Source organism: Shewanella sp. Isolate7 (genome assembly GCF_022398425.1).
GTDB lineage: Bacteria > Pseudomonadota > Gammaproteobacteria > Enterobacterales > Shewanellaceae > Shewanella.
This window is the reverse complement of record NZ_JAKEVJ010000013.1, coordinates 1-57,671: the sequence shown is the minus strand read 5'-3', so window position 1 is coordinate 57,671 and position 57,671 is coordinate 1. Positions and strand designations below refer to the sequence as shown.

General features: G+C 51.6%; 46 protein-coding genes and 1 other RNA gene (1 of these 47 running past the window's edge). 12 read left to right on the top strand and 35 right to left on the bottom strand.

Features of this window, described 5'->3' with window-relative positions; translation table 11 throughout:
* The 3 genes from cydB to purL all read right to left on the bottom strand — a co-directional run.
* Positions 1 to 1,066: the 5' portion of a cytochrome d ubiquinol oxidase subunit II gene (gene cydB / locus L1D47_RS04915; RefSeq protein ID WP_041510589.1), read on the bottom strand. Its footprint begins 74 nt before the window's first position; only the first 1,066 of its 1,140 coding nucleotides appear in the window; it begins with the start codon at positions 1,064 to 1,066; its stop codon lies beyond the left edge, outside the window.
* Positions 1,067 to 1,081: 15 nt separating this feature from the next.
* Positions 1,082 to 2,638 (bottom strand): cytochrome ubiquinol oxidase subunit I, encoded by a 1,557-nt coding sequence (locus L1D47_RS04910; protein WP_041510588.1) that lies wholly within the window; start codon positions 2,636 to 2,638, stop codon positions 1,082 to 1,084.
* A gap of 1,241 nt (positions 2,639 to 3,879) precedes the next feature.
* Positions 3,880 to 7,761, bottom strand: a complete 3,882-nt coding sequence (gene purL / locus L1D47_RS04905) for a phosphoribosylformylglycinamidine synthase (RefSeq protein ID WP_239882801.1) — start codon at positions 7,759 to 7,761, stop codon at positions 3,880 to 3,882.
* 325 nt (positions 7,762 to 8,086) lie between these two features.
* On the opposite strand from purL, the gene mltF reads away from it, so the two are divergent.
* Positions 8,087 to 9,514 (top strand): membrane-bound lytic murein transglycosylase MltF, encoded by a 1,428-nt coding sequence (gene mltF / locus L1D47_RS04900; RefSeq protein ID WP_239882798.1) that lies wholly within the window; start codon positions 8,087 to 8,089, stop codon positions 9,512 to 9,514.
* 221 nt (positions 9,515 to 9,735) lie between these two features.
* Here mltF and tadA read toward each other — a convergent pair whose 3' ends face one another.
* The 11 genes from tadA to guaB all read right to left on the bottom strand — a co-directional run bounded on the left by tadA (position 9,736) and on the right by guaB (position 24,999).
* Positions 9,736 to 10,272 (bottom strand): tRNA adenosine(34) deaminase TadA, encoded by a 537-nt coding sequence (gene tadA / locus L1D47_RS04895; protein ID WP_239882797.1) that lies wholly within the window; start codon positions 10,270 to 10,272, stop codon positions 9,736 to 9,738.
* A 788-nt stretch (positions 10,273 to 11,060) separates the two neighbouring features.
* Positions 11,061 to 11,663 (bottom strand): 4Fe-4S single cluster domain-containing protein, encoded by a 603-nt coding sequence (locus tag L1D47_RS04890; protein ID WP_239882796.1) that lies wholly within the window; start codon positions 11,661 to 11,663, stop codon positions 11,061 to 11,063.
* 2 nt (positions 11,664 to 11,665) lie between these two features.
* Entirely contained in the window at positions 11,666 to 12,172 is a 507-nt protein-coding gene (locus tag L1D47_RS04885; RefSeq protein WP_239882795.1) for a hypothetical protein, read from the bottom strand.
* Positions 12,172 to 12,381 carry a DUF2997 domain-containing protein gene (locus tag L1D47_RS04880; protein WP_239882794.1) on the bottom strand — a complete coding sequence of 70 codons (210 nt, stop codon included), beginning with the start codon at positions 12,379 to 12,381 and terminating at the stop codon, positions 12,172 to 12,174. Before L1D47_RS04880 ends, L1D47_RS04885 begins: the two co-directional genes overlap by 1 nt.
* A complete protein-coding gene (locus L1D47_RS04875; RefSeq protein WP_239882793.1) occupies positions 12,374 to 14,575 on the bottom strand; it encodes a hypothetical protein in 2,202 nt (733 codons plus the stop codon). Before L1D47_RS04875 ends, L1D47_RS04880 begins: the two co-directional genes overlap by 8 nt.
* Positions 14,575 to 16,266: a hypothetical protein gene (locus L1D47_RS04870; RefSeq protein WP_239882792.1), complete on the bottom strand. Its 1,692-nt coding sequence runs from the start codon at positions 16,264 to 16,266 to the stop codon at positions 14,575 to 14,577. The genes L1D47_RS04875 and L1D47_RS04870 overlap by 1 nt, the downstream gene beginning before the upstream one ends.
* On the bottom strand, positions 16,266 to 19,736 hold the full coding sequence (locus tag L1D47_RS04865) for an AAA domain-containing protein (protein WP_239882791.1): 3,471 nt from the start codon (positions 19,734 to 19,736) through the stop codon (positions 16,266 to 16,268). The genes L1D47_RS04870 and L1D47_RS04865 overlap by 1 nt, the downstream gene beginning before the upstream one ends.
* Positions 19,737 to 19,751: 15 nt before the next feature.
* Positions 19,752 to 21,341 carry an AAA family ATPase gene (locus tag L1D47_RS04860; RefSeq protein WP_239882790.1) on the bottom strand — a complete coding sequence of 530 codons (1,590 nt, stop codon included), beginning with the start codon at positions 21,339 to 21,341 and terminating at the stop codon, positions 19,752 to 19,754.
* A 248-nt stretch (positions 21,342 to 21,589) separates the two neighbouring features.
* The gene (locus tag L1D47_RS04855) at positions 21,590 to 21,742 is read right to left on the bottom strand and encodes a hypothetical protein (protein WP_239882789.1); all 153 of its coding nucleotides are present in this window, start codon (positions 21,740 to 21,742) and stop codon (positions 21,590 to 21,592) included.
* 110 nt (positions 21,743 to 21,852) lie between these two features.
* The gene (gene guaA / locus L1D47_RS04850) at positions 21,853 to 23,430 is read right to left on the bottom strand and encodes a glutamine-hydrolyzing GMP synthase (RefSeq protein WP_041510585.1); all 1,578 of its coding nucleotides are present in this window, start codon (positions 23,428 to 23,430) and stop codon (positions 21,853 to 21,855) included.
* A gap of 102 nt (positions 23,431 to 23,532) precedes the next feature.
* Positions 23,533 to 24,999 (bottom strand): IMP dehydrogenase, encoded by a 1,467-nt coding sequence (gene guaB / locus L1D47_RS04845; protein WP_239882788.1) that lies wholly within the window; start codon positions 24,997 to 24,999, stop codon positions 23,533 to 23,535.
* Positions 25,000 to 25,118: 119 nt separating this feature from the next.
* On the opposite strand from guaB, the gene xseA reads away from it, so the two are divergent.
* Positions 25,119 to 26,468, top strand: a complete 1,350-nt coding sequence (gene xseA, locus L1D47_RS04840; RefSeq protein ID WP_239882787.1) for an exodeoxyribonuclease VII large subunit — start codon at positions 25,119 to 25,121, stop codon at positions 26,466 to 26,468.
* A 240-nt stretch (positions 26,469 to 26,708) separates the two neighbouring features.
* Here xseA and L1D47_RS04835 read toward each other — a convergent pair whose 3' ends face one another.
* From L1D47_RS04835 to L1D47_RS04795, 9 genes are all read right to left on the bottom strand, one after another.
* Complete coding sequence (locus L1D47_RS04835; protein ID WP_239882786.1) at positions 26,709 to 27,242, bottom strand: hypothetical protein; 534 nt, start codon at positions 27,240 to 27,242, stop codon at positions 26,709 to 26,711.
* Between the two features lie 353 nt (positions 27,243 to 27,595).
* Entirely contained in the window at positions 27,596 to 29,065 is a 1,470-nt protein-coding gene (der, locus tag L1D47_RS04830) for a ribosome biogenesis GTPase Der (RefSeq protein ID WP_239850017.1), read from the bottom strand.
* A gap of 94 nt (positions 29,066 to 29,159) precedes the next feature.
* Positions 29,160 to 30,347, bottom strand: a complete 1,188-nt coding sequence (gene bamB / locus L1D47_RS04825) for an outer membrane protein assembly factor BamB (RefSeq protein WP_239882785.1) — start codon at positions 30,345 to 30,347, stop codon at positions 29,160 to 29,162.
* 11 nt (positions 30,348 to 30,358) lie between these two features.
* Positions 30,359 to 30,982 (bottom strand): tetratricopeptide repeat protein, encoded by a 624-nt coding sequence (locus L1D47_RS04820; RefSeq protein WP_239882784.1) that lies wholly within the window; start codon positions 30,980 to 30,982, stop codon positions 30,359 to 30,361.
* A 14-nt stretch (positions 30,983 to 30,996) separates the two neighbouring features.
* Complete coding sequence (hisS, locus tag L1D47_RS04815) at positions 30,997 to 32,268, bottom strand: histidine--tRNA ligase (protein WP_239882783.1); 1,272 nt, start codon at positions 32,266 to 32,268, stop codon at positions 30,997 to 30,999.
* A 153-nt stretch (positions 32,269 to 32,421) separates the two neighbouring features.
* On the bottom strand, positions 32,422 to 33,537 hold the full coding sequence (ispG, locus tag L1D47_RS04810) for a flavodoxin-dependent (E)-4-hydroxy-3-methylbut-2-enyl-diphosphate synthase (RefSeq protein ID WP_239882782.1): 1,116 nt from the start codon (positions 33,535 to 33,537) through the stop codon (positions 32,422 to 32,424).
* Positions 33,538 to 33,556: 19 nt separating this feature from the next.
* A complete protein-coding gene (locus L1D47_RS04805; RefSeq protein WP_239882781.1) occupies positions 33,557 to 34,555 on the bottom strand; it encodes a RodZ domain-containing protein in 999 nt (332 codons plus the stop codon).
* Positions 34,555 to 35,343, bottom strand: a complete 789-nt coding sequence (pilW, locus tag L1D47_RS04800; protein WP_239882780.1) for a type IV pilus biogenesis/stability protein PilW — start codon at positions 35,341 to 35,343, stop codon at positions 34,555 to 34,557. The genes L1D47_RS04805 and pilW overlap by 1 nt, the downstream gene beginning before the upstream one ends.
* A gap of 32 nt (positions 35,344 to 35,375) precedes the next feature.
* Positions 35,376 to 36,497 carry a bifunctional tRNA (adenosine(37)-C2)-methyltransferase TrmG/ribosomal RNA large subunit methyltransferase RlmN gene (locus L1D47_RS04795; protein ID WP_239882779.1) on the bottom strand — a complete coding sequence of 374 codons (1,122 nt, stop codon included), beginning with the start codon at positions 36,495 to 36,497 and terminating at the stop codon, positions 35,376 to 35,378.
* A gap of 144 nt (positions 36,498 to 36,641) precedes the next feature.
* Here L1D47_RS04795 and L1D47_RS04790 point away from each other — a divergent pair, with 144 nt between their 5' ends.
* Positions 36,642 to 37,775 carry a hemolysin family protein gene (locus tag L1D47_RS04790; RefSeq protein WP_041510540.1) on the top strand — a complete coding sequence of 378 codons (1,134 nt, stop codon included), beginning with the start codon at positions 36,642 to 36,644 and terminating at the stop codon, positions 37,773 to 37,775.
* Between the two features lie 91 nt (positions 37,776 to 37,866).
* Positions 37,867 to 39,612 carry a bifunctional metallophosphatase/5'-nucleotidase gene (locus L1D47_RS04785; RefSeq protein WP_239882778.1) on the top strand — a complete coding sequence of 582 codons (1,746 nt, stop codon included), beginning with the start codon at positions 37,867 to 37,869 and terminating at the stop codon, positions 39,610 to 39,612.
* A gap of 106 nt (positions 39,613 to 39,718) precedes the next feature.
* On the opposite strand, the gene L1D47_RS04780 is transcribed toward L1D47_RS04785, so the two are convergent.
* The 3 genes from L1D47_RS04780 to L1D47_RS04770 form a co-directional block, all read right to left on the bottom strand.
* Positions 39,719 to 40,243 carry a GNAT family N-acetyltransferase gene (locus L1D47_RS04780; RefSeq protein ID WP_239882777.1) on the bottom strand — a complete coding sequence of 175 codons (525 nt, stop codon included), beginning with the start codon at positions 40,241 to 40,243 and terminating at the stop codon, positions 39,719 to 39,721.
* A 242-nt stretch (positions 40,244 to 40,485) separates the two neighbouring features.
* Positions 40,486 to 40,788: a hypothetical protein gene (locus tag L1D47_RS04775; RefSeq protein ID WP_011865085.1), complete on the bottom strand. Its 303-nt coding sequence runs from the start codon at positions 40,786 to 40,788 to the stop codon at positions 40,486 to 40,488.
* Between the two features lie 127 nt (positions 40,789 to 40,915).
* The gene (locus L1D47_RS04770; RefSeq protein WP_041510537.1) at positions 40,916 to 41,140 is read right to left on the bottom strand and encodes a DUF3820 family protein; all 225 of its coding nucleotides are present in this window, start codon (positions 41,138 to 41,140) and stop codon (positions 40,916 to 40,918) included.
* Between the two features lie 571 nt (positions 41,141 to 41,711).
* On the opposite strand from L1D47_RS04770, the gene L1D47_RS04765 reads away from it, so the two are divergent.
* From L1D47_RS04765 to L1D47_RS04750, 4 genes are all read left to right on the top strand, one after another.
* Positions 41,712 to 42,455: an AAA family ATPase gene (locus L1D47_RS04765; RefSeq protein ID WP_041510536.1), complete on the top strand. Its 744-nt coding sequence runs from the start codon at positions 41,712 to 41,714 to the stop codon at positions 42,453 to 42,455.
* Positions 42,415 to 42,840 (top strand): CopG family transcriptional regulator, encoded by a 426-nt coding sequence (locus L1D47_RS04760; protein ID WP_239882776.1) that lies wholly within the window; start codon positions 42,415 to 42,417, stop codon positions 42,838 to 42,840. Before L1D47_RS04765 ends, L1D47_RS04760 begins: the two co-directional genes overlap by 41 nt.
* Positions 42,841 to 43,081: 241 nt before the next feature.
* On the top strand, positions 43,082 to 43,906 hold the full coding sequence (locus L1D47_RS04755) for a M90 family metallopeptidase (protein ID WP_239882775.1): 825 nt from the start codon (positions 43,082 to 43,084) through the stop codon (positions 43,904 to 43,906).
* Positions 43,907 to 43,959: 53 nt separating this feature from the next.
* Positions 43,960 to 44,403, top strand: coding sequence for a nuclear transport factor 2 family protein (locus tag L1D47_RS04750; RefSeq protein ID WP_239882800.1), 444 nt, complete (start codon positions 43,960 to 43,962; stop codon positions 44,401 to 44,403).
* 339 nt (positions 44,404 to 44,742) lie between these two features.
* Here the strand turns inward: L1D47_RS04750 and L1D47_RS04745 are convergent, their stop codons facing one another.
* From L1D47_RS04745 to L1D47_RS04720, 6 genes are all read right to left on the bottom strand, one after another.
* Entirely contained in the window at positions 44,743 to 46,191 is a 1,449-nt protein-coding gene (locus L1D47_RS04745) for an HDOD domain-containing protein (protein WP_239882774.1), read from the bottom strand.
* Between the two features lie 348 nt (positions 46,192 to 46,539).
* A complete protein-coding gene (gene aceA / locus L1D47_RS04740; protein ID WP_239850003.1) occupies positions 46,540 to 47,865 on the bottom strand; it encodes an isocitrate lyase in 1,326 nt (441 codons plus the stop codon).
* Between the two features lie 107 nt (positions 47,866 to 47,972).
* On the bottom strand, positions 47,973 to 49,607 hold the full coding sequence (gene aceB / locus L1D47_RS04735) for a malate synthase A (RefSeq protein WP_239882773.1): 1,635 nt from the start codon (positions 49,605 to 49,607) through the stop codon (positions 47,973 to 47,975).
* Between the two features lie 1,514 nt (positions 49,608 to 51,121).
* Complete coding sequence (locus tag L1D47_RS04730) at positions 51,122 to 52,921, bottom strand: diguanylate cyclase (protein ID WP_239882772.1); 1,800 nt, start codon at positions 52,919 to 52,921, stop codon at positions 51,122 to 51,124.
* Positions 52,922 to 52,936: 15 nt separating this feature from the next.
* On the bottom strand, positions 52,937 to 53,158 hold the full coding sequence (locus L1D47_RS04725; protein WP_239882771.1) for a hypothetical protein: 222 nt from the start codon (positions 53,156 to 53,158) through the stop codon (positions 52,937 to 52,939).
* A gap of 82 nt (positions 53,159 to 53,240) precedes the next feature.
* Complete coding sequence (locus L1D47_RS04720; protein ID WP_239882770.1) at positions 53,241 to 54,068, bottom strand: SAM-dependent methyltransferase; 828 nt, start codon at positions 54,066 to 54,068, stop codon at positions 53,241 to 53,243.
* 378 nt (positions 54,069 to 54,446) lie between these two features.
* Between L1D47_RS04720 and L1D47_RS04715 the strand changes: the two genes are divergently transcribed.
* Positions 54,447 to 54,947: an outer membrane protein assembly factor BamE gene (locus L1D47_RS04715; protein ID WP_041510528.1), complete on the top strand. Its 501-nt coding sequence runs from the start codon at positions 54,447 to 54,449 to the stop codon at positions 54,945 to 54,947.
* A 127-nt stretch (positions 54,948 to 55,074) separates the two neighbouring features.
* Here the strand turns inward: L1D47_RS04715 and L1D47_RS04710 are convergent, their stop codons facing one another.
* Both L1D47_RS04710 and L1D47_RS04705 read right to left on the bottom strand, forming a co-directional pair.
* Positions 55,075 to 55,407 carry an RnfH family protein gene (locus tag L1D47_RS04710; protein WP_239882769.1) on the bottom strand — a complete coding sequence of 111 codons (333 nt, stop codon included), beginning with the start codon at positions 55,405 to 55,407 and terminating at the stop codon, positions 55,075 to 55,077.
* Positions 55,408 to 55,435: 28 nt separating this feature from the next.
* Complete coding sequence (locus L1D47_RS04705) at positions 55,436 to 55,867, bottom strand: SRPBCC family protein (RefSeq protein ID WP_239882768.1); 432 nt, start codon at positions 55,865 to 55,867, stop codon at positions 55,436 to 55,438.
* 203 nt (positions 55,868 to 56,070) lie between these two features.
* Between L1D47_RS04705 and smpB the strand changes: the two genes are divergently transcribed.
* From smpB to L1D47_RS04690, 3 genes are all read left to right on the top strand, one after another.
* On the top strand, positions 56,071 to 56,562 hold the full coding sequence (smpB, locus tag L1D47_RS04700; RefSeq protein WP_011865070.1) for an SsrA-binding protein SmpB: 492 nt from the start codon (positions 56,071 to 56,073) through the stop codon (positions 56,560 to 56,562).
* Between the two features lie 122 nt (positions 56,563 to 56,684).
* Positions 56,685 to 57,040: a transfer-messenger RNA gene (gene ssrA, locus L1D47_RS04695) on the top strand.
* Positions 57,041 to 57,205: 165 nt separating this feature from the next.
* Positions 57,206 to 57,487 carry an integrase arm-type DNA-binding domain-containing protein gene (locus L1D47_RS04690; protein WP_345778754.1) on the top strand — a complete coding sequence of 94 codons (282 nt, stop codon included), beginning with the start codon at positions 57,206 to 57,208 and terminating at the stop codon, positions 57,485 to 57,487.
* Position 57,488: 1 nt separating this feature from the next.
* Here L1D47_RS04690 and L1D47_RS04685 read toward each other — a convergent pair.
* Positions 57,489 to 57,671, bottom strand: a 183-nt coding sequence (locus L1D47_RS04685; RefSeq protein WP_239882767.1) for a hypothetical protein, incomplete at its 5' end; no start/stop codon positions are given.

Sequence of the window (57,671 nt, the reverse complement as noted above, 5' to 3'; positions counted from 1 at the left end):
GGGTGTAGCTTAGCACGATAGGAACAAATATCGCCGCCGCCCAGGTCATTACCGTCAGTGTCATGTGACTCGCGGTCGCATCCCACATGGTCAGGCTCACGTTTGGCTCCAGTGATGATGGCATCACGAACGGGAACATGGCCGCGCCACAGGTCAGGATCACCATGGCTACCGCCAGTGAGCTGAACAGGAAGGCAAAACCAGAGCGATTGAAACGACTCGCCAGCAGCGCCAGTACCGGCATGGCAATACCCAGGATTGGGAACAGCATGGTCACTGGGTACTTGTCGTAGTTGGCCAGCCAGGCACCCGCCTCTACCGCAACCGTCTTAAGGGCTGGGTTAGACGCGCCGTGGGTGTCGATAGTCGAGGTCACCACATAGCCGTCGATACCATTAGCTAGCCATACACCGGCCAGGGTAAAGAGTACGGCTACCAGCGCCGCAGCTACCTGAGTCGCCGTCGCCGCACGCACGCGCAGCTCGCCTTCTGTCTTCATCTGCAACCAAGAGGCGCCTTGCATGATGATCATCGACACGCTCACCAGACCGGCCAGCAGGCCAAACGGGTTCAGCAGACCGAACAGACCACCGTGGTAGGTCGCACGCAGGTACTCGTCGAAGTTAAACGGTACGCCTTGCAGCAGGTTACCAAAGGCAACGCCTATGATGAGCGGCGGTACGAAGCCACCCACAAACAACGCCCAGTCCCAGGCCTTACGCCATCTTGGATCTTCGATTTTAGAGCGGTAATCGAAGCCCACAGGACGCAGGAACAAGGCAAACAGCACCAACATCATGGCCACATAGAAACCAGAGAAGGAGACCGCATACACCATAGGCCAGGCCGCAAACAGCGCGCCACCTGCGGTGATCAGCCACACCTGGTTACCGTCCCAGTGCGGGGCGATCGAGTTGATCATAATGCGGCGCTCGGTATCGTCCTTACCGATAATCGGTAACAAGGCACCCACGCCCATGTCGAAACCGTCGGTGACGGCGAATCCGATGAACAGCACACCAATGAGCGCCCACCAGACAAATCTTAATATTTCATAATCAAACATAATCAGATCTCCGGTTTAAGCTTCTAGGTTTTCAAAGTGATAACGGCCCGTCTTGAGACTGCTAGGTCCCTTACGTGCAAACTTGATCATCAAGAACAGCTCAATCACCAGCAGCACAGTGTAGAACAGGGTGATAGAGATGATACTGAACCAGAGATCCGCCGCGCTTAGGCTAGAAGCCGACATAAAGGTTGGCAGCACCTCGGAGATGGTCCAAGGCTGACGGCCGTACTCGGCGACGAACCAACCACACTCGATGGCGATCCAAGGCAGTGGCAGGCTGTATAGCGCCGCCTTAAGTACCCAAGGCTTCTCTTCGATCTGATGACGTGTGCTCTGCCAGAAGGCTGCCGCAAACACGAACAGCATGATGACACCCAGGCCAACCATCACACGGAAGCTCCAGAACATAGGGGCAACAGATGGGATTGAGTCCTTGGCGGCCGCCTTGATCTGCTCCTCGGTGGCATCGACCACATTGTCTGTGTAACGCTTCAGCAGCAGGCCATATCCTAAGTCGACTTTAGCTTCTTCGAAGGCCGCACGAAGCTCTGGGGTCTCGTTACCGGCGCGCAGCTCGGTCAACATGGCATATGCCTTCATGCCGTTGCGAATACGCTCCTCGTGCTCGACGATAAGGTCACGGATACCGGTAACCTCTTCATCGATAGAGCGGGTCGCGATGATACCCATGGCGTATGGGATCTTGATGGCATAATCTGTGTGCATGGTTTCCTGATTCGGGAAACCCACCGCGGTAAAGGCCGCAGGTGCAGGTTCTGTGTGCCACTCGGCTTCGATAGCCGCCAGCTTAACGCGCTGGGCCTCACCCACCTTATAGCCTGATTCGTCACCCAGTACGATAACCGACAGGATAGACGCCATACCGAAGCTGGCCGCGATGGCAAAAGAGCGACGGGCAAACGGCAGGTCACGCTTCTTTAGGATGTAGTATGAGCTAATCGCCAGTACAAACATGGCACCGGCCACATAGCCAGAAGCCACGGTATGAACAAACTTCACCTGGGCAACCGGGTTAAACAGCACCTCGGCGAAGCTGGTCATCTCCATACGCATGGTTTCGTAGTTGAACACACTACCTACTGGGTTCTGCATCCAGCCGTTGGCGACCAGGATCCACAGTGCCGACATGTTTGAACCCAGTGCGACCAACCAGGTGACCGCCAGGTGTTGACGCTTACTGAATCTGTCCCAACCGAAGAAGAACATACCGACCAGGGTCGATTCCAGGAAGAAGGCCATCAAACCTTCGATAGCCAGCGGTGCACCGAAGATGTCACCCACATAGTGAGAATAGTATGACCAGTTGGTTCCGAACTGGAACTCCATCGCCAGACCTGTGGTAACACCCAGGGCGAAGTTAATACCAAACAACTTACCCCAGAACTTGGTCATATCTTTATAGATCTGCTTATTGGTCATCACATAGAGTGATTCCATAATGGCCAGCAAGAACGCCAGCCCCAAGGTCAAAGGTACAAACAGGAAGTGATACATAGCTGTCAGCGCAAACTGTAAGCGCGAGAGCTCTACAACCTCTTCAACAATCATCAGTGACTCCTTAGGTGGTGCGATCATTCTTCAGGGTTAGATCCCCATCAACCCGGAAAAATGCCTAATTAGGAATTTTATTATTCAAGTAATTTGTCAGACCTGAATCTCACAAACCGCCAAATTTTAACTTTTTGCCTCTCTCAAACGTCTTTGACGCCCAAAAAGGCCCTCTCGCCCCAGTTTTTGAGAGGTGGCTCACAAAACTGTTTAGTTTTTAAGCCCACATCTCATAAAACGGCAGAGAAAATCAATTTAAATCATTTTTTTCAAAAACTTATAACAAGGCATATCAAACGTACCCTAGCCATTTTATACCATTCAAAATTGATTCAAATCAATCAATCACGGCGCGGATAGTGGGTTTTGCGGACGGCGCCACACTTCACCCGACAACACGCTTGCCAAAACATTACACATATGGTAGGAACGCCTTATATTTTGATAAAAAGGCTATTTTTACCAAACTTCACCAAACATCAGACAAAAAACAACATTTAACAAATTTTAACAAATAAAGGGTTAATATTAATAACCCAAAATCAATAAACAAAAACCCACAAAAACGCATAAAAACAAAAAGCTACAAAGAACGAACTCAATCGAATCGCTCAGGGAAACACAAATAGCATTAAAAATACTAATGCTATATTGAAATTTTAATCGTTTGTCGTGGAGACGGCATTTGCTTACTATATCCCTGTGTTAAGGAGACGGCCCAACCAACCCGGTGAAGTTGCCCGGCAAGCCACACTCCGCTCACATCATTAATCACTGTGTGGAGAATCCGTTATGAAAAACCTATTTGAACGTCTAGTTAACAGCTACAAGCGCACTTTTGTTGAACTCTATACTGCAAGAGAGCTGTAAATAGCCCTTAACCCCATCATTACTTGAAGTTTTGTTAGCGCAAAACGGCCACCGTTTTCTTCTCGAAGGCGGTGGCTTTTTACTTTCTAACGACTCGGTTTAGATGATTTCAGGCTAGTTTAGCAGATACTAAATAAACCGGTTCGCCTTTTAGCCATTTTCAGGGCAGTTCCTATTAAGCATTATTTGCGTGAATTAAGAGTGAAAACCGGCAGTATGGCTTCTTTATGCCTGTTTAGCAGTTCAGGATGTAATAAAGTAAGACTAAGTGCATGTATATGTAAGATTTTAAGTTAACCCTTTATGGGTATAAAAAAAGGGCCTCGAAATTTCGAGGCCCTTTTTGCATCCATCAAGCTGATAAGCTTAGGTTAACCTAATTTAGCTCTGACGTTTCTGAACATTCTCATCCATGGGCTGTCTTCACCCCACTCGTCAGGGTGCCATGAGTTGGCAACGGTTCTAAATACACGCTCAGGGTGTGGCATCATGATGGTGACACGACCGTCGCTGCTACAGATACCGGTTAACGCGTTTGGTGAGCCATTAGGGTTCTCCGGGTATTGCGTCGCTATCTGACCATGACCATCAACGAAACGCAGCGCGACTGTGCCAGAGGCCTCTGCGGCCGCCAGCGCCTCGGGCGATGCGAACTCGGCGCGACCCTCACCGTGAGACACGGCGATTGGCATGCGTGAGCCTTCCATGCCTTCGAAGAAGAAGGATGGACTCTTCTGCACTTCTACCAGGCTGAAACGCGCCTCGAATCGCTCGGAGCGGTTACGCACGAAGTGTGGCCAGTGCTCGGTACCCGGGATGATATCTTTCAGGTTAGACAGCATCTGACAACCGTTACATACCCCCAGGGCGAAGCTGTCGCTGCGCTCGAAGAAGCGGCTGAACTCTTCACGGGCACGGCCGTTGAACAGAATCGACTTAGCCCAACCTTCACCTGCCCCCAATACGTCACCGTAGGAGAAGCCACCACAAGCCGCCAGGCCCTGGAACTCTTCTAGGCTGATACGGCCGGAGAGGATGTCTGACATATGCACGTCGCGGCTCTCGAAGCCGGCACGGTCGAAGGCGGCAGCCATCTCAAGATGAGAGTTAACCCCCTGCTCACGCAGAATCGCCATCTTAGGCGCCGTTCCCTTGAGGATATAAGGCGCGGCGATATCTTCGCTCGGGTCGAACTTAAGATCGACAGTCAGGCCTGGGGCATCTGCCACCTGCTTAAGCTTGAACTCTTCCAGCGCACACTCTGGGTTATCACGCATCGCCTGCATGCGATAGGTGGTCTCGGCCCAGATGGTACGTAGCTCGGTGCGTGACTCGGCTAACACCTCGGTCGCTGCGTCGCGGATGATGATGCTGTCGCCAGCCACCGGCTTGGCAACCGCGTAGCAGGCCACGCCTGCCGCCTGGTACTGCGCCTTGATCGCCTCGCTGTCACCTGCACGCACCTGGATAACCGCGCCCAGCTCTTCGTTGAACAGACGCTCGAGGTGAGTACCGCTCAGCGCGCTGAGATCCACATCCAGACCCGTGTTACCGGCAAAGGCCATCTCAACTAAGGTCGTGAACAAGCCACCGTCGGTGCGGTCGTGATAGGCCAGCAGCGCCTTGTCGGCCACCAGCGACTGAGTCACCTCGAAGAAGCCACGCAGCAGGGCCGCATCGGCTAAGTCTGGCGCCTTGTCACCCAGCTGGCCATAGACCTGGGCCACACAGGAACCGCCCAGGCGATGCTCACCCTGGCTAAGGTCGACCAATAACAGCTCGGTTTCACCCTTGTCGCTTCTCAGCTCAGGGGTAACCGTCTTGCGAATATCCTGCACCGCGCCAAAGGCAGTGATCACCAGCGACATAGGCGAGGTCACCGTCTTATCTTGGTTGCCATCCTGCCAGGCCGTCTTCATCGACATGGAGTCTTTACCCACGGGGATGGTGAGATCTAGCTCAGGACACAACTCTTCGCCCACGGCCTTGACCGCCTCGTAGAGACCCGCGTCTTCACCCGGGTGACCCGCCGCAGACATCCAGTTGGCCGACAGCTTGATACGCTTGAGTGAGCCGATATCACTGCCGGCGATGTTCATGATAGATTCGGCCACCGCCATACGCGCCGAAGCGCCAAAGTCCAACAGTGCCAGCGGAGTGCGCTCGCCCATCGACATGGCTTCACCGCTGTAAGAATCGAAGCTAGAGGCTGTCACGGCGCAGTCGGCCACAGGCACCTGCCAAGGACCTACCATCTGGTCGCGATTGACCAGGCCGGTTACCGTGCGGTCGCCAATGGTGATCAGGAAGGTCTTCTCGGCAACGGTAGGCAGACGCAGCACGCGGCGCACCGCCTCTTTAAGCTCGATAGAGGCTTGCGCCAGCGCAGGCGAATCCGCCTTTTGCGACACCACGTCACGGCTCATCTTAGGCGCCTTGCCTAGCAAGACTTCCAGCGGCAGATCGATAGGCTTGTTGTCGAAGTGCTCGTCTGACAGAGTCAGGTGACGCTCCTCGGTTGCCTCACCCACCACGGCAAATGGGGCGCGCTCGCGCTCACAGATGGCGGTGAAGAGTGCTAAATTTTCCGGCGCCACAGACAGCACATAACGCTCCTGAGACTCGTTACACCAGATCTCCAGCGGGCTCATGCCCGGCTCGTCTGATGGCACGTTACGCAGCTCGAAACTACCACCGCGTCCGCCGTCGTCCACCAACTCAGGGAAGGCGTTTGACAGACCGCCCGCGCCCACGTCGTGGATAAATTGAATTGGGTTAGCCTCGCCCATCTGCCAGCAGCGATCGATCACCTCCTGACAGCGACGCTCCATCTCAGGGTTGTCACGCTGCACCGAGGCGAAATCGAGATCTTCGCTCGACTGACCCGAGGCCATAGAGGAAGCCGCGCCGCCGCCAAGGCCGATGTTCATCGCAGGGCCACCCAGCACGATAAGCTTGGCGCCAACGGTGATCTCACCCTTCTGTACATGCTCTTCGCGGATGTTACCCAGGCCACCGGCCAGCATGATCGGCTTGTGATAACCACGTACCTCGACGCCGTTGTGGCTCGAGACTTCCTGCTCATAGGTACGGAAGTAGCCCAGCAGCGCCGGACGACCAAATTCGTTGTTAAAGGCCGCGCCGCCCAGTGGGCCTTCGGTCATGATATCCAGCGCGGTAACGATGCGATCTGGCTTACCATAATCGCCTTCCCATGGCTGAACGAAGCCTGGGATCTTAAGGTTTGATACGCTAAAGCCGGTGAGGCCGGCCTTTGGCTTAGAGCCGCGACCGGTTGCGCCTTCGTCGCGGATCTCACCGCCAGAACCTGTCGCCGCACCTGGGTATGGGCTGATGGCCGTCGGGTGGTTATGGGTCTCCACCTTCATCAGGATATGCATCGGCTCTGTGTGATAGGCATAAACCCCGTTTGGCTCGGGGAAGAAACGACCGGCGACAGAACCTTCCATCACGGCGGCGTTATCTTTATAGGCAGATAACACGTGATCAGGGGTCTTCTCGAAGGTGTTCTTGATCATCTTGAACAGCGACTTTGGCTGCACCTCGCCGTCGATGGTCCAGTCGGCGTTGAAGATCTTGTGACGGCAATGCTCTGAGTTCGCCTGGGCAAACATCATCAGCTCGACATCGTTAGGGTTACGATTCAGACGCTGGAAGTTCTCTACCAGGTAGTCAATCTCATCCGGCGCCAGCGCCAGACCCAGCTTAACGTTGGCCGCTTCCAGTGCCGCCTTGCCTTCACCCAGTACGTCGACACTGGTAAAGACTGCAGGCTCGGTGCGGGCAAACAGGCTACTCGCCTGCTCAAAATCTGGCAGAACCACCTCGACCATACGGTCGTGCAACAGACCCAGCAGCTGTTTTTGCTGGGCTTCATCCAGATTATCGGCCTGAACATAGTAGGCGATACCACGCTCTAAGCGCTTTACCTTGTTCAAACCACAGTTATGAGCGATGTCGGTCGCTTTAGACGACCATGGAGAGATGGTGCCCGGACGCGGCGTTACGAAGTACAAATTGCCTTGGGGCGCATGTGCTTCGATCGCAGGTCCATAGGTTAACAGTTTGGCCAGTTGCTGGGTTTCGCCAGCATCCAATGCCTCTGTCAAATCGGCTAAATGTATGAACTCAGCATAGATATCTTGTACTGGAAGCGCCGCACTCTGACAGGCCTCCATTAGCTTTTGGACTCTAAACGCTGATAATGCAGGGGCTCCGCGGATGATCTCCATCACGTCTTTTCACCTTATTATTTATAATTGCAGGGTCAGATCTGGCGCTATTATAGGGAAATGTGGGGCACAAATCATCCGTAGCATGGCTTCAAAACGGCGTTTCCTTCGATTTATTATCACCATAGCGCGAAAACAGCTTTACGTTTTAAAGAAACTGGCGCGGCGCTAAATTCATGCCCCATACTTAAGTGGGCTAAACGCCAAAATCATCCATAGACCAACAAACAATTTCAGCCGAAATAATCGCCATTATTGCCTTTGAACAGCTTGTGATATAATCGTCGGCCGATTTTTATAAAATGGATTAAAAAATAGTAACTTAATGAGAATTCTCCTGCTGATTCTATACTGTGTATCGCTACTGACGGCTTGTCAGGGCGAGCGTGTGGAACCAGCAAAAGTGGTTGAGACCCAGCCCAAAACCCAGCTCAATGTCGGCACCCTCTACGGCGCGCAGATCTATGTGACCACGGGTCAGGGACTCGCTGGCTTCGACTATGAGATGGCGGAACGTTTTGCCGAGCATCAGGGTCTCACGCTCAACATGCAGCCCTACCCCACCATAGGCGATCTCTACCAGGCGATGCGAAATGGTGAGATCGATCTGATCGCCGCCGGACTCGCTGATACCCAGAGCCGCCGAGAACAATTCAGGCTGGGGCCGCCGCTCTACTATGTTAATCAGGTACTGGTCTACAAACAGGGCGCCAAATACCCGACAGATGTGAGTCAGCTGGACGATAACATCACCGTGGTTTCAGACTCTTCCTTTATCGAGACCCTGGCCGAGCTGCAAAAACTCTACCCCGAGCTGGTGTGGGATCAGCAAGGCGACAAGGACAGCGAAGAGCTGCTGGCGATGATCGCCCGCGACGAGATCAGCTACACCATTGCCGATTCGACCACCTTCGAGATCAACCGCCGCTACATGCCGGAACTCAGGGCCGGCCCGGTTCTGCGTGAAGGCCAGGCCGTGGTCTGGCTGCTGCCCCCCAACGGCAGCGATCAGCTGATGAGCGACTTGCTGAGTTTTTGGCACCAGGAGAAGCGGGCCGGCACCCTGGCCCATCTCAACGAGAAGTATTTTGCCCATGTGAAGCGTTTCGACTATGTGGACACCCGTGCCTTCCTAAGGGCCATCGACAGCAGGCTGCCCAAGTATCGCGACAACTTTGTCGAATACGCAGGTGACCTCGACTGGCGTAAGCTGGCGGCCACCGCCTATCAGGAGTCCCATTGGAACCCCAACGCCCGCTCACCCACCGGGGTACGCGGCATGATGATGCTTACCCTGCCCACGGCCAAGCAGATGGGGATCGACAACCGTCTGGATCCAGAGCAGAGCATACGTGGCGGCGCCAAATACCTGAGCGACATTCTCAATCGCCTGCCGGAGTCGATTCCCGACAATCAACGCATGTGGTTTGCGCTGGCTTCCTACAACATAGGCTATGGCCATGTGGAAGATGCCCGCAAGCTGGCGCAGTCTATGGGACTAAACCCAAGTGCCTGGCGGGATTTGAAGAAAGTATTGCCCCTGCTGCAGAAGCGCAAATACTACAAGCAGACGCGCTATGGCTATGCCCGCGGCAGCGAGGCGGTCCACTATGTGGATAACATCAGACGCTACTACGACACCCTGGTTTGGATTGACAATCAGAATCAACAGTTACAAGATGAAATGGTGGAAACGCAACAAACGGCCGAAAAACAATCACAAAGCAAGGTTTCAGCGAGTCAGCCCGAATAAAGAGGTAAAGCTTGTGATAGAGATAGCGCAGCGGCCTAATGGAGGTTCATTATGAGAAAAAAAGCCTTAAATAATCTGTCTTCACGTAGAAGAACTTTGCTTAAAATACGCCACCAGCATACGATTAACAGGCAGAAACAGTACTTCACTTTTATTAAGCATCCCGATAACGACAATCAACCGGGCTAAAAAATTGAGTGACCGACAAATAAAAACAAGGGCTATTGCCCTTGTTTTTTTTCTGCCATCTTCAACGCCTTCTTCTCCTGACGCCGCCGACGAAAGAAGGCGCTGAGCTGCTCGCCGCACTCCTCGGCCAGCACGCCTGAGGTCACGGTTAACTGATGATTGAAGGCGCTGCTACGCACCAGATCCACCACACTCCCCGCCGCGCCCGTCTTGAGATCGGCCGCGCCATACACCAAACGCGCGATCCTGGCATGCACCATGGCACCGGCGCACATGGCGCAGGGCTCTAAGGTCACATAGAGGGTAGTATCGAGCAGACGATAGTTCTCCACCGCCTGACCCGCGGCGCGAATGCACTCCATCTCGGCGTGGGCACTGGCATCATGACGACAGATGCTGAGGTTAAAGCCTGTAGCTATCACTCTATCGTCTTTCACCAATAGCGCGCCCACGGGGACCTCCCCCCGCGACTCGGCCTCGGCGGCCAGTGCCATTGCTTGACGCATATAGGCTTCATCTTTTACCGCCTGCTGCTCCAGCCTGGCTTGCTCTTCTACTGCCTTACTCATCTGCTCTCTATTACTTAGGTTCACTCGGCCAGTTTTTAAGGGTGATGTTTTTGCCTGAGCCTACCGGCTAGGCCAATAATGTCACTCAAATAAAAATCCACCTTCATAGAAGGTGGCTTTGATTGGCCCCCTATAAGGGGGCTTATTTATTAATCTACGTTCAATTGTAATTGACGCTCAGCCTGGCATTTCAGCTATTTTCTAAGATCTGATTGGCTATTTATAACCAGCCCTACTCCCACTCTATTACCAATAGAACAATAAATAAATTATAAAACAATACCTTGAAGAACAACCCAATCAAAAAACCATGAAAAATTCCATACATGGTAAAAACGCTCAAAATGTTGGGTTAGCCATCTTCAGATGGCCAACTCACCCGCATTACCATCACAAACATCCAGCTCTACCAAGAGGCCTCGGGCGGCTTTTACAAAGCATCTTTCGCCAAGAGCTGCATGTTGAGACGCCCCCCCCGGACACGCCAAACACCATTTCTGTGTTCACGACAGCAACAGTCACAGCATTTTCACCGGTGCACATAGACCCGCTAGCCCTTCGTGCCAGCTTCGAACAGCTGGTCGCACTTGAAACTAAGTTTATGTGCCTGACCCACTGCGGGCCGGTGCAGCCAACGGCCGAGAATATCTGGCAGTTACTGGCATCACTGGATGCCTTTGTCGCCATCGCCGAACTACACGGCAGACCTGCAACAGGCCCACGCCTAGCTGGCAACAGATGCCGACCTCAACACCTAAGGACTTGAAGTCTGGCTGGACAAATCCAAGTCACTCTAAATCTATTAAGGTCCCGAAAAAGCTGCTGTCCGGGTAACCAAGCACTCTGATAGCAGCATTTTCATCAATAATGACCTCGACCTCGTTAGCGTCTTCTGGCGCCTCCCTAGGAATTCTGCCCCCCTCCAGGTAAATTAATTCCTGATTTGACGAGCCTCTCCACCGAAGATTCGTATCCCTTAGAGAAGAAGAGTAGCGACCGGTTATCATCAAGTCACAATGTTCTCTGAGCAACGCCCAATCCCTGCGTTTTACGAGCTCACTATACGTAAAACCGGTATATAAAACCGTAGAGCAGCCCGAGGAGCGCCTGATAGACCTTAATAACCAACGTGTGTTTGGTGCCTGTTGTAGAGGCTCACCTCCAAGTAGGGTTATGCCATCAATATCCCTGTATTGAAGAATGTCATCCAATAATTGCTCCCGATGTATCAATTGTTCAGGCTCAAATGACCACATCTGCTGATTCCAGCATCCTTCACAAGCTAACGAACAACCCTGGAGCCAAATAACGTAACGTTTACCAGGGCCATATATATGGCTTTCTGGTTCAATATGGGCAACGTTGAAGTATTCGCCGTAATCTTTGGCCACGGCTACACCATCCGGGTCAGAACCAGCTGAATCTGGCCTTTACTATTGGTGGTTTCCTTAACGGAGTAGCCCTGGGATTTAGCCTTGGCAATGGCTTGCTGGCGAGTAGTTTCAACCCTGGCTTTACGTTCTTCCTCAAGGCGGATTCGTTCCTGCTTAGCCAGTTTTTCCAGATGCTTTTCATAAGCAGATTCGTAAGCACCACTCACATCAGTCAGAAATCTGGAAACCTTGATATAACCCTTTTCTGAAAAGCGATCGACGGTACGACCTGCATACTCATCTGAATCATGCATCATTACCCAACGATCTCGCTCAAACCGAAATAGCTGGCGGCCGTTGTAATCACTACGATTCGTTAGAATATCCCCAATCTGAAGTCGATTGCGCTGAACAAGATCAACATCACTTGAAGTGACTCTTTGTGGTTCAGCCCCAACCGCTGTCAGAGCCTCCATCAGCACTTCTTCTATTACAAATGGCGTAGCGGTTTTGATTACAGCACTCATCAGGATTTCCCCCTGAGCGACTGAACCCGAGCCGTTTGTTGAGGCTGCTGCTGATGATATTCATCGGTCTTCTTGACGCTGCTGACGACACCTTCCAGATTGAGTAATTCATCCAGCGCCTCCAGGCAGCTTTCACCCTTGAATCCGCTGGTTTTGGCGCTAATGGCTCCGTCGTCATCAATCGTCAGGGTAATTTTCTGTTCAGGCATTGGCGGACTCCTTGTCGCATACAATTTTTGCGCTCAAACGTTCAGCATCCTGTCTGGCCTGATTAATCTGATCAGTATCAAATACCACCAGATAACGATTCTGCTGATATTTACGCAGTTCCGTTCCTTCTACGGGCAGCTCTTCTGATGGCCACAGGAATTGGTTTTCAGCAGCTGTATTACCTTTCAGACCGAGCTGCTTGGCAAAGGCATCAGATGCTTGTTTCGGCTGATATACAAACGATGAACCGTGTTCATTCAGTGCTTTTTCTGCTCGCTCCTGTTCAGCTCTGCTGTTATCCAGTGCTTTTTGAGCCTCCAGGATATCACGCTCGATTTTCTTCAGGCCTTGTTCACGGTCAGCGAAGCAGCCTTCAAAAGCTTTATAGTGCTTATTCCAAACCTTATCTTTAACAGATTTTTTCCAAGCATTTGCCTGATCGAGAGTCATATCAAGGATTGCCTGACGTTTGGAATCTTTAGATTCAGAATCGCCTACCAAAGCTGAATTCAATTGCTCATCAGTGAGTCTTTCTGCTGCTGACGTCCAATTTTCACAAAATATCTGATCAACGTTGGCTCTACGATCAGAAAGCCCATTTCGCAGTTTCTCAAGATCGGAAGCTATCTCTTTAGTAAAGGCTGCATTCTCGTCTGCTTTTTTCTGAAGACTCAAGTGCCGTTGTTCCCAGCGCTGGTTTTGCTCGGCTTTATCTAACTCCTGTTCAGTGTCGGAACCACGCTTGCGAACTATATCCTGCAAGGACTCTAATTGCTGACGATGCAGCTCTCGCTCTGCCGGTGTAGCCTTGGTAACAGACCAATTTTTGAGTGTATCGATTTCCTGATTCAGGGATTTCACCGACTGTCCCTGCCCGAGCAAGAACCCTTTGATAAAGCCTCTTAACTTGTCAGCGATACTTGCTTGCTGTTGGTCGATTTTGGACTGGGCATTAGTGAGCACTTCAAGACGTTGCTGCCAATCTTTTTCTGCTTTTTCCCAGTCCTGATACAAGGCATCCGGCTTTGCAGCCTCAGGGCAATAGGGCGGGTGCACCACCACGTCATAATCAATAAAGTGGGCCAGTTGGCTGCGTTGCCAAGCAGTCACCCTAGATGCCAGCTGTTCGGCTCTATCATTCCGGAAGCTGTCAATGTCCTGAGTGTTGATATCCTCAAGTTCAATTTCACGAACCTTTGCAACCGCACATTCCTGATCAGGTTGGTCGGCGAAACGAAGTAGCTGCTGATCTGAACATTCGCCCATCGCCGTTTCGGATTGATACTGCCAGGCTGCCTCTTCAAAAGCCAGATCGTAGGCTTGTTCAAGTTTTTGGCTTTGCTGTGCAGATAGCTTTAAGCACCAGTTGGCAACAGCAAAGTCGGTTCTACATGGTAGTAACCAGTTGCCATCACTAGACAACAAAAGAGATGGAATTTGGTTATCGGTAAGCGCTACACCAGCACGAGCCTGTCTTGCTATTTCATTGGAATGAGTCCCCAGCAGCAAACGCCAGCTCTTGCCGGAAGCACTAAAGCCGGAATGAGTAGCTGCTTGCAGATGCGCCAGCGTATCGCTCAGGTAATCGTGTAAGGTGCCGCATAGCTGATGCGAGTGGTTGGTAACAACCGCGCCATCCGGATGCTGAACGCTGGATTGCTGCTGGTTCTGTTGCAGGTATTCCTCATTGCTATTTTCCCAGAACAGTTTGCAGAAGCTGCGGAAACTGTCATCGATCTGCTGACGCTCCAGCTGGATTCCCCAGGCAGGTTGATCAGCAGATACCAAAGGCTGACCAGACATCAACAGTAGCCCTTGAGCCTGAGTGGTGGAGTGATCTACCAGCACCAAAGTACCTTGCTGGCTCACACCCGTGCGAATCAGACAACGACCAGACAGGGTATCAATCGCCACCTTATTGGCGTTTTTCTCACCCAACAGCAGATAAATACGAATGCCTTTTTCTGCCTGCTCTTTGATGGCCTGAATCAGAAATTCGTCTTTCAGTTGCTCACAGGCAATCAGCAGGGTCAGACGAGCCATGGAGATAATCCGGCTGAGAAACTCACTATTCCGCATCGGCAAAACGCTACTGAAGTCTGCATCAGATGCCTGTTTGCTGAACAAAGCCGGTAAATGCTCGTGCTGGTAATCGATTCGAAATTGTTCCTGACGAGGTACGATCCGTGTCATCAGAGAGCCTCCGCTACTGTGTTATTGATCTGGTCTTGCAAGTATCGAGGCAGCTCAGCCTCTTCTTTCGGAGTGAAGGTCGGTGAGCCATCAACAATAAATCGGCCACCACTCTCACGAATAAAATCAAGCCCGCTGCTGCATTCCCAGCACCAGGTATGCTCCGTACCGACCAGAATCCAGTAGCGACCGTGGTTATCATTTTGCTTTTGCAGAATTTCGCGCGACCAGCTGTCTGGCAGTTCTGCTTCTTTTCCGTGCTGCCTATCCAGCGTCAACAGCAAGCCATCAGCATCAGTAAAATAAGCAGCCACTGAATTCAGGTTGCGGCTCTGACGTGGGGTATGTACATAACGATCTGAATAGATGAAGTGTTCGATATATTCACCACCTGTCAGCTGTTGCAATAACTCACCAAGATCCAGTAGATCATTATTTACCAAGCTGATTGGCATCCGTAACTTGCGGCTTCTGGACGAAGTGAGATCCGCCATTGCGGCAACATGCCAATAAGCCTGCGGCTGACTTTCGCGTGAAATTTCTGACAGCAAGGACTGTTGTTCTTTAAGTGGTAACTCAAAGTCATTCAATGCAATATGATCCAGCCATTGTGCCTGATTTTTACGAGCCTCTATCGATGAGTGGTACTTTCTGCTGTAGAAGTCTTCCAACCAGAAACGATGCCAATCTTCAGCATCAGCTTGGTCAGCTGGTTGAATGGGAATATGCTTAGCCTGAACTGACTTAAACCAACCTATAACAGTTGAAAGACCCGAACAATTCAAGCTACCGATCTGTAATTTCTGGACAGCGGATGGATAACGCTGAATCGACTCCAGAGATGCCTCCAAGCGACGGTCTTCAATCAACCAATCGCCGTCGAATTCTCCGGCAATAGCCGCCATGACATCGTTCAGGCGATCACCAAAATCGTCAATGGAGAGAGCCAGATCTTCTGGGCGTGAGCCGGTTTTGTTCTGTTTGAATTGCAACATATCCAACTGGCCTTTTAGGCTGACTAGCGACAGCGAAAAGTCGAGCGTCCATTCAAGCTCAATCTGTGCTGATTTTTCGGGCGAGCAAATCACTTCGGGTTCGAGCGATGCCAGCTGCAGGCTGTAATGCATTGGCTCAGTCTTGTTACGATCGACAAAGGACTCTTCCAGAACGTTCAGCTGTAGAGGCTGCTTTACTTGGAATTCTGACCGAGCTGCGTCCGCTCCTTTTTTCCAGCCTTTCATATTGGGATCAAAGAACGCCGTATCTCGCTGCATCAAGACCGGACGAGTTCTCAGCAACGGATCATCATCTGTGTACCAGATATGATAAAGACCTCGCTCTTTAGCTTCGAACAAGCCGCTATCTATAACTTGCTGGCCTTTATCCGAGATGCCTGATTCATCCCACAGCGCTTCCCGTTTTAGATACACCTTCAGTCGAGAAGGCATATCAGCAGGATTGTTCTGAACGCCCTTTAACAAGGACACCAGATCGGGGCGCTTCCGCAAAAACGTACATCTGGCGATGATGGGAAAGCGTTTCAGCTGAACGGTTCTGCTGAGCGTTAAGGCTAGCGAGCCTGCTTTACTATCAGCATGTTTGCCAGGACTGGATTGATTAGCAGCCTCTCCTGGAGTATTCCCTTTATGTTCCGCTAACGACTTCATTCTGTTGTTTTTATTGCCACTCATTAATGAGACTTCCCTTTCTTACCTGCATGATGGTGCGACTGTTTTGGGCTACTTGCAGTCGAAGCACAGCAGGATTCTGCGAGTTTCTTTAGCTCCAGCGTACGGGAACGCTGAGAGAAATATTCATGATGCCCAACAATCACTAACTGATAGCAGGCACGGGTAATGGAGACGTTAAGGCGGTTAGGTGAGTCCATAAATCCATCACGCTGGGTATTCACCATCGACAAGAACACCACATCCGCTTCCTGACCCTGGAAGTAATCCACCGTCGCCAACTTGATCGATATGCCTTTGAAATTAAACCGTGCATAACGATTGGCATTACCCGGCAGCTTTTGAAGGGCTTCCCGCAGGGCTTTTTCCTGACCTTTGTAGAAGGTCAAAATCGCAACGTCGAAGGCTTCGTCTTTTTTGTTTTTGCTTTTTCCTTCAGCCCAAGCACAAAACGCCTTCAGCTCTGTTATCAGAGCCTGCGTTTCTTGTTTATTGCTATTGCCCCTGGTTTCTCCCCGAGTATCCAGCCAGATATTACGAGACTTATACCTTGTGTATTGCCATGCCCGGTCAGAAGCTGTTTTACCGCCATCCTTTAAAACACCTTGTTGGTAAAATTGCTGTCGAGGGAATGCCGATATATCCGGATGCATCCGATGTTGATAGGTCAGCGTCGTATAGCGTTGGGATTTTTCAGAAGCATCAAAACCCTGATTCAAGGTCGTTGGATCGTCGCTCTTGCGTTTAACCAGTCCATCCCCCGATAGTGCCTCCAGAATCGACGGGAAAGCAATATTTTTGAGTACATGAATTCGGCCATCAGCTGATACTGACTTGGGGAAAAGCCGTTCCAGAGTATCTTCCAGATAACCGGTTTTCTGCTTCTGGTTGGTGGATAACCGCAGCCAGTACTCGCGCTCCAGACGCCAGCACACTTCTTCCGACCATTTAGTGCTGTCGATACGGTCGAGCAACTCTTTATGAACCTGAACGGTATCCTTGTATTCAGAGGTTTTAACTTTGAACGACTTACAGCCAGTTCCCGAAACCTTATGCTGCGCCGCTTGGGACGTGCGGCACCAATCGGGATGCAGTACCAGCATATCGTCAGGAATCCAGCCAGTCAGTTCCCCCAGACAGCTTTCTTCGATAAAAAGTAAATTGTGGCTATATAGCTGTTCAGGATTCAGCTGAATCTGTTTCAAGCCAACCATGTGGCTATTTGCATCACGTCCCGCGTTTGCCATTACGACCAACAGGTTATCCAGGCCCTTGGCAAGTTTTGACAGCGAAGTACGTGTTCGAATTTCTGCAACCAATGCACTTGCAACGTCACGGGTAACAGGCACCGACACTGGATGGGAATAGAGATTCCAATGGTCACCTCGCAGCTCCTCCAGCAGGAAGCAGGCTTGCTGGACTGCAGCAGGAAGGTTCTGACCGGGTATTTTACCTTTTGGTGGAACCAGCATCAGATTATCGAGGTTGGCGACGATCTGCTCACGATCAGTGAACGGCGATAGCTGACGCACGTCGCCTACCAATACCCAGCGTTTGGCGAAGCGGGCAGGCACCAGGAATTCCTGAAAAGTGGTTTTACTGCACTCGTCGATGATCATCACATCAAACGGTGGCTCGCCAGTATCCAGCGACACCTCGCGATCATTGAACAGTCTCAGAATACCGATGGTAGTACCGCAAACCAGATTGGAAGAATCTACCATCAGCTGCTTGCTGAGCTGATCACACCCGTGGATTTTCTGAAGACCGCTGAGCATATTATCGAACTGGAATTCTTCAACACCGATGGCATTGTTTTCATCACCGATGCGCAACGGAAAGATCTGTGCCGACAGCGCTGGGTTTTCCTTGATCCGCTCCAGCACATTGTTGATCGCGGCATGGGTCGAAGCTGACAACAGAACACGCTTTCCCTGCAACACGAGCTGCATGATCAGTTCAAGAATGGTGGTAGTTTTACCTGTCCCTGGCGGGCCATCCAGAATGGTGAAGTCCTCATTCGCCAGGGCCTTGGCGACAAATTCGCGCTGACGATCACAACCATCAAAGTTTGGATCCGTCAGTACTGTCCAACTGGACTCGGGAATTTGCTGCGGCTGAACGTCTGGCCAACGGACTTGCCCACGTTTCTGCAGCATATGAACCAGCGGCCAATGGCCTACTGAAGGGCGATTCATCAACTGATTGATGGCATCCTTCTGGCGTTTGAGCTGGCTGGTGTCTACGCTGACACGAATCTCAGTCGTTTTTCCCTGTTGGGATGGATATTCGCTGTTCCAGTTTTTCTTGCCTTTGATATTTCTGGCCAGCAGGATCTGGCGCTCTCCTTGACGTGCTTTAAGCACACGAAAACCGTTATCAAATTTTCGTTCAGTCGAGTCTAGAATCTTGATGTTTTGGTTATCACCAAAGAAGTAATCCAAATCGGATCTACCGGTATCTTCGCCGCCTTCTTTCTCGATCAGCTGAATCCATTTTTCTTCGACTTTGGCAGACTCCACTGTCCAGGATAGCTGAGGAAAAGCGGAGCATTTCAGAACATCAGAATCCTTCAGTTGTTCCGTTCCTCGACTCTCGAGTACCAGAACTTGGCTTTTGTCCTTCTGATCCCCCTTTGTGGCAAGGCTTTCAACCTTCAAATCCCAGTGTTCACTTTGCAGAGAGTGCTCCTGACATTGAAAGTGACCACAACTCAGCCTTGCCAGTTGCTTACTGGTAATGTCGTCCAGCTTATGACCGTCGACCTGAGGCTGTAACTCTGAAAACAGCAACCAACTATTACCTTCGGATTTGGCTTGCCATTGCTTAAGCCTGGATTCGTCCAATCCAGTGATCAAAGTGAAAGGTGTGTCTTGCCCGCCAATGGACAGTTTGCTACCGGCTTTCACATGGCCTTGCACAGTCAGCCCAGCACCATTTTGCTGCATCACTTTACATAGTTGGCCATCAATATAAACAGAGTCCAGCTTGTCAATTTGAACAGCCAGTGGACGCAGTTCCAGCTGATAACCGCTCCATGAGATAGGATCATCGTCTAATTCAAGGTCAGGCAAATACAGCTGATGATCCGAGGCGCTATAACCATCGTTGGGGATATCTGTCTCTCGTCGTCCTTTACCTTTGCCTTGTCGAATAGGGTCGTCCTCATCCGGGTCAAAATCAGCATCGGGTAGCTCTCCATCAACGGTGAGAATTTCAAACCAGCCTTGCTTACCAGCCACAACTTCAATTTCGCTCACTGGCAACAGTTGCCAGATCAGTTTGTCAGGCTTGAGCTGATAGCGCTTGTTGGCGACAGGCTTCCATTCGCAGCTGACTTCCTTGTTCTCCAGTGCCTTGATGCTGTTATTCAGGTAATGCATAAACGGCATCAGGACACTGTTGGTCTGGCTGGCCAGTTTGGCAGCCTTGAAGCCTTGCTGTTCAAGGGCAGTAAAAAACGGGTTTTCCATAACAAGCTATCCAGATTATTTTTTCACGAAAGGGTTTTCGCCTTCCTGTTTGAGACGGGGCTTTTTACTGCTGGAAAGATCCAGAGCTTCTGGCTCGGCAGAACTGGCAGCCACAGCGCGCCCCTTGGCCCAGGCACGGGTATCCTGAATCATTTCCGCCATAGTTAAAGACAGTGGAGAGGTGGCCTGAATGGCCTTGAGGATATCGTCCTTGTTTAACTGGTGGCCTTCGTCAAAAGCCAGAAACATGGCTTCCTTAACGGCTTCTTCCAGTTCAGCACCAGTAAAGCCCTTGCTGGCAATCGCGAGTTCATCCAGTTCCGCATGCGAAAAATCATTCAGCCGATTTCGGCGTTTCAGATGAATAGAGATAATGTCTTTGCGATCCTGCCGCACCGGCAGATCGACAAAGAATATTTCATCGACACGACCTTTGCGTAGCAACTCTGGTGGTAATTGGGCGATATGGTTGGCAGTCGCGACCACAAACACCGGTTTTTCCTTTTCCTGCATCCAGGTCAGGAAGGTACCCAGCACCCGAGACGTAGTGCCGCCATCGCTTGCACCGGAGCTCTGCAGGCCTGACAGGCCTTTTTCAATTTCATCAACCCAGAGAATACTGGGCGCCAGTGCTTCGGCAGTTTGTAGTGCCGAACGGATGTTAGCCTCCGACTGCCCCACAATACCGCCGTAGATTTTACCCATGTCCAGACGCAACAACGGCAGCTGCCAGGCATTGGCCACTGCTTTGGCGGCCAGGCTTTTACCTGTGCCCGGCAAACCCAGCAGCAACACCCCTCGCGGAGTTTCCAAGCCAAATTCACGAGCATGTTCGCTAAACGACTGACGACGGCGGTTCAGCCAGGACTTGAGGTTGTCCAGGCCGCCAATATCGTCGAGCGTGGCTTTCGGATGAAAGTATTCCAGATGTCCGCTCTTGCGAATCACCTGCTCCTTTTCTTTAACGATAAAAGGGATTTCAGATTCGGTGAGACGTCTGAACTGGCAAGCAGCCTTTGAGAAAGCCAATTGTGCCTCACTGGTGGACAAACCCAGCGCAGACTCGATCAGAGCGGATGACTCCTGATAATCTCTGTCATCCAATTCATAGCGCTGCTTGGCCTGAAGCATAAGAGTTTTCAGATCATCGGCATCCGGCAATGGCATTTCCATCACCTGTACCTCTTTCTCCAATTCTGGAGGCAGCAAAGGAGTAGGCTGGGATAACACAACAGTGACGTTATTGATTTCACGGCTGGCAACGGCGATCGCAAATGCACGCAAGCGGCTGATCAGGGTGTGCTCATTCAGGAAATGATGGAAGTCTTCCAGAAGCAAGATGAATTCAGATTGGTCTTGCGAAGATTCAACCAGCCACTCCAGAGCTTCCTGAGGCTGTTCACCCTCATCCTCCGATTCCCAGGAATCGTCTTCGAAATCGTATTTTCTCAAGCCCTGCGGCATGTTCCATACGTAGAGGTCTCTGTTCAGGTCTGTAGCTACCTGAATGCAGCAAGCGCGAATACGCAAGGTTTCGTGACTGATGATTTGAATAACCGGTGCCGCTGTTTCCGTATTTAGCTTGAACAAATCCCTAAATGTCACTGTCTAACCTCCATGTTGAATTGCTAGTAACTAAAACTCATGCCAGATGCATATAAGTATTAAATATATCAAGTCTTCGCCAGAACCCAGGTGGAGCTTCTGGCCCTGACCCGCTGTAAATAATCCGCACAGACTGATCCCGCCGCAATAATCGGCCCCTGTTCATCCAGCACTGGGATACCCTCCAGATGAGCGAGAAATGGCGTCAGCATACTGTTGGCCATGCTGTAATACTCACCGGCCAGCCACTAAATCTGGCTCAGCTGCTGTTCAACAATCGCAATAGAGCCACGAGCCGAAAGTTGATAAAGGAGGGTGCGCTCCGGGCGATAGCGCACATGCAGCGGTGCGCCGACACTCGGGCTGGCTTCCCAGCCAACCGGCAACGGCAACGGCAACATGTTTGCATCCTTACGAAGTTATTACAGGCTCAGGTTAGCACGTTGAGCAGGGCACCCTATAATTCCGTCTACCAGGCGGCATAGAACCTGCCGTTGCCAGCCAGTACCGGTCACTCCCACTCGATGGTTGCAGGTGGCTTACCTGAGATATCGTAAACCACGCGAGAGATGCCGTCGATCTCATTGATGATACGATTTGAGACTCTGCCGAGGAAATCGTATGGCAGATGTGCCCAATGGGCCGTCATGAAGTCGATGGTTTCTACCGCACGCAGCGATACCACCCAGTCATACTTACGACCATCACCCATCACGCCTACACTGCGAACCGGCAGGAAGACGGTAAAGGCCTGGCTCACCTTGTTGTACAGGTCGGCCTTGTGCAGCTCTTCAATGAAGATAGCATCGGCGCGGCGCAGTAGATCACAGTACTCTTTCTTCACTTCACCCAGTACACGTACCCCCAGGCCTGGGCCAGGGAATGGGTGACGGTAGAGCATGTTGTAAGGCAGGCCGAGTTCTAGACCTATCTTACGCACCTCATCCTTAAACAGCTCACGCAGCGGCTCGACCAGACCCAGCTCCATATCATCCGGCAGACCGCCGACGTTATGGTGTGACTTAATCACGTGCGCCTTGCCTGTTGCACTGCCCGCCGATTCGATAACATCCGGGTAAATGGTACCCTGTGCCAGCCACTTGGCGTTAACACACTTGCGCGACTCTTCATCGAAGATATCGACAAACACCTTACCGATGATCTTACGCTTGGCTTCTGGGTCGGCCTCGCCTGCTAAGGCATCGAGGAAACGTGACTCGGCATCGACGTGAACTATGTTGAGACCGAAGTGGTCGCCAAACATCTCGAGGACCTGGTCGGCCTCGTTCAGACGCAGCAGACCGTTGTCGACAAACACACAGGTCAGCTTGCTGCCGATGGCACGGTGTAGCAGCATGGCCACCACCGAAGAGTCGACACCACCTGACAGACCCAGGATAACCTCGTCATCACCCACCTGCTCCTTGATGCGAGCAACCGCGTCTTCGATGATAGAAGCCGGCTTCCAGTTAGCCTCACACTGACAGATGTCCAGGGCGAAATGCTCCAGCATACGCTTGCCCTGACGGGTGTGGGTCACCTCTGGGTGGAACTGTACGCCGTAGAAGCGCTTCTCTTCGTTAGCCATGGCCGCATAAGGACAGGTATCTGTCTTAGCAACTGTCACGAAACCTTCAGGGATCTCAGAGACCTTGTCACCATGGCTCATCCATACGTCCAGCAACGCCTTGCCGCTGTCGCTGACCGCATCTTCGATGCTCTTGAACAGCTCTGAAGCCGCCTGAACTTCAACCTGGGCATAGCCGAACTCACCTTCGCCAATGCCTTGAATTACCTTGCCGCCCAGCTGTTCTGACATGGTCTGCATGCCATAGCAGATGCCGAGTACAGGCACGCCAGCGTTAAACACATATTCAGGGGCACGAGGCGAGTTGTCGGCGGTGACGCTCTCTGGGCCACCGGCCAAAATAATACCGTTAGGCGCAAAGGCTTTGATCTGCTCTTCAGACACATCCCAGGCCCAAAGCTCACAGTAAACACCGATCTCACGGATTCGGCGGGCAATTAATTGCGTGTACTGAGATCCAAAATCGAGGATAAGGATCTTATGATCATGAATGTTGCTCATGCTTTACCTTTTATCTTTCAGATTTTTCGCCAATGTCATTTAGTAAGACCTGGCTTAAGAAAAGGCAGTGTATTTTTCAATGACACTGCCTGATTTCAATAATTAAGAACCGCTGCGATAGTTAGGGGCTTCTTTGCTGATGGTCACGTCGTGAACGTGGGACTCACCCATACCCGCCGAGGTTACCTTCACAAATTCCGCTTTCTCATTAAGATCTTTAATGGTAGGACAACCTGTGAGGCCCATGCATGAACGTAGGCCGCCCATGTACTGGTGGATGATCTCCTTAAGCTTACCCTTGTAAGGTACGCGACCTTCGATACCCTCGGGTACCAGCTTGTCGGCAGCGTTATCGCTTTGGAAGTAACGGTCAGAAGAACCTTGTGTCATGGCGCCCAATGAGCCCATGCCGCGGTATGACTTGTAGGCACGGCCGTTGTATAGCTCGGTTTCACCTGGTGCCTCGTCGGTACCAGCAAACATAGAGCCCGCCATGATACATGACGCACCGGCTGCCAGCGCCTTAGCCAGGTCACCAGAGAAGCGGATGCCACCATCGGCGATAACAGGGATATCTAAGTGCTTAACCGCAGCGGCCGCATCAGAAACGGCAGTGATCTGCGGTACGCCCACACCGGTAACGATACGAGTAGTACAGATAGAGCCAGGACCGATACCCACCTTAACCGCGTTCACACCGGCTTCGACCAGTGCCAGGGCACCTTCTGCCGTGGCCACGTTACCGCCCACGATCTGAAGATCTGGGTACTTGGCGCGGGTGTCACGAATACGCTGCAATACGCCTTCAGAATGACCGTGAGATGAATCGATAAGCAGCACGTCGATACCGGCTTTTACCAGCGCATCGACACGCTCTTCATTACCGGCACCGGCACCTACAGCCGCACCCACACGTAAGCGACCTAACTCATCCTTACAGGCGTTAGGCTTACGCTCGGCTTTTTGGAAATCTTTAACTGTGATAAGGCCCTTGAGACGGAAGTCACCATCGACAACCAGAACTTTCTCGACGCGGTGAGCGTGCATCAACTTCTGCACTTCATCCAGCGGCGTGCCTTCAGGCACTGTCACCAGACGCTCTTTCGGTGTCATCACCTTGTCGACGGTACGAGACCAGTCGGTGATGAAACGTACGTCACGACCCGTGATGATACCCACCAACTCATTGGCTTCGTCAATCACTGGGTAACCGGCAAAGCCGTTCTTCTCCGTAAGCGCTTTAAGCTGCTCAAGTGTCGTATTAGGCATGACCGTTACAGGTTGCTGAACGATACCCGCTTCATAGATCTTTACCTGGCGAACTTGCTCGGCCTGCTGCTCTATGCTCATATTTTTATGGATGAAACCAATACCACCTTCCTGTGCCATGGCGATGGCAAGACGCGCTTCAGTCACGGTATCCATGGCTGCAGACACGATAGGCATATTGAGTTCGATCTTTTGGGTTAAACGAGTCTTAAGAACGGCAGTGTTAGGGAGTACGGTCGAGTGTGCAGGAACAAGCAACACATCATCAAAGGTTAGTGCTTCTTTTTTTAAACGTAGCATGGCAACATCTCCCCATGTAGGTGATATAAGAGGTAAAATATTGCGGCGGGATTATACCTTGCATATTGGGTGTGGTAAATGGAAAATAGTAAAAAAGTCGCTTCAGTAGCAAAATATCTATGAAAATGCCGAAAAATAATGTTTACACCGTATCGCGCCTCAATGGAGAAGTGCGGCAATTACTCGAAGGTGAACTGGGTAAAGTCTGGCTCGAAGCAGAAATATCCAATTTTTCGGCCCCCAGCTCAGGCCACTGGTATCTCACCCTAAAAGACAACTACGCCCAGATCCGCGCCGCCATGTTTAAGGGGCGCAATCGTGCGGTCACCTTCCGCCCGGCCAATGGCCAGCAGGTATTGGTCAAGGGCGCCATCAGCGTCTATGAACCCAGAGGCGACTATCAGCTGATCATAGAATCCATGCTCCCCGCCGGCGATGGTTTACTGGCGCAGCAGTATGAAGCCCTCAAGATGAAGCTGGCCGCCGAGGGCCTGTTTGCCGCCGACACCAAACGCCCGCTACCAGAAAACATCCAACGCATCGGGGTGATCACCTCTGCTACCGGCGCCGCCATCAGAGACGTGCTCCATGTCTTGCAAAGACGCGACCCTTCTATCGAGGTGATCATCTACCCCAGCCAGGTACAGGGCGAACACGCCGACAAGTCGCTAATCCATGCCATCATGCAGGCCAACGACCGGATGGAAGTGGATGTGCTGCTGCTCACTCGTGGCGGCGGTTCCCTAGAAGATCTCTGGTGTTTCAACAGCGAGGCCCTGGCCCACACCATCTATAACAGCGCCCTGCCCGTGGTCTCGGCGGTGGGCCATGAGGTGGACACCACCATCAGCGACTTTGTCGCCGATCTACGCGCCCCTACCCCTTCTGCCGCGGCTGAACTACTGTCTCAGGATGCGCTCAGCAAGGCCGATAAACTCAAGATGGCCATGACACGCCTCAAGCAGGGTTGGCAGCACTATGGGCTAAAACAGGCCCAGCGTTTCAGCCAGCTGCACCATAGACTAGAGCGACAAGACCCTAAGCGCCGCCTAGAGCAGTATGAGCAGAGATTCGACGAGCTGCAGCTCAGGCTAAATGCCGCATTAACCGCCAAGCTGCACAAGTTAGAGCGTCACCAGCAATCCCTGCACGCCAGATTAAATCAGGTTTCCCCCAGTCATCAGCTCGCCCTGGCATCGAGCCGCCTGAGCCACCAGAGTCAAAGGCTGCACGGTGCCATGCAGGCCAAGCTCAAGACGGCGGAAAAGTCGCTGCAATATGCCGCTCACCAACTGGAAACCGTCAGCCCACTGGCGACCCTGAGCCGTGGCTATAGCATCACCCTAGACGCACAGGGCAAGGTGCTGCACAGCACTCAAGATGTCAGCACAGGCGATCGCCTCACCACTAAGCTGGTCGATGGCGAGGTGCAATCGACGGTAGTTTTACCTCAACTCCGGATAATTTAAGTCTCTCAGCACGGCTCTTTCAGCGCCTAACGTCGTTAAAATCAACGCAATAGACCTGCTATTGTCTGATGATTTTGCCTCGTTTTGCATCTAAAATAGCCGCACTGAGTAATGAGATAATATTTCTACGCTACAAATCAATGAATTGTAGCCTTTCTTATCCCGAGTTCAGGTTAATAAACTCACATAAAAAACGCCCTTGCGGGCGTTAAAATGAGTATTTAGCAAAAAATCCAAGGCCTATTTTCTCAGGCCGACCGGCACCATGATGTGCGCGTAAGGTGTGCCCTTCCACATCACGTAGGGGCCACCGGCGTAAGGGTCGATTGGCAGACTGTCGAGCAAGGCAGGATCCGGCATGATAATCATCAGGTGCGGCCCCTCGACAATCCACTGATTATCGGCGGTTTCGCCCTCGGCGTAGGGTTCGGTATTGCTCGCGCCACCATCACCGGCCAGCATATAGGAAATCCCCACTGCTTTGGCCTGAAACGGCTTCTTATTCATCCAGGCGTCGGCCCACTCCATCCAGGGCCCATCCATACACATAGGCGCCGTACCTTGCAGACTAGGCGGGGTCGGGAAACAGGTATAGTCGACACTACCCTTTTGCAGGACATTATTGTCCCAGTCCATCACTGTAACCTTATCCCTCAGGGTCGGCGGCGCGGCATTGAGTGCGTCTTCGAGTAAGGCCCGTTTATCTGCAGCCTGGGCGGCACCAGCCAAGAGAGCCAGCGTGGCGGCAAGCAGCAGGGCTTGTTGGTGTTTCATAACACTATCCTCAGGTGAGTTAAACTACCTTAATTACTGCACTCTTGAGTATAGTCGGCATCCCTATAAAGGCTCGGCTTGCTTGCAATAAGCAGTTTATAAGTCCAAATATTGGAGAGTAAGCAGGATAAAACACCGAGACAACAAAAAGGCCAGCACTAGGCTGACCTTTTTAGTGAGGCTGAGAAAATTATACTAATCACAGTAAATATGTGATCAGAAATAGCGCAGGAAAAACGCTTGAGAACAAAGCAGGATTTTTAGATAAGTAGTTATTCTACAATTAAAAATACTAATACAGTTATCGAGCGTTTTAACAAGCTAGAATGATCAATTGTTTATTACGATTGGTATTACTTCTTCTTGTCCTTGATATGGCTCATCATGCGCTTACGACGGCGCTCCTGGCTCACGGTGAGCTTCTTGGTGTTGAGCCCTTCGAATGGGTTGCCGCCTTCCTGGAAGCGTACCTGAATCGGCGTACCCATCACCTTGAGAGATCGACGGTAGTAGTTCATCATGAAGCGCTTATAGGAATCGGGCAGCTTCTTCACCTGGTTACCATGGATAACCACGATAGGCGGGTTATATCCACCGGCGTGAGCGTATTTAAGCTTAACGCGGCGACCGTTAACCAGAGGCGGCTGGTGATCGTCCTGGGCCATCTGCATGATACGGGTCAGCATAGAGGTGCTCACACGGCGCGTGGCGCTCTCGTAGGCTTCCTCTACCGACTCGAACAGGTGTCCAACACCCGTGCCGTGTAGCGCCGAGATAAAGTGAATGCGGGCGAAGTCGATAAAGCCAAGACGACGGTCAAGCTCGCTCTTCACGCGCTCCTTCACGTCCTGATCGATACCGTCCCACTTGTTGACCGCGATCACCAAGGCGCGACCTGCGTTCAGGGCAAAGCCCAGCAGGCCAAGATCTTGCTCGGCGATCCCCTCGCGGGCATCGACCACCAGCAGCACCACGTTGGCATCTTCGACCGCCTTGAGGGTCTTGATCACCGAGAATTTCTCGACGGTTTCGTGCACCTTGCTGCGACGACGCACACCCGCGGTGTCGATGATCACATACTCCTGACCATCGCGCTCCAGCGGAATATAGATGCTGTCGCGAGTCGTACCCGGCTCGTCATAAACCACGACGCGCTCTTCACCCAGGATGCGGTTAGTCAGGGTCGACTTACCCACGTTGGGCTTGCCGATAATCGCCAGCTTGATCGGCAGATCCTGCAGGCGCTGCTGCTCGGCCTCGGCCTCTTCCTCTGTGTACTGACGCTCGTCGGCTTCCTCTTCGCCTTCACCTTCACGGTTCAGGCCCATGGCCTCGGCGTAGGGGGTCAGCGCGTATTCGATCATGTTGGTCACACCGCGCCCCTGGGCGGCGGCCATCTGGTATACCTCACCCAGGCCCAAGGCCCAAAACTCGCCACAGGCAGAGTCGGCGTCGATACCATCAACCTTGTTGGCCACCACGAAGGTGGTCTTCTCGCGGCGACGCAGATGCTCGGCAATCGCCTCGTCGGCGGCCGTCAGACCCGCGCGGGCGTCGGTGAGAAACAGTACCACATCGGCTTCTTCGATCGCCGCCAGCGACTGCTCGGCCATGCGGGTCTCGATCCCCTCTTCGGTACCATCGATACCGCCGGTATCCACCACGATAAATTCGTAACCAGACAGATGTGCACGACCATACTTACGATCCCGAGTCAGACCTGGGTAGTCAGCTACCAAGGCGTCTCTGGTGCGCGTAAGACGATTGAACAGGGTCGACTTACCTACGTTTGGTCGGCCTACCAGGGCCACAACTGGAATCATTTTTTTGCCTCTAATCTACAAATCTATCTGAATATCTTAAATAAAAAGCCCCCAGCACAAGGTCCAGGGGCTTTAAAAACTGTTAAAGCTCGCCTTAGGGAAGCGTAATTCTTGCTACCTTGCCGCCACGACTCTGGACGTAGATCTTATCATCTATTACCAGTGGCTGGCTAAATAAACCTGAACTATCCACGTCGACGCGGCCAACCAGCTTGCCAGAGGTGCGATCGATGAAATGCAGATAGCCTTCGAAGTCACCCACCACCAAGTAGTCTTTGAAGACGACAGGTGAGGTTAGCTCGCGGTTGGTCAGTTCGCTGTTGCTCCAGCTTTCCAGGCCGTTGCGCTTATCGACGGCATAGATGCGACCATGGTCATCCACCAGGTAGAGGTTCAGACCGGCAGAAGCCAACTCGTTGAAGCTGGAATATTTACGGCTCCAGACGACACGTCCGCTGCGCAGCTCCATCGACACTAGGTTACCGTTATAGCTCACCGCATAGATGTTCTCGCCCACGATAAGCGGCTTCATATCCACGTCGGCCATACGGGTAAACTCGTTACCGCCCTTAGGTGTATAGATAGGCTGCTCCCAGGCGGCCTGACCATTGCTTTTCACCACGACAGCTACCTTGCCATCGGCTGTGCCGACGAAGAAGCCACCGGCCTCATAGGCGGCCGAGCCTGTGCCCCTCAGGGTCAGGGTGGGCAGCTTGCTCTCATAAACCCAGAGCTTCTCGCCATCATCGACGTTATAGGCTTCCAGGCCACCGGTACTTGTGTGTACCACGACCACATCTTCGCCTACGGTAGGCGCCGACAGCAGCTCACCACCGGCGGTCACATGCCAGACCATCTCGCCGGTTTCGGCATCGACGGCGCCCAGCAGGCCACTCTCACCACCGAAGAACACCTTGTTACGGGCAGCGGTAATACCAGAAGAGAGGCGTGCGCCCTTGTTCTTAGACAAGGCGCCTTCCTTAAACCAGGAGCTGATATCCAATGACCAGACCTGCTCGCCGCTGGCTTCGTCGTAGGCGGTCACTTCGCCGTAACGATCCATGACGAACAACTTGCCGTAACGCACGGCAGGACGGATCTTAGAGTAATAATCACCGACACCACTGCCGACGGAAGCACTCCAGCTCACCTCGGGAAAGACACTCGCTTCGATCTGCGGCAGCGGACTTACCGGCTCTTCTTCAACATCGTTGGAAGAACAGGCCGACAACAACCCCAGGCTCAAGCTGCAAGCCAGTAATGTTTTGCACCAAGACTTCATGGGCAGCTTCCTTATGCCTTGTTCAGGTTATCTAGCTTCATCTGCAAGGCTGGGCTTGAAGTCGCTCCGCCGTTGTCCAGAGCCGACTGATAGGCGCTCTTAGCCTTATCGGCTTCGCCTTGACGCACCAGGAAATCACCTTTTAATTCATCACGCTGTACGGCAAACGATGGCGTGTTCAGCTGCTCCAGGGTCGTCAACGCCGTTGCCAGCTGGCCTTGCTCGGCCTGCACGCGGGCAAGACGCAGGGTAGCAACCGCCACCAAGCCTTCTTCTGGCTTGCTGATGAGGATCTGCTTCAGGGCCTGTTCGGCCTTGTCCAGCTCACCGGCTTCTACCGCGGCCTTAGCCACGATAAGTTGTAGTAGTGCCTGATAGCCCTGCTGACCGTCATGGTCTTTAGCAAAGCTCTCGGCGGCTGCCAGCATGCTAGAGTCGGCTTTGACCGAGTTGCTGATGGTTTGGAAGGCTTCAGAGGCTTCTTCTGCCTGAGCCACCTTGTAATCTGAATAGTAGTTCCAGCTGTATAGACCACCCAGGCCTACCACGGCACCGATGACAATCGAGTTGCCATAGTCTTTCCAGAACTGTTTGATAGCATCGACTTGTTGTTCTTCTGTGCTATAAATTTCCACGTTTCTCTTCCTCTTTAAATCAGTTCTGCAACGTAAGCTGCTAACGAATCCTGTGCAACTAATTCTTGTTCTTTCTCTTCACGCAGATATTTGAGCGCCACCTGACCGTTAGCCAGTTCGGTCTCGCCGATCACTATAGCGAGTTTGGCGCCGCTCTTATCGGCACGTTTCATCTGCTTCTTGAAGTTACCGCCGCCGCAGTGAGTCATCACCTTGAGGCCGTCCACTTCACGTAACTGTTGCGCCACCTTGATGGCCGCGATACGACAATCATCGCCCATGGCGGTAACATACACATCTACCGGACCCGATACGTCGTCGGTCAGGCTTAAGGTTTCCAGCATCAGGACGATACGCTCGAGCCCCATGGCAAAACCGACTGCCGGGGTGTCTTTGCTCCCTAGCTGGCCGACCAGACCGTCGTAACGACCACCGGCCAACACTGTGCCCTGGGCACCTAGGCTATCGGTGACCCACTCGAATACGGTGCGGTTATAGTAATCTAAACCGCGCACCAGACGAGGGTTAATTTCGTATTGGATGCCAACGGCTTCAAGTAGTTCACACAAATATGCAAAATGACCACGACTTTCTTCGCCGAGGTAGTCCATCAGCGCCGGGGCATCGCCCAAGAGCGCCTGAACTTCAGGGTTCTTGCTGTCGAGCACACGTAGCGGATTTGAATACATGCGGCGCTGGCTGTCTTCGTCCAGCTTTTCTTTGTGCTGCTCTAGGAAGGCAATCAGGGCCTCACGGTAGGCGGCGCGCTCCTCGGCGTCCCCCAGGGTGTTTAGCTCAAGCTTCACGTGCTGACTGATCCCCAGCTTCTGCCACAGGCGGTGAGACATCATCAGCACTTCGGCGTCGATATCGGCAGAGGCAATACCATAGACCTCGACACCAAACTGGTTAAATTGGCGGTAACGCCCCTTCTGTGGACGCTCGTGGCGGAACATAGGTCCCATGTACCACAGACGCTGCTCCTGGTTATATAGCAGGCCGTGCTCGTTACCCGCACGTACGGTAGAGGCCGTGCCTTCGGGACGTAGCGTCAGCAGATCGCCATTGCGATCGGCAAAGGTGTACATCTCTTTCTCGACGATATCTGTCACTTCGCCGATAGAACGTTTGAACAGGTCGGTACTCTCTACGATGGGGGTGCGGATCTCGCTGTAACCATAGGCCGCAACGGTATCACGCAACACTGCTTCTAGTTTTTGCCATAGCGGGCTCTGGGTCGGCAGAATATCGTTCATTCCGCGAATCGCTTGAATCTGTTTTGCCACTGTATCAACTCGTCCGAAATTTAGCTGTAAAAAATAAAAAAGCGCCTCGCATTATAGGCGCATCATCAATAAACGCAAAACCAGCGCGGCGCGCCAGTGAGCTGCGCCACAATCGGGGCCGTTTGCCCCGGATTCTGCGCAGCAAGCAAAGGGTTATTCCGTGATATCGGTTGTCGGAATACGTGCGTCGACGCTGGCCACCTTGGCGCGGATCTTCGCCTCGAGCTGATCGACGATATGCTCGTTATCGAAGCGCTCTTTCTGACGCACGCCGTCGTCGTAGTAGCCGCTCTTACGGTTACCACCGGTTAGGCCAATATCCGATACCAGGGCTTCGCCCGGGCCGTTGACCACACAACCTATGATAGAGACGTCCATAGGGGTCACCACATCTTCCAGGCGACGCTCCAGCTCGTTCACCGTGGCGATCACATCAAACTCCTGACGCGAGCATGATGGGCAGGCGATGAAGTTGATGCCACGTGAGCGAATACGCAGGGATTTGAGGATATCGAAACCGACCTTGATCTCCTCGACGGGATCGGCAGCCAGCGAGACACGCAGGGTGTCGCCTATGCCTTCGGCCAGCAACATGCCTAGGCCCACCGCCGACTTCACGGCGCCGGCACGGGCGCCACCGGCCTCGGTGATCCCAAGGTGTAGCGGCTGTTTGATCTGCTTGGCCAGCAGGCGGTAAGACTCCACCGCCAGGAAGACGTCGGACGCCTTAACGCTCACCTTAAACTGATCGAAATTGAGTCTGTCGAGAATATCCACATGACGCATGGCCGACTCGAGCAAGGCCTCCGGGGTCGGCTCCTTGTACTTGTCCATCAGATCTTTCTCTAACGAACCGCCGTTAACACCGATACGAATAGGGATATTCTTGTCGCGGGCGCACTCCACCACGTTACGGATACGCTCTTCGTTGCCTATGTTGCCCGGGTTAATACGCAGACAATCTACGCCATATTCCGCCACCTTGAGCGCGATACGGTAATCGAAATGAATGTCGGCGATCAGCGGGATCTTAGTCTGCTGCTTAATCACCTTGAACGCCTCGGCGGCATCCATGGTCGGCACAGAGACACGTACGATATCGGCGCCAACATTTTCCAGCGCGCGGATCTGAGCCACCGTGGCCTCCACATCTGTGGTGCGGGTGTTGGTCATAGATTGCACGGCGATGGGCGCGCCATCACCGATAGGCACATCGCCCACATAGATGCGTGTCGAAGGGCGGCGAATGATTGGGGACTCGTTGTACATCTTAATTCACTCTTTTACTTCAAAGATTGACGGCGTTACCGACCGTCAGTCTGGCAACTCGGCCACTGGGATACTTAGCCAGATCGATTGGTTCACCATTGAGGTGCATGGTCAATGACTGCGGCGCCCCCAATATAACCTTAAACGGCGCCTGACCATAGACATTCATCTCTTTGCCCGCCAGCTTAAGGCCATTAACGAGTACCTTGCCGTTGGCATCGGTCACCTTGATCCAGCAATCGCCGCTCAGACTCAGGGCCAACTCGGCATCATCCACGGCCTGAGCCGTGTCATCTGTCCTGGATGACTCGAGGGGTTGAGGCGCTTGAGACTGAGAGATTTGGGACTGGGCCGCTTGGGATGCTTGAGTGGCTCGCGTTAGGGGCTCGGCGGTTGCAGGCTCTGCTGCCGATTCAGTAACAGTCGGTTCAGTAGCCTTCTGTTCCGTAGCTGTCTGGCTCAAGGATGCGCGTGGCATCTCGATACCCGTATCGGCCTGTGGATCCTGGGCGGACATCAGGCTAGGCTCTGCAGACAGCTCGGCGGCTTCTTCCACCGATGGCTTGGAGAGATCCAGATCCGCCACCATGGCCGACTTTTGCACCCACCAAAGTACCAGTAAGGCTAATAAGACGAAGATGATCAAATAAGTCACCAACATCAGGCGACCATCTCTGGCCTGACGCGTGGTCTTGCGGGAGAAGCTCTGCATGGTAGGGGCATCGACCACAGGAAAGCTTTCGGCCAAGTAGGCATCTACCCTGGCCATCTCCAGGCCCAGGATTCGGGCGTAATTCTTCACATAACCTTTGACATAGGTTGCCGACGCTATGTTGTCATAGTTGTCCGCCTCGAGATCTTTAACAATCGATGGGCGCAGATTGAGTCTCTCGGCCACGCTGGTTAAAGTCATCTGGCGCGACTCACGCGCCGCCTTTAACCACTGGCCCAGGGTTTCACCGGTTTCCTTTGGTTTCTCAGCATCATCCTTGAGCATATCGATTTGATTATCAGTCATTAGTGCATGCTAGCTCTATACTGCTTGGCCTCATTGGAAGCGGGAAACTTAGCCAGGAGAAGAATGCCAAATTTTCTCACCGCTTCAGGGTCATTTAGGCCTTGCTCAATTTTAATTCCCAACGCCAGACTCTGAGCCGATTCGGGCACCACTCTATGGTAACGCGCCAAACCTTTCTTGGCGGCGGAGTAGTTCCCCAGATCCAATTCGATCTCAGACAATTCTAATAGGGAGTTGGCACGACGCGGGTCATAGTTAAGTGCCATCTCGAAGTAGCGTTGTGCTTTTTGTAGATCACCCGACTTGCGGCTACAGATCCCCAGGTTTTCATAACTGGAGGCCGAACGGGTGTATTTGGGCATCTTTACTGCCCGAAGAAACATCTCTTCGGCCTGGTCGTATTTTGCCTGCTGGCAGAGAAACACGCCGAAGTTATTCATGGAATCGCCGCTGGCATCGCTGGCGTTGATGGCGTTGCGATACGCCTTCTCGGTCAGGGCTAATTCGCCAACCGATTGATAGTAATAGGCTAAGGCCACGTGTACATCTTCGATGTTAGGGGCAAACTCGAGTGCCTTATCCAGATTGTACTTGGCTTGTTCGCTGTAGCCCTTTTGCAGGTAGGTCAAGCCCAACTGCACCCGTTGACGGGCCGCAGCAACGTTGTCGAAGGTTCGCTCTTGAACGGGCACATCTGTGCCACTGTATGTTCTCTCAGTTACGCATCCTGACATCAGCGTCGAAGTCAGGATGACTAACAGGGTCAATGTTGGCTTTTTGCTTAACATTCGCAAGCCTATCTAGTAGCAGATACAATAAGTTAGTTTATTGTGACTGAAATCTGACTATCTTGCATGCGTTTTTTCGCTAAACGTTTGGTTCGGTCGCGAATATCCCCGGCTAACTGGCCACAGGCCGCGTCAATATCGTCTCCGCGGGTCTTACGGACGATGACGGTAAGGCCATATTCCATCAGCACCTTAGAGAATCTGTCGATACGTGAGTTCGATGAACGACCATAGGGCGAGCCCGGATACGGGTTGAAGGGGATCAGGTTGATCTTACAAGGCGTATCCTTCATCAACTTGGCCAGCTCATGGGCCTGATCGGTGCTGTCGTTGATATGATCAAGCATCACATATTCCAGGGTCACACGGCCGCGGTTAGCATTAGATTTGGCCAGGTAACGACGGATCGCCGCCAAAAACTCCTGTAACGGATACTTCTTGTTAACCGGTACCAGCACGTCACGCAGCTCATCGTTGGGCGCGTGAATGCTCACCGCCAGCGCCACATCCAGGTTATCGCCTAGGATATCCAGCGCAGGCACCACGCCCGAGGTCGATACGGTCACGCGGCGCTTAGACAGACTGAAGCCGAAATCGTCCAGCATGATGTCGATAGCCGGCATGACATTTTTCAGATTCAACAGCGGCTCACCCATGCCCATCATCACCACGTTAGAGATGGGACGCTCGCCGGTTTCTTTCTGGAAACCAAGAAAGTGAGACACGCGCCAGATCTGGCCGACAATCTCAGACACGGTAAGGTTACGGTTAAAGCCCTGCTGGGCGGTAGAGCAGAAGGTACACTCGAGGGCACAACCCACCTGTGAAGATACACACAGGGTGGCACGGTCATCTTCCGGGATGTAAACGGTCTCTACCTCCTGACCATTACCCACATTGATGGCAAACTTAATGGTGCCATCGGCAGACTTCTGATAGCTGGAGATCTCTGGAGCCACCACCTCACAACGCGCGGCCAATTTGGTACGTAACGCCTTGTTGATGTTAGTCATCTGTTCGAAGTCGCTGACGCCAAAATGGTATAACCACTTCATCAATTGATCGGCACGAAAAGGCTTTTCACCCATCTCGGTAAATAGCGCTCTCAATCTCTTACGATCGAGATCCAATAAATTGATCTTTTTTTCACTCATTTTGACTAACCTCAACACCAAAACCTGCCACAGGGCGGCGAATTATACAGATATCAATAAATTTTAGCCAGTAAGGAAATAGACTATGCTAGAATCCCCCCAAGCTAATATTGGCTTGCTACTCGGAGTTGTTTTACCTCCCCCATGATAACCCTTATTGTTATTGTCTTTGTCGCTATCGGGATCTCTTTTCTCTGTAGTGTATTCGAAGCCGTGCTTCTGTCTGTTACACCTAGCTTTATTGCGAACCTAAAAGAAACCCATCCCGCGGCGGCCGAGCGTTTGAGCCACCAGAAGGAGAATGTGGAATCGCCACTGGTTTCTATCTTGACCCTAAACACTATTGCCCACACCGTAGGTGCCGCCGTTGCCGGTGCGCAGGCAGCCAAGGTGTTTGGCGACGAGATGCTGGGTGTCTTCTCTGGTGTGCTGACCTTTCTTATCTTGTTCTTCTCAGAGATCATTCCAAAGACACTGGGCGCAAACTACTGGCGCAGCCTGGCCCCGAGCGTATCTCTGGTGCTGCTGTGGATGGAGCGCATCACTAAGCCGCTGATCTGGATGTCTCAGCAGGTCACTCAGAAGCTCGGTAAGGGCGACGATGGTCAATACATTCGTCAAGAGATGAGTGCTATGGCCAAGATAGGTCACGAGTCGGGTGAGCTGGACGAACAGGAATCTATGATTCTGACCCAGATGCTGTCGGTCAAGGAGATGCCGGTGACCGCCATCATGACCCCGAGAACCGTGATGTTCAGCGTGCCGGCTTCGATGACCCAGGCCGAGTTTGCCAAGCTTCATAAGAAGAGCCCCTTTACCCGTATCCCGGTTTTCGATGGCGATCGCGACAATATCGTGGGTTATGTCAACCGCAACACCATCTTGTTGTCGGAGCGAGACACCCCCATGGCGCCTATCTCTGCGGTACGGCGTAACCTGGTGATCGTGCCGGAAACGGCCAAGATCTTGCCGCTGTTCCAGCTGATGATTAAGCGCAACACCAAGATCGCCATGGTGGTGGACGAATATGGTAGTGGCCACGGTATTGTCACCCTGGAAGATATTATCGAATCCCTGCTGGGCTTAGAGATTGTCGACAGTAATGACCCTGTGACCGATATGCAGCAACTGGCGAGACGCCTTTGGAAACGCCGCATGACTCACAAGGGCATACGCATCTCGGATGAGGGCTCGTCGGAAGATGAGGATCTCCCCAAAGGCGAACAGCAAGCCACCAGTATCACAGAGGCCGAGCCGCTGGATAAGGTGAGCAAATAACTTAAGAAAAGTTAATAAAGGGAAGCAAATGCTTCCCTTTTTCATTTAGCCCTGCTGAGGTATACTTGCCCGCTTCACAAATGAGGCCTACATGACCAACAGATACTCCCTAAAGCTTGCACACATCAACGACACCCACTCTCACTTCGATCCTTCGCGCGTCCAGTTTCTGCTCAGCCATGAGCAACAAAGTTATGAGGTCTATAGCCACAGCGGCGGCTATGCGAGGATCGGCTATCAGGTGCAACAGGCGCGCAGTCAGGCGGCCGATGCCGGGCAAGATTTTCTGTTTCTTCATGGGGGCGACAGCTTTCAGGGCACCCTCTACTTCAACCAGTTTAAGGGCGTGGCCAATGCCGATCTGCTCAACCGCCTAGCACCCGATGCCATGGTCCTCGGCAACCACGAGATAGACGCTGGCAATCAGCCGGTTAAGCAGTTTCTCGATAACATCAATTTTCCGCTGCTGGCAGGCAACATGGATCTCAGCCAGGAAGATCCCCATAAGCAAGACAAGCTGACTGGGCACCCCAAGCTGTTTGACTATATTCCCGAACACCGCTCGGCCAAGGTACTCTTAAAGCCGTTAGGCGATAGACAGCTTGCCATCATAGGCATCACCCTAGATCAAATGAAAGAGATCGCCAGGCCAGATGAAGATACTCACTTTGCCGACGCCATTGAGACCACGGCCAATACTGTAGCCACGCTAAAGGCGCAGGGCATAGATCATATCCTGGTACTGAGCCACTTAGGCTGGGATAAAGACAAAATATTAGCCCAAGAAGTGCCGGGGATCAGCTTGATCGTCGGTGGTCACTCTCACACGCTTCAGGGCAACTTCAGCGCCATCGGCCATAATGCGCTGCCCTATGGCTATCGCGTCGACAACACACCCATACTACATGCGGGCAAGTATGCCGAAACCCTGGGGCTGTGTGACCTAGAGTTTGACGACCAAGGCCTGGTGACCTCCCTTGCCGGACACAACTACTTCATGCTCGACAAGCACCTGCTTATCGAAGGAGAGCAAGAGGTCACTGCCGCCACCTATGACGCACTCAAGCAGCAGCTCATGGCGCATCCCGGAATCTTATGGGATGACGAACTCACAGAGATCAATCAGGTGATCACCCAGCACTATCGCCCGGCCATCGACGCGCTGGAGCATCAGGTGCTGGGATTTGTGCCCAAAAACCTGATCCACACCCGCCTGCCCAGCAAGGCACTGCCCCACGGCAGCGAGATCGCCCCCTGGGTCTGTAAGAGCATCTATCATGAGGCTCGCAACCTGGACATTCAGGTAGATTTTGCCCTGCACAATGCCGGCGGTGTCAGACAATCGCTCAACAAGGGCACGGTGACCATGGCGGACATTCTCGGGCGACTGCTCCCTTTCGCCCTGCCCTTGGTGAAATATCGCATCCAGGGCCGTTACCTGTATCAAACCTTGGAGTCGGCCATCAACTCGGCCACCAATAACAGCATTACCGGCACAGGTGCGGGAAGCTTCCCCTATACCTACGGCCTTAAATATTGCTACGACGGCAGACAGCCGCTGGGCGCCCGCATCCTGCAACTGGAGATCTTGACCGAAATAGCCGGTGAGATGCAGTGGCATAGCGTGATGCCAGACCGCTTGTATAGCGGCGTATCCTCGGCCTACACGGCGTCGGGCAAGGAAGGTTATCAGGCGCTACTTAGCGCAGAACAGCAAGAATCAATTGAGGCGCTTACCCTGCCCCAGGCCTTCATCCGCTTCATGCAGCGAGAAGAGGGGCTACACGGCGTCATGCCGCCTCATGTGTTATACACGAGTCACCTGGATGGCCATTAGCGCGAGCTATAAAAGACTAGAAAGTTTGGCGCCTTGCTGGCCGGCTAAGCATGCCTAGGTTATCGCGAGGGTATGGTGAGGGTATTGCAAGTGGCTAAGCGAGGGGCTAAACCAAGGACTTTGCCAGAGACTTTACCAGTGACTTTGCCAGGTAGTAGGCCATAAATACCTGGCCGGCCTTTTCCTGATACCGCTTGTGTCGCAGCGCAAAACCCTCTGTCACAAACAGTGGCCGCGACAGGCTGGAGGCATCAACCCTTAGCTCATCCATCCCCTGCGAAACCGCCCAGGATTCGAGTTGTTGCAGTAACTGTCGCGCAATCCCCTGTCCCTGATATTCAGGGTGCACATAGAGGCTGTCGATATAACCCCGCGACGCATACTGGGTCTCGACATTGATGAAACCGACACAGCGGGGATACTCCCCCGTCATGCAAGCGGTATCGACGGCCAGCCAGGCCTGAGAGCGGGTCAGGCGCTTATGCCAGTGATAACCGGAGCGCGGCGCCTGGGACCAGGCAAGTTTCTGCGCCGCACTGTAATGGGTCTCATCGATGGCGCGCACCGCCAGATGATAGACCTCACTGACCGCTTTGCTATACCCCTTACGATAGGGAATTATCTTAATCATCGCCTTGTTCTATCGATACGTGTTCTATCTGTATGCGCTTTGTCTATAAGTGCTTTGTCTATAGGTGCTCTGTCTATATCAGGCAGAGAAGCTCAGGCGCTCGTCGCCCCTTTGCCAATCCATACGGCCACCTGTTTGCGTAAATTGCAGCTGATTTTAGTCCCTATTAGGTAAAAAAATAGTGCCGATAACAAGTTATCGGCACTATTTCTTATATTCATCCGGCTACTTAGCCGCGCAAATTACTTCTTGTCGATGCGACCCACAAACAAGAGTTCATCGAAGGTGCGGTTAAGTGTCTTGCTAGTAAAGTCATTCATCCACATCTGCTCTTGAACGACAACGACGTCACCTTTTTTCACCTCGGCCTGGGGTCCTGCCGCCCAGAAAGTCTTATCGGCCTCTTTGATCTGCACATAGGTATAACCGCCACCATTCATGGTATCGACCACAGTACCTTGATGCACTACACCAGCCGCCCAGGCACTCGAGATCCCCAGGGCTAAGGTGGCCGCAGCGGCTAAACGAACTAATTTAGTTATCATTGTCATTCCTTAAGTGTTTGCCTTTAACCCCTGCATTAAAACATGGCCTTAGCCATAAATCTCTACCCGGAGCTCTTAAAACAGCATTCAATGAATCAGTTTTAGATCAAGCTCTCATTCCCGAATTTTATCCCTGCTTACGTGGAACTAATAAAGGCTTGAGCATGCCCTCCAGACCATTGAGCTTCACCTCATAGATCAGCGCCAACTGCTGACCTAACTTCCCCTCGGGAAAGCCTTTACTATGAAACCAGACTAAATAAGGCTCTGGCAGCTCGAGTAAGCGTAACCCGGCATATTTACCAAAGGGCATTTTTTGATTTATCGCCTCGATTAAGGCCTGTTGATCCATCTTGACTATCCTAAACGGCTATCGGGAAAAGTACGCGGCCCAGCTTACGTGACTACAGGCGTCAAACCAAGAAGCTTTGACGACATCGCAATTACACATGCTCATTTCCCGCGCGTCGCATTGAAACATAAGGTAAATTTTTGCAGCGACAAGCCAACCGACTTCAAAGTTTTAGCCATTACAGATATAACATTTGGAAATATAAAAACCAAAAAGCAAACAAAACAGAAATAAGAGTAGGGTGAAAGTCTTACGCTTTTAAGGCATAAGTATGAAAAACTAGCCGCTAAAACCAACACAAAAACAGTAAAACACTGTTTTATAAAAGCTTAAAGATAACTTTTTACTCCAAAAGCCCTTAGCGTCAAATATCCGCCAAACAAGCCGAAACGTCAACTTAATGACAAGCGCCACAATCAAAAAAAACGTCAATTTTCATGTAGTTGACCAACAATTAATTAACACCTAAATTGGAGTCATGCCCAAACAGGTGAGATCGCGAGATAGCAGTACATCACTTGGGAACCTAACAACAAACATCGGCAATCATTGGCAGTCGAGAGGAAATAGAATGATCATTTTAGTTGGCGGTGAAAAAGGCGGTAGCGGAAAGAGCTGTTTAGCCCAAAACATAGCGGTATTTCTCACTGTAGAATGCGGCGCGTCGGTCATCATGGTCGATTGTGATCCCCAGCGGACCACCTCGGACTGGATTCAAGCTCGTAACAACAACGGCACCCTGGCCGGCATCAACTGTGTACAGCTCTACGGCAAGATACGTAACGATCTGCTCAGCCTAGAGCAGCACTATGACTATGTGCTGGTCGACTGTGGTGGCCAGGACAACCTGGCACTGCGTGCCACCATGTCGGTCGCCTCTCATGTGTTGATGCCACTGCGTCCGAAGCGCAGAGACTTGAAAACCGTGAGCCACATGGATGATATCGTCGCGACCTGTATGATGATTAACCCTAAGATGCGCGCATCTTTCGTGATCACCCAATGCCCTAGCCTGCCAAACCAGGCTAACCGCATCATGGAAGCCAAAGAGGTGTGTAAGACGTACGACATCAACGTACTCGACGCCATCACCTACAGCCGAAACATTTATGATGACAGCGAAGAATCGGGTCTGTCTGTCATGGAAACACAACCAAAAGGCAAGGCCGCCGAAGAGATCCGCAGCATCGCCTGTGAAATGTTACAGGCTTCCAGTGCCACAGAAATTCGCAATCGTCTCGCCGAAAAACAGATGGATAAGTTAAGGGGTAACTATGGGTCTGGCCGATCTCAAGAAAAGCTCTACGCAGTCTAGTGCCGCGAGACAAAACCGTAAGCTACTGAATATTTCGCTCGATGCCTTGATCGATGACTTCATCGACGATGCGACCCACTATGCCGCCGGGCAGCCGAGCAATGTACAGCAGATGGCCGAGGTTATCGACTTAGAAACGGGTTTCGATGGTGATTTTTTAAATCGCCACGCATCTCAGGCGACACCTAAGGTGGTGCCCAAGGGAACAGGGCCTTATCGCAAGGCGACCTTCACCCTGAGCGAGTCTGCTATCGCGCACCTTGCCGAATTGGCCAGCGGCTGCGATGTAGCTAAGTCGAAACTGATCCGTTTTCTCATCGAGCATCATTACTCGTTATCTGAGAGTGAGCGGCAACAGAAGGAACAATCAATCATAGTCGATTAAATTAGGCGATTAAATTAGCCGATTACATTAGTCGATTAACATATATCCCCAGACGCGCTGGGCACATCATCACCCAGCGCGTCGCTCCTTTCAGCCCGTCTCCCTAACCTTTCTGGCAGCGACAGATTTCATTTTCCGAACTTAGGGCTGCCAGCTTTTTTTCTCCACTGCTTTTTTCTCTCCCTAAGATTGAATTTGCGACAAGCAACACCATATCTTGCTATATCATAGGGAGATTTTTATGCTAGCCATCTTTATTCTCGCGCTGGTCAGTAGCGCCGCCATAGGTTACATACTGTTTAAGCCAAAGTATGTCAGGTATCGCCGCGCGCAGATCGCCAAGCGCCCCTTTCCCGAGGGCTGGCGCGCCATACTCAAACGCCGCATGCCCTACTTTCGCGCCCTCCCCAGCGACCTGCAGCTACAGCTCAAGCGCCACATTCAGATCTTCATCGCCGAGAAGCGCTTCGTCGGGTGTCAGGGCATAGCAATTGATGATGAGATCCGGGTCACCATCGCCGCCCAGGCTTGTCTGTTACTGCTTAATCGCGACACTGACTACTACCCTAAGCTGAAACAGATACTGGTTTACCCTAGCCTGTTTATCGTCAATCAGATGCAGCAAAATGGCGATGGAACCTTCTGGGAGCGAAAAAATATTCTCTCGGGTGAGTCCTGGGAGTTTGGCAAGGTCGTGCTCTCCTGGCATACCGCCAAGGAAGACGCGGCTCAGCCTTACGATGGCCACAACGTGGTGATCCACGAGTTTGCCCACCAGCTGGATCAAGAAGATGGCCACTCCAACGGCGCGCCCATCCTGGCTAATGCTAACGACTACCAGTCATGGTCAAGCATCATGACTCAGGAGTTTGAACAGCTGCGCGAAGACGCCAAGTACCATCAGCCCAGCCTGTTTAACTATTACGGCGCTACCAACGAGGCCGAGTTCTTCGCGGTGATCACCGAAACCTTCTTCGAGCGTCCCCATGACTTTTATCAGCAGCACCCGGCCCTCTATCAACAGATGAGTCAATTTTTCAAACTAGATCCGGTAAACTGGCATTAAACGGATTTAAAAGGAGTAATACCATGGCCGTCAGACATCACTCGCTGACTTGGATGCTTGCAGGCTGCGCCCTGCTGCTCAGCAGCATTAGCCGCGCCGAGACCCCACTAGAGGCGACTCAGACCTTAGACAAGTTGCACAGTTACGCCGCCAGCGCCGATTGGGACAAGTATTTTGCCCTCTATACCGATGACGCCCATTTTATCGGTACCGATGCAACGGAAAACTGGACCATGAAGGAGTTTGCCGCCTACGCCAGTCCCACCAAGGGCTGGCACTACACCCTGGTATCCAGGCAGCTAGAACAGCACGGCGAGGTGATCGTCTTCGATGAGCATTTAAGCAGTAAGTCCTATGGCAACTGCCGCGGCACAGGCACCCTGGTCCTCACCCCTGAGGGCTGGAAGATATTGCAATATCACCTGAGTTTTCCAATCCCCAACGCCATGGCCAAACGGATCACGGCGCAGATCAGCGCCGCCAGCAAAGGCAAATAGAGCTAGGGCCTGTTGACCTTGCAGTTTGAGGGTTATACCAATCGTAATAAACAATTGATCATTCTAGCTTGTTAAAACGCTCGATAACTGTATTAGTATTTTTAATTGTAGAATAACTACTTATCTAAAAATCCTGCTTGGTTCTCAAGCGTTTTTCCTGCGCTATTTCTGATCACATGTTTACTGTGATTGGTATTACTGCTCGCCATTCACATAGTACGACCAATAGTACGACCAATAGTACGACCATGTGAATGGCTTCATTGCTCCTGCATCGACCAAAGCTCGCTTAGATTGAACAAATCTTAAAGCAAACAGAAAGCTAACAGATAAAAGGCCCTAGTGCACCGAGACAGAGAGGCAGAGATTGGTCAGCTGAGCAAAATGGGTAAAACGATCGAAATCCGCATCAACCAGCTTGCGCTCTGAGCTGTGCCTGTCGGCATATAACAGGCCAATCACCTTGTTATCCACCAATATCGGCGCCAACATGAAGCCCATTGGCGAGGTATGGCGCCTGAGCGCTTCGTCGGTATAGAGGCGCCACTTTTCCGAGCTTGGGTTGTCGATAAACAGCGGCTTCTTGAGCTCTACACTCTCGCCAAACACATTCTTGTCGTGATTGAGCTCGACGATAAATTCATTCTTCATCTTGTCGCTGTTCTCGCCAACCACCACCCTAGGTTGCAGGCGCTTACGATTTAGCGAGAGTAGCATGACGGCGCAGCGATCCATGCCTATGCCATCGAGCAGGCCGCTGAGGGTAATAGTGATCACCTCATTAAAGTTTGCCTTGTTGATGGCGCAATCTGTGAGCTCCCTAAGCTTCTTCAGCTGCAGCTCGACATTAAGCTCGCGTACCTTAACCGGCTCATCCTCTGGCTCAGCCGCCAGCGTCAACCGATGGGTATCGGGCAGGAAGGCCACCAGTACCTTGGCACCATAAGTATCGGCCAACTTTCGGGTGGCATGGCTACACTGGATCATCCGCCCTTTAAACTCATCCACCTCGAGGTCCAGCATGTCTGCTGCCTGCTTGATACGGTGATTCAGCTCGGTAATATCTTTGCTGTCGCTCGCCATCAACTCGCTGATCTTATTGGCAAGATAGATGGAGCGGATCTCGGGAGTGCGCTCATTGGGATTCGACAAGGACTTCACCAATACCTCACCAAGACCCCAGTTTTTGGCGATCCCCATGGACAGCTGGGTAAAGGAGGTTCCCAGCACCTCTCTGACCACGGCGCTGGCTTCTTTTTCGTCCACCTGATTGAGACGCGCATTGAGCTGCTCTGTCGTTTCACCGCCCATGCTCCAAAAGGCACTCTCCCCCAGGTGATAGAGCAGCGCGGCGATAAACACCTCTTCCTGCAGCTCTTCGTCGTGGTCTTTAAGCATCATCTTGGCCAGCATGGCTGCCTGGAAGGCTCTTGCCATCAGGGTGAGTAGCCTCTGATAGACATCCTCTGATAACCCTTTGTTTTCTAAAAGGCTGCTGAGGAGCTTAGCGGTAATACAGATATTACGTATGGTATCGAAGCCCAGAACAACGGCCGCGCGGCTCACGGTCGTAACGTGGGAGATCCCCTTGTTATAGATGGCGCTGTTGGCCACCTTAAGAAGTCGCGAGGTCAGCGCGTTATCATGCATCACGCTGCGGCCGAGTATCGCCAGGGAGGAAACATCGTCTTTGGCAAGCTTCTCTAGGGTCTTCACCGTCGAGCTAAGTGCCGGCATCTCCTGTTCGCTGATGCGTTTGGTCCAGTACTCTGCACCTTTTCCTGACATAGCAGTGTTCAATGCGTATCTACTCTTTATATGAAGAAATAAGGATAGCGCTTAGTTGCCTGGCGCCGTCTTTGATGAATTATAGGCAGAAAAACTTATACCATAACAATTACATCTGTCGCCAGAGGCAAATCACGTTTATCACCTATACCCGATCCACATGGCGAGGATTTCACCTTTATATCGACGAGCGGCCTCAAAAGATAAGAAGAAAATAAAAAAGGCGGCTCAAGAGGGACCGCCAAGGCAAGCAAAAATAACAATTTGGAAAGGAAAGAAAAACCTCGCACCGCACGTAGGAACACGGTGCGAGGAACAACCGCTGCTAAAGGACAGCAAGTCGAAACTTTAGAACTGCTCCTCTTCTGTCGAGCCTGTCAGCGCCGTAACCGAAGACTCACCGCCCTGGATCACATTGGTCACCTTATCGAAGTAGCCTGTACCCACCTCTTGCTGGTGTGCCACGAAGGTGTAACCCTTCTTCGCCGCCGCAAATTCAACTTCCTGTACCTTTTCAACATAGTGCTTCATGCCTTCACCGCGCGCATAGTCATAGGCAAGATCGAACATGTTGTACCACATGTTGTGAATACCGGCTAAGGTGATGAACTGGTACTTATACCCCATGTCCGACAGCTCCTGCTGGAAGCGAGCGATGGTGGCATCGTCCAGGTTCTTCTTCCAGTTGAAAGACGGTGAACAGTTATAGGCTAGCAGCTGATCTGGGTATTGTGCGTGAATCGCCTCGGCAAAGCGGCGCGCCTCTTCCAGATCAGGCTTGGCGGTCTCACACCAGATTAGGTCGGCGTAAGGCGCGTAGGCCAGACCGCGAGAGATAGCCTGGTCGATGCCGGCATTTACACGGTAGAAACCTTCAGAAGTACGCTCGCCGGTGATGAAGTCGCGATCGTATGGGTCGCAGTCAGAGGTCAGCAGATCCGCAGCGTTTGCATCGGTACGGGCGATAACCAGCGTCGGTACGCCGCTCACATCGGCCGCCAGACGCGCAGATACCAGCTTCTGTACCGCTTCTTGAGTCGGTACCAGTACCTTACCGCCCATGTGACCACACTTCTTCACCGAGGCCAGCTGATCTTCAAAGTGCACACCGGCGGCGCCAGCGTCGATCATGTTCTTCATCAACTCGTAGGCGTTAAGCACACCGCCAAAACCCGCTTCTGCATCGGCTACGATAGGCAGGAAGTAGTCGGTGTAGGCCTCATCTTGTGGGTCAACCTGATTGCTCCACTGGATCTGATCGGCGCGGCGGAACGAGTTATTGATGCGCTGAACTACAGCAGGCACAGAGTTTGCCGGATAGAGAGACTGGTCCGGGTACATGGTGCCCGCCAGGTTCGCGTCGGCGGCCACCTGCCAGCCTGACAGATAAATGGCCTCGATTCCCGCCTTAGCTTGTTGTACCGCCTGACCACCAGTGAGGGCACCCAGTGAATTGACATAGCCTTTCTTAGCGCCGCCGTTAACCAGCTGCCATAGTTTTTCCGCACCGCGAGTTGCCAGGGTATTTTCCGGGACAATCGAACCGCGTAAGGCCACTACGTCCTCTGCTGAATAGGGGCGACGAACGCCGGCCCAACGTGGATTTTCAGCCCAATCTTGTTTAATCGCATCAATCTGTTCTTGACGTGAAATCTGTGTAGTTGCCTTAGTCATAATCTTCTCCATCTCAGGTGTTAGCATCCAGCTCCCTCAATACCACTCACATTCAAAGGCGCTAAATAGGTTTTGGGTATTACCCTTTCATTTATAAAATCATCTCGTTAAGCATTGTCGCCCTGGGTCAATATCTCGTAGCCTGGCAGGGTGAGGAAATCCACCAGCTCATCAGAGGTGGTGATCTCTTCCAGCAGGACGGCCGCTTGAGTAAAGCTGCCGTGGGTAAAGCGATCTGGTCCCACCTCGAGTTTGACGTTGGCCAGCTCTTCGACCAGCATCTCTTTAAACAGCTCCTTGGTGACCAGCTTGCCGTTTGAGAGCTTCTGCTCATGTTGGATCCACTGCCAAATAGAGGTGCGCGAAATCTCTGCCGTCGCCGCATCTTCCATCAGGCCATAGATGGGTACACAGCCGTTACCACGGATCCAGGCCTCGATATATTGCAGCGCGATACGGATGTTGAGGCGCATACCCGACTCGGTGCGTTCGCCTTCGCAAGCCATGAGGAGATCCCTTGCCTGGATTGGCGCATCAACATCACGAGTGATGTGCAGCTGGTTGACGTGATCCTCACCTATATACTCGTTGAAGATCCCCATGGCAGTGTCCGCCAGACCTGGATGCGCTACCCAGGTACCGTCGTGGCCATTACGCGCCTCAAGCTCTTTGTCGCCGCGAACCTTAACCAGCACAGCCTCGTTTTGCGCAGCGTCTTTGGCAGGAATAAAGGCCGCCATGCCCCCCATCGCCAGGGCGCCACGCTTGTGACAGGTCTTAATCAGCAGGCGCGAGTAGGCGCTCAGGAACGGCTTATCCATGGTGACCGCCTGACGGTCGGGCAAGATGCGATCGCTATGATTCTTCAATGTCTTGATATAGCTGAAGATGTAGTCCCAGCGGCCGCAGTTGAGCGCCACTATGTTTGAGCGAAGTTCATAGAGGATCTCCTCCATCTCGAACACCGCGGGTAAGGTTTCGATGAGGCAGGTACACTTAATGGTGCCCGGCGTCAGACAGAAACGCTCTTCGACAAAGGCAAACACCTTGGCCCACCAGCGTGCCTCCACATGACTCTCGAGTTTAGGGATGTAGAAATAAGGTCCGCTGCCCTTCTCCAGCAATTGACGATAGTTGTGATAGAAGTAGAGGCAGAAATCGAACAGCGCGCCAGGGATCGCCTCGCCATTGAAGGCCACATGCTTCTCCTTAAGATGCAGGCCGCGAACGCGAGCGATAAGCACCGCGGGGTCATCATTAAGGGTGTAATGCTTGCCTGTTTCGGGGGCGGTATATTCAATCTCGCCACGCACCGCATCACGCAGGTTAATCTGTCCCTGGATCACCTTAGTCCAGCTTGGTGCCAATGAATCTTCAAAGTCGGCCATGAAAACTTTAACGTTGGCATTTAGGGCGTTAATGATCATCTTACGGTCCACAGGACCGGTGATCTCGACGCGTCTGTCCTGTAGATCTTGCGGGATACCGCGGATCTGCCAATCGCCGTCTCTTATGGCACGAGTCTCGGGTAAGAAGTCCGGCAAGGCGCCGTTATCGATCGATGCCTGCTTCTGCTTACGCATGTCGAGCAGATTTCGCACCTCTGCCGCAAACTGATCACATAAGACTTCAAGCAAGCTAAGCGTGCCTTCGTTAAGCACTATCTCTTGCCCTGGCACTGTCGCCCCCAGGATAGACAATCCCGTATCCAGCTGATGTTTATTCATTACCTGTTCAGTCATCCCGATATCTCCCAAGCGCTCACTTACCGTTAATTTCAATTCATCCAGCCCACAACATTAGGGCTTGCCACGCCGCTAGTGCTGGCCATACAGCTTGAAACACCAGTAATGGGTTACAAATGTACGTTTTGAACAAAACCTACTAACAAACTGTTGGGATTGCAACAATACACCTGGCGAGAAAAACAGCTAAAATACCGCAGTTACATCACAAAAAATTGGTAAGACCAAAACCGAAGTGTGGATATTAGGTACTGATTTTTATGAATTTAAAACTCTACAGCCAGCATTAAAAACGACAAAACCTTAAACTTGTCAGACAAATTAACCAACAACCAACCAAAGAAAGCAATTACGTAATTTAGTTACACCAAGTAAGATTAACGGTACACATAATCAAGCTTAAAGCCTGAGCGAATTTAGAGCCGTTCGTTTTGCTTTCCTTGCGAGTAAACCATAATAAACCACTAATATTCAGTGCATTACCTGACACACAGAACAAACAAAAATCAAATACACGTTTTAATTTGACGTTTACGTAAACGCAATAAAAGACGGGCGATATGACTTGTCACAAATCGGTAGCGTTTGTCGATCAACATCACGATTTTTTTTGGTTTGATGCAAAAAAAATCCAAAAAAACCGAATAAATTGCATACTTACCCCAAAATAGTCATTCATCATTCGCGCCAAGCTCCGCTCTCTATGCGGGCAGACTTGCCCTCCTAAGGCTAATTGCCTAAGTGATCCGATACACAAACCACATCAGACGGTGTGAGGAAGGGAGCTAAAGCCTAGAAAATAATGCTGGAAATCTAGTGCCTAAAACCCAAAAGCTAAAACCCAAAAGCTAATAATAAAAAGCTAAGGCCTAAAGCCAGGAAACGTCCCCTAAGCTCTTAAAAAATAAGCTGTGAAAACAAATTTCTAGTGATATCGACTGTATTCTCAAACTAGGATACGAGTGCTTTCCTATATGGATTGATTCATGAGATAAGAGTTAAAGAGGGGTGATAGTAGTTAACGCAGGCAGGCAAACGGCGCCATGGCCATAGGATGAAAGGCAAGTAGACGGGCAATTAGTGGGCACCAGGGCGCACAGGCACAGGCACAGGCACAGGCACATGATTAAGCCACTACTCTAAGATAACTCCAATGCCAGATCAGATGAACATGCCCAACAAGGGATTAAATACCCGCGATTAAGAGCAACCTACGGCATGAACAAATAGGCCCATAGCATTTTCACAAACGTCAAAGGGAGCCATTTAAGGAGTCACTAAAAAGAGCCAATTAAGTTGGAGATACATCACGGGGGAAGCAAGTTAGATGGCCTAAAACCAGATTTAATGCGCAGGACGAGAGGCCAATCAAGAGTTCAGCTTAATCGCATTCAAATACATAACTTCAAGGGGTTAAAGGATAGAGACGAATAAGCCCGCTATGTATTAATACTGGGCATTAATACTGGGCACTAAACGCTAGCCTATAAATACTAAGCACTAAATAGCCATTATGCATTTACTGCATTAGTGGCGTTAGTCGGGTTTGCCGCCTTGTCAGACATGGTCGCCATACCAGGACGGTACATCACCACACAGTTGCGGCCATTGCGCTTGGCCTGGTACATGGCGATATCGACGCGCTTCATGAGTGGGTCCAGGCTAAGGTCATCCTCCACACTGGTACAGACACCGAAACTTGCGGTGATACTTAAGTCGCTGTAGTGAGGACGGGTCTGAATAGACTCTATGGCAAGGCGGCACTGTTTGGCGACCTTTAAGGCTGCCTGTTCATCTGTATAAGGTAAGAATATCGCAAACTCTTCACCGCCCATACGCACAAATAGATCGCGCCCCTTGAGACACGGTGAAACGGCTTCCACCACACGACGCAGCGCCCAATCTCCGGCACTATGGCCATAGGTATCGTTAATCGATTTAAAGTGGTCTAAATCGAACATCACCACACTAAACACGTTGCGATGGGCCAGCACATCGACAAACAGGTTTTCGGCAAAATCTTGTCCCGTACCACGATTCAATACGCCGGTTAACGGATCTCGTTGCGAGATACGCTTGTATTTGCGCTTTTGCACAAACATAGAGGCGCCGAAGATGATGAGACAGATAGAGCAGCCAATGGCAATCATCAACGCCATGCTCTCGTTATACCTCTCCAGCTCCACCACTTTTTGCTGCGCCGTATAGAGTGCCCTGTCCTGATTCAGCATCTTGATTTCGCGGGCCTTCTCGGCATTCTCAAACTTAGCCATCTGATAGGCATAGGCCTTCGCCTTGGTCTCATCGATAGCGGCTTCACTCAGCTGCAAATACCTGTCCAGATAGCGATAGGCCAGCTGATACTCACCCTCTACGGATAAGGCATCCGCCATCACCTTATAGGCACGCTTCTTCGCGCTGAGGACACTAGGATCGTCTGGTACGTCTATGACTTGTTGTGCATATTGCTTGGCACTGTCCACCTCTTTCTTCATCAAGTAGGTTTCGGCCAGCAAGGCGTTTACATCGTTTATCTCTAACTGGAACTTAAATGTCTTGTATTCGGTTAGGGCTGACTGGAATAGCCTCTCGGCCTGCTGCAGCTCACCCAATTTAAGGAGCGACGTCCCCTTACCTTTGTCGGCCATGGCGACGATAAGCGGTATGTTATGTTCATGACAGAAGGCTCTGGTATCGGCAAATAATTGCTTGGCCTCATCATATTGAGAGAGCTTTAACTCCCCTGCCGCCAGTAGTACCTGGGCGTAACACTGCTCCTTAGGCGAGCTATCACGACTTAGGCTATAGGCCAGTGAGGCGTAGCGCTTCACCTCATCATAGACTTCGAGATCCAAATAAAGATTAGCGAGCCTTAGATAGGAGGTCATCTTGATGGTGACATCATCTATCTGTTCGATACGGTCGAGATTCTTCGCCATCGCATCCAGTGCCCCCTGATAGTTTTTCATGGCGATCAGTGCGGTGGCTTGATACAAATAGATGGAATTTTGAATTTCGGGAGAGTGGCTCAGTTGCTCGGCCTGAATGAGTAGATTAAAGGCGCGTTCATAGGCGCCGTTAAACATCTCCTTGTTACTCTCAAGTGTTAACACCCGAGCCCTCTGTTCGCGGCTCAAGTGCTGAGTATTCTCTTTAAGGTAGGCAATTACCTCAGACGATTTGGCTGGCTCTGCAATCAGCGCGGCCTTTAACTCATCGATAACGGCGTCGTAGTCGACGTCACTCGCGGTGGCAAGCGGGCAAAATGCTATCGAAAAGACACAAGCCAAGAATAGTCTGAGGTAATGCATATAAATTACTAAGGGTTACTTGCTGTCATCTGGGTTAGTGATCAGTAGATATGACTGTACTTCGCTGGTATCGCCCGAAAGCGAATCGAGCTGCGCCTTATCGCCAGACAACACCGCCTGAATCTCCTCATCCGTCAGGCCATTGGCCTTCATCACACCTTTAGGGTCAGCCTTATAAGCCTCTAACAGCGCGGCATCCGAACCTAATTTCTGAAAAAAATCGCTTAGCTTAGACATATCATTCTCCGTTGTTATGTAATAACACTAGTTGCTAGACAAAAGTTTGACCACTCTAAGTTGCTCAAACTCAATCTCATTTTTACCCCAATAAGTCTTCTGAAATTCCGAGTTTTGCCAAAACCTTATGATTTACGCTGAGTGGCGCTGCAGGTGGTATTAACAGGGTAGTAATAGGACTTAACTTGGCTTCCGGCAGCGCCTTGAGTAATAGACGTTCGATTCGAGGCACCTGAGTCGGTAAATTGGGCGCCTCATACAGAATGACTTCATGGTCTAAGGGATACCACTCGCTAAGCTGCTCGACTAAGACCCGTAAGCAGTCCGAATTGGTGTGAAACTTGGTAAGGGTGTGCTCACCGGCGATGGCTATCTGCCACAGCAGCAGATGGGTAGCAGGGTCCGGCGTATGGCAATAAAACATTAATTGGCTGGCCTCGAAGCTCTGATGACCAGACTGCCCCGGGTCGATCCCCACATCGGCCCATAAACAGGCTTCAGCCGAGATCCCTGGCTCCATCTTGGCCTCAAAACCTTCTTCCCGCGCCCGGCGAATGGCCATATGAGACACGCAGGCAAAGACACCAGGATGGCCATATAAGGCGCAAACCACCCGCTTACCCGCCCTGACTTTGGTTAATATCGCCTCAACCATCTGCTGATAGGTATCGCGACGGCTCTTAACTTCATCACCTTGGGCGTAATAGCGATGCAGCGATCTAACATCGCTATTCATCTTCTGCAGCCACTGGAGGGAAAAGGCATCGGGTACTAAAGAAAAAACGACATCGGCCAGCTCGATATAACTCTTACTCAGCACAGTTATCTGACCGCCCAGGTTTAAACCTGTGCCTACGCAAACCAAACTGCCTTTTGTATAGGCTTCACCCATATCGATGCTTCCGTCCATTGCCCGGGTAATCAACCACCGTTTGCTCCTTGGCTTGTTGCAGCTTTTTCAATTAAACAAATTAAGCCAATGCTACAAAGGTGTAAACCAAAATAACTTACCACAAATCGGGATAAAACAAATACTAACAATTAATTAGTCTGCCATTTTTATCACGCCTCTAGGCTTAGGCCGCACTATTTGGACAAAATTCATGCAAGGCGATGAAACTAATCGTTAACACGTCGGTCTGAACTACTCGCCCTCCCCTTGGGCGCCCCAAACACAAAGGCCTTAGCTGATCCGCAGGCAAGATCCAGAAAACGGCGATTGCGCTTGTCAGCATGGGGAATGCTTGGGTATCATGGCCGACAGATTTTTAGGGAAGTAGCGCATTCAATGACCATCAAAAAACATAGTATTACTCTATTAGGCGCAGCGGCGCTGTCTCTTTCATTAAGCGCATGTAGCGTATTTGACTGGCTGATCTATAAGCCTGATGTACCGCAAGGCAACTACATGGAGACGCAACAGGTCGAAAAACTCAGAATCGAGATGACCAAAGAGCAGGTCGAATACATCCTGGGCCGTCCCGTGCTGCGCGACAGCTTCTCTGACGATACCTGGTACTATGTTTATCACTACAAGAGTGGTCGCGATGCCAGCATCACCCACAAAGAACTGGTGCTGCACTTTACCAACGACAAGCTTTCTAGCGTCGATGGCGACTATGAACTGGCGGCCGACTTTAACACGCCGCTGGATCAGAGCTCGCTGCCAGAACTTGGCGCACCTAAAGGCGATCTGGTTCCGCTGAACCCAGAGCAGCGCCCGGATACCAAACCACTCGTTGAAGAGAAAAAAGCGCAAGAACTCAACGAAGTTAAAGAATTTGAATAAAGGCGATGACTAGCACCAGGCCTGTTTTAGCGCCTGGGCTTTCAGACGAAAAAAGGGTCCTAAGCATTGCTTAAGACCCTTTTTACTATCTAAATTCTGTTCTCGCTCGCGGCCAGATAAAACCAGGTTAACTCACCTTGGCCCCTGTGGTCTTATTGGCTCTGCCTTCACTCTTGGCCTTCTCGGCCCGTTGACGACGCACATCTTTAGGGTCGGCAATTAGCGGGCGGTAGATCTCTACTCTTTGCCCAGGATGTAACACCTCATCATGCTTAACGGCGCGGCTGAAAATACCTAATTTGACCTTCTCCAGATCGATCTCAGGAAAGAAACGGCAGATATCACTCTGTTTCACCGCCTCAATACAACTGGTGCCCGGCGACACCATGACACTGATACGCTTCTGCTGGGTCGGCAAGGCATAAATTACTTCAACGGCAAACTTATCTTGATCGCTCATCTTACATCCTAGGGAGACTAAATAGCTGTTAGCTGTAAATCACTTTGGCGCGGCTGGTAAAGGCGGCCACCATAGAAGACATGAGTTCCTTGAACACCTTGCCAAAGGCCATATCCGCTAGCGAACTGGAAAACTCGAAGTTAAGCTCAAAGTCCACCTTACAGGCATCTTCCGTCAGCTCGGTAAACTCCCACTGACCATGTAGATGCTTGAAGGGACCATTCTCTAGCGCCAGCTCAATCCGCTTACCCGGAATAACCTGATTACGTGTGGTAAAGGTCTTGCTTATCCCCGCCTTAGAGACATCGACCGAGGCCACCATGGTTTTACCATCGAACTCAAGCACCTTACCGCCAACACAACCCGGCAGAAACTCCTTGTAGGACTCCACATCGTTGACTAACTCATACATCTGCATGGCACTAAAGCGCACTAATACGCTACGGGAAATCTTGGGCATATGACTGTTTAACCTGAAACCTTGGCCTTGACACCATAAAGCAAAAACCTGATTTTAACATGCTCGAATGAACGGGTCACCTCACTCGGCACTGACACCAAGCTCAAAAAAACACCACCTCGACCCGTTTACGCAGGCAAATTATACAAATAATCACGCGAGCCAATTCCAAATTGGTTAACCGCGCGTATAATAGCCCTCCTATGGCTAAGAAAAACGCAAAAAAATCAAAGAACCCACCGGCGACGATTGCACGCAATAAACGCGCAAACTTCGACTATAAATTTGAAGAGAAATTTGAAGCCGGCTTATCCCTGATGGGATGGGAAGTGAAATCGATCCGAGTCGGAAAGGTAAACCTGTCTGAGAGCTATGTGTTCCTCAGAGATGGTGAGGCCTACCTGTTCGGATGCACCATCACACCGCTCAATACCGCGTCGACTCACGTGGTATGTGACCCTATGCGCGATCGTAAACTGCTGCTCAACCGCAGAGAGCTTGATAAACTGCAGGGCTTGGTCGAGCGTCAAGGTTACTCTATCGTGCCTATCTCCATGTATTGGCGCAAGAACGCCTGGGTAAAGCTCGAGATCGGCCTGGGTAAGGGTAAGAAAGAGCACGACAAGCGCGACGACACTAAAGAGCGCGAGTGGAAGATTGAAAAATCTCGTACCATGAAACATGCCGCACGATAATAACCGCTGTTATTCAGCGACTTGTCTGGCATAAAACGTACGGATAACGAACAAACGATAGTAGCCCCAGTGATTAATCCTTGGAAATCGAGGACAACGCGGGTTACAATCGACATTGTACTGGGGGCGATTCTGGATTCGACAAGATTCACGAAACCCTAGGAGCATGCCGAGGGGCGGTTGGCCTCGTAAAAAGCCGCACAGTTATAGTTGCAAACGACGATAACTACGCTCTAGCAGCTTAGGCTAGCTAGCCATCTTGCTCACGTTTCTCAAATGGGCAGAGTATTAAGATGGTCACCTTTACATTTGATAGCGAGGGAACCATGTTCAGGGGTGAACCGCGAAACAGTACTGAACTCGCCAATAACAATCCTGTCTTTCGGAGTGTTGTTGGTTAACCAATAGAAAGACTAAGCATGTAGCGCCGAGGATGTAGGCTTTTTGGACGCGGGTTCAAGTCCCGCCGCCTCCACCAATATAAGGATTAAAGACGTCTCAGGACGTCTTTTTTTCTGTCTGCAGAAAGCTAAAATCAACAACTTAGCTTCTATTAACGTCTTTTAACGTCTCAGGGAAGCTTGGAGTTTTTGTAACACCTGATGTAACATCAGACCAAAATACAGATCTGGGTGTTACAATTATGGGCAATACCACCAAACAGCTTAGCGCCACGCAAGTCGCCAATGCAAAGCCTAGAGACAAAGAATACAATCTCTCCGATGGCAGAGGATTATCACTCAGAGTCAAAACCAGTGGCTCCAGATTCTGGCTATTAAACTACACTCGGCCCATCACCAAAAAGCGAGCCAACCTAGGCTTGGGTACCTACCCTGACGTATCGCTGGCGGAAGCGAGAAAAGTAAGCGTCCGACAAACTGCACCTTCATATTTTAGCTATCAGCCACCATCATTGTTCTTCTGATTTATAGGAGGACAATATGTTTAATAACAGTACCCGGCTTGATGTCACTTTGATATGCGGCATCACTGATATGCGCAAGTCGATAGATGGTTTGAGTAACATTGTTGCTTATAGCTTGCGACAAGAGCCCTGTAATGGGCACTTGTTTGTTTTCTGTAATCGACAGCGCAATAAATTGAAGATT

Bases quoted from the DNA above. Each gene is read 5' to 3' on its own strand.
- L1D47_RS04780 (WP_239882777.1), bottom strand. From the start codon at position 40,243: ATGATTAAGATAATTCCCTATCGTAAGGGGTATAGCAAAGCGGTCAGT.
- bamB (WP_239882785.1), bottom strand. From the start codon at position 30,347: ATGAAGTCTTGGTGCAAAACATTACTGGCTTGCAGCTTGAGCCTGGGG.
- L1D47_RS04720 (WP_239882770.1), bottom strand. From the start codon at position 54,068: ATGGACGGAAGCATCGATATGGGTGAAGCCTATACAAAAGGCAGTTTG.
- L1D47_RS04730 (WP_239882772.1), bottom strand. From the start codon at position 52,921: ATGCATTACCTCAGACTATTCTTGGCTTGTGTCTTTTCGATAGCATTT.
- ispG (WP_239882782.1), bottom strand. From the start codon at position 33,537: ATGTACAACGAGTCCCCAATCATTCGCCGCCCTTCGACACGCATCTAT.
- L1D47_RS04745 (WP_239882774.1), bottom strand. From the start codon at position 46,191: ATGTCAGGAAAAGGTGCAGAGTACTGGACCAAACGCATCAGCGAACAG.
- aceA (WP_239850003.1), bottom strand. From the start codon at position 47,865: ATGACTAAGGCAACTACACAGATTTCACGTCAAGAACAGATTGATGCG.
- mltF (WP_239882798.1), top strand. From the start codon at position 8,087: ATGAGAATTCTCCTGCTGATTCTATACTGTGTATCGCTACTGACGGCT.
- L1D47_RS04885 (WP_239882795.1), bottom strand. From the start codon at position 12,172: ATGAGTGCTGTAATCAAAACCGCTACGCCATTTGTAATAGAAGAAGTG.
- tadA (WP_239882797.1), bottom strand. From the start codon at position 10,272: ATGAGTAAGGCAGTAGAAGAGCAAGCCAGGCTGGAGCAGCAGGCGGTA.
- L1D47_RS04765 (WP_041510536.1), top strand. From the start codon at position 41,712: ATGATCATTTTAGTTGGCGGTGAAAAAGGCGGTAGCGGAAAGAGCTGT.
- L1D47_RS04715 (WP_041510528.1), top strand. From the start codon at position 54,447: ATGACCATCAAAAAACATAGTATTACTCTATTAGGCGCAGCGGCGCTG.
- L1D47_RS04790 (WP_041510540.1), top strand. From the start codon at position 36,642: ATGATAACCCTTATTGTTATTGTCTTTGTCGCTATCGGGATCTCTTTT.
- xseA (WP_239882787.1), top strand. From the start codon at position 25,119: ATGAAAATGCCGAAAAATAATGTTTACACCGTATCGCGCCTCAATGGA.
- smpB (WP_011865070.1), top strand. From the start codon at position 56,071: ATGGCTAAGAAAAACGCAAAAAAATCAAAGAACCCACCGGCGACGATT.
- pilW (WP_239882780.1), bottom strand. From the start codon at position 35,343: ATGTTAAGCAAAAAGCCAACATTGACCCTGTTAGTCATCCTGACTTCG.
- L1D47_RS04750 (WP_239882800.1), top strand. From the start codon at position 43,960: ATGCTTGCAGGCTGCGCCCTGCTGCTCAGCAGCATTAGCCGCGCCGAG.
- aceB (WP_239882773.1), bottom strand. From the start codon at position 49,607: ATGACTGAACAGGTAATGAATAAACATCAGCTGGATACGGGATTGTCT.
- L1D47_RS04760 (WP_239882776.1), top strand. From the start codon at position 42,415: ATGGGTCTGGCCGATCTCAAGAAAAGCTCTACGCAGTCTAGTGCCGCG.
- L1D47_RS04875 (WP_239882793.1), bottom strand. From the start codon at position 14,575: ATGACACGGATCGTACCTCGTCAGGAACAATTTCGAATCGATTACCAG.
- L1D47_RS04725 (WP_239882771.1), bottom strand. From the start codon at position 53,158: ATGTCTAAGCTAAGCGATTTTTTTCAGAAATTAGGTTCGGATGCCGCG.
- L1D47_RS04775 (WP_011865085.1), bottom strand. From the start codon at position 40,788: ATGATAACTAAATTAGTTCGTTTAGCCGCTGCGGCCACCTTAGCCCTG.
- L1D47_RS04710 (WP_239882769.1), bottom strand. From the start codon at position 55,407: ATGAGCGATCAAGATAAGTTTGCCGTTGAAGTAATTTATGCCTTGCCG.
- purL (WP_239882801.1), bottom strand. From the start codon at position 7,761: ATGGAGATCATCCGCGGAGCCCCTGCATTATCAGCGTTTAGAGTCCAA.
- L1D47_RS04690 (WP_345778754.1), top strand. From the start codon at position 57,206: ATGGGCAATACCACCAAACAGCTTAGCGCCACGCAAGTCGCCAATGCA.
- L1D47_RS04865 (WP_239882791.1), bottom strand. From the start codon at position 19,736: ATGGAAAACCCGTTTTTTACTGCCCTTGAACAGCAAGGCTTCAAGGCT.
- L1D47_RS04785 (WP_239882778.1), top strand. From the start codon at position 37,867: ATGACCAACAGATACTCCCTAAAGCTTGCACACATCAACGACACCCAC.
- L1D47_RS04910 (WP_041510588.1), bottom strand. From the start codon at position 2,638: ATGATTGTTGAAGAGGTTGTAGAGCTCTCGCGCTTACAGTTTGCGCTG.
- L1D47_RS04805 (WP_239882781.1), bottom strand. From the start codon at position 34,555: ATGACTGATAATCAAATCGATATGCTCAAGGATGATGCTGAGAAACCA.
- L1D47_RS04795 (WP_239882779.1), bottom strand. From the start codon at position 36,497: ATGAGTGAAAAAAAGATCAATTTATTGGATCTCGATCGTAAGAGATTG.
- L1D47_RS04835 (WP_239882786.1), bottom strand. From the start codon at position 27,242: ATGAAACACCAACAAGCCCTGCTGCTTGCCGCCACGCTGGCTCTCTTG.
- L1D47_RS04870 (WP_239882792.1), bottom strand. From the start codon at position 16,266: ATGAGTGGCAATAAAAACAACAGAATGAAGTCGTTAGCGGAACATAAA.
- L1D47_RS04880 (WP_239882794.1), bottom strand. From the start codon at position 12,381: ATGCCTGAACAGAAAATTACCCTGACGATTGATGACGACGGAGCCATT.
- L1D47_RS04705 (WP_239882768.1), bottom strand. From the start codon at position 55,867: ATGCCCAAGATTTCCCGTAGCGTATTAGTGCGCTTTAGTGCCATGCAG.
- L1D47_RS04755 (WP_239882775.1), top strand. From the start codon at position 43,082: ATGCTAGCCATCTTTATTCTCGCGCTGGTCAGTAGCGCCGCCATAGGT.
- guaA (WP_041510585.1), bottom strand. From the start codon at position 23,430: ATGAGCAACATTCATGATCATAAGATCCTTATCCTCGATTTTGGATCT.
- L1D47_RS04855 (WP_239882789.1), bottom strand. From the start codon at position 21,742: ATGTTGCCGTTGCCGTTGCCGGTTGGCTGGGAAGCCAGCCCGAGTGTC.
- guaB (WP_239882788.1), bottom strand. From the start codon at position 24,999: ATGCTACGTTTAAAAAAAGAAGCACTAACCTTTGATGATGTGTTGCTT.
- L1D47_RS04770 (WP_041510537.1), bottom strand. From the start codon at position 41,140: ATGGATCAACAGGCCTTAATCGAGGCGATAAATCAAAAAATGCCCTTT.
- der (WP_239850017.1), bottom strand. From the start codon at position 29,065: ATGATTCCAGTTGTGGCCCTGGTAGGCCGACCAAACGTAGGTAAGTCG.